The sequence below is a fragment of the Kastovskya adunca genome (assembly GCF_059505785.1).
In genome coordinates this window covers 1-55,869 of sequence record NZ_JCACLG010000029.1, presented here as the reverse complement: position 1 = coordinate 55,869, position 55,869 = coordinate 1, and the positions used below count along the sequence as shown (strand labels likewise).

The 55,869-nt window shown below is 47.9% G+C and carries 52 protein-coding genes, 1 pseudogene and 1 riboswitch; of the genes and pseudogenes, 37 read left to right on the top strand and 16 right to left on the bottom strand.

The window, feature by feature from the left end:
- Nucleotides 1-302: 302 nt before the first annotated feature.
- Nucleotides 303-1,442: pseudogene (locus AC5JR3_RS11395) on the bottom strand (endonuclease/exonuclease/phosphatase family protein); the annotation flags it as partial.
- A 394-nt stretch (nucleotides 1,443-1,836) separates the two neighbouring features.
- On the opposite strand from AC5JR3_RS11395, the gene AC5JR3_RS11390 reads away from it, so the two are divergent.
- Nucleotides 1,837-3,078, top strand: a complete 1,242-nt coding sequence (locus AC5JR3_RS11390) for an esterase-like activity of phytase family protein (protein ID WP_495845988.1) — start codon at nucleotides 1,837-1,839, stop codon at nucleotides 3,076-3,078.
- Nucleotides 3,079-3,149: 71 nt separating this feature from the next.
- Here the strand turns inward: AC5JR3_RS11390 and AC5JR3_RS11385 are convergent, their stop codons facing one another.
- The 4 genes from AC5JR3_RS11385 to tig form a co-directional block, all read right to left on the bottom strand.
- Nucleotides 3,150-4,004 (bottom strand): alpha/beta fold hydrolase, encoded by an 855-nt coding sequence (locus AC5JR3_RS11385; protein WP_495845986.1) that lies wholly within the window; start codon nucleotides 4,002-4,004, stop codon nucleotides 3,150-3,152.
- 48 nt (nucleotides 4,005-4,052) lie between these two features.
- Nucleotides 4,053-5,387 carry an ATP-dependent protease ATP-binding subunit ClpX gene (clpX, locus tag AC5JR3_RS11380; protein ID WP_495845984.1) on the bottom strand — a complete coding sequence of 445 codons (1,335 nt, stop codon included), beginning with the start codon at nucleotides 5,385-5,387 and terminating at the stop codon, nucleotides 4,053-4,055.
- A gap of 14 nt (nucleotides 5,388-5,401) precedes the next feature.
- Nucleotides 5,402-6,097, bottom strand: a complete 696-nt coding sequence (gene clpP / locus AC5JR3_RS11375; RefSeq protein ID WP_495845994.1) for an ATP-dependent Clp endopeptidase proteolytic subunit ClpP — start codon at nucleotides 6,095-6,097, stop codon at nucleotides 5,402-5,404.
- A gap of 286 nt (nucleotides 6,098-6,383) precedes the next feature.
- Nucleotides 6,384-7,817, bottom strand: a complete 1,434-nt coding sequence (tig, locus tag AC5JR3_RS11370; RefSeq protein WP_495845982.1) for a trigger factor — start codon at nucleotides 7,815-7,817, stop codon at nucleotides 6,384-6,386.
- Between the two features lie 524 nt (nucleotides 7,818-8,341).
- Between tig and AC5JR3_RS11365 the strand changes: the two genes are divergently transcribed.
- From AC5JR3_RS11365 to mltA, 7 genes are all read left to right on the top strand, one after another.
- Nucleotides 8,342-9,394, top strand: a complete 1,053-nt coding sequence (locus AC5JR3_RS11365) for an aspartate-semialdehyde dehydrogenase (protein WP_495845980.1) — start codon at nucleotides 8,342-8,344, stop codon at nucleotides 9,392-9,394.
- A 63-nt stretch (nucleotides 9,395-9,457) separates the two neighbouring features.
- Nucleotides 9,458-10,345 carry a 4-hydroxy-tetrahydrodipicolinate synthase gene (gene dapA, locus AC5JR3_RS11360; protein WP_495845978.1) on the top strand — a complete coding sequence of 296 codons (888 nt, stop codon included), beginning with the start codon at nucleotides 9,458-9,460 and terminating at the stop codon, nucleotides 10,343-10,345.
- Between the two features lie 321 nt (nucleotides 10,346-10,666).
- Nucleotides 10,667-12,424, top strand: a complete 1,758-nt coding sequence (locus AC5JR3_RS11355; RefSeq protein WP_495845976.1) for a ribonuclease J — start codon at nucleotides 10,667-10,669, stop codon at nucleotides 12,422-12,424.
- 731 nt (nucleotides 12,425-13,155) lie between these two features.
- Nucleotides 13,156-13,530, top strand: coding sequence for a Mo-dependent nitrogenase C-terminal domain-containing protein (locus tag AC5JR3_RS11350; protein WP_495845974.1), 375 nt, complete (start codon nucleotides 13,156-13,158; stop codon nucleotides 13,528-13,530).
- 63 nt (nucleotides 13,531-13,593) lie between these two features.
- Nucleotides 13,594-14,364, top strand: coding sequence for a hypothetical protein (locus tag AC5JR3_RS11345; RefSeq protein ID WP_495845972.1), 771 nt, complete (start codon nucleotides 13,594-13,596; stop codon nucleotides 14,362-14,364).
- 255 nt (nucleotides 14,365-14,619) lie between these two features.
- Entirely contained in the window at nucleotides 14,620-14,871 is a 252-nt protein-coding gene (locus AC5JR3_RS11340) for a hypothetical protein (RefSeq protein WP_495845970.1), read from the top strand.
- A gap of 102 nt (nucleotides 14,872-14,973) precedes the next feature.
- On the top strand, nucleotides 14,974-16,155 hold the full coding sequence (gene mltA, locus AC5JR3_RS11335) for a murein transglycosylase A (RefSeq protein WP_495845992.1): 1,182 nt from the start codon (nucleotides 14,974-14,976) through the stop codon (nucleotides 16,153-16,155).
- A gap of 351 nt (nucleotides 16,156-16,506) precedes the next feature.
- Here mltA and AC5JR3_RS11330 read toward each other — a convergent pair whose 3' ends face one another.
- Nucleotides 16,507-17,697, bottom strand: coding sequence for an RNA-guided endonuclease InsQ/TnpB family protein (locus tag AC5JR3_RS11330; protein ID WP_495845968.1), 1,191 nt, complete (start codon nucleotides 17,695-17,697; stop codon nucleotides 16,507-16,509).
- 237 nt (nucleotides 17,698-17,934) lie between these two features.
- On the opposite strand from AC5JR3_RS11330, the gene AC5JR3_RS11325 reads away from it, so the two are divergent.
- The gene (locus AC5JR3_RS11325; RefSeq protein WP_495845966.1) at nucleotides 17,935-18,318 is read left to right on the top strand and encodes a hypothetical protein; all 384 of its coding nucleotides are present in this window, start codon (nucleotides 17,935-17,937) and stop codon (nucleotides 18,316-18,318) included.
- Nucleotides 18,319-18,415: 97 nt separating this feature from the next.
- On the opposite strand, the gene AC5JR3_RS11320 is transcribed toward AC5JR3_RS11325, so the two are convergent.
- Together AC5JR3_RS11320 and rppA are read right to left on the bottom strand one after the other, a co-directional pair.
- Nucleotides 18,416-18,877: a CsbD family protein gene (locus tag AC5JR3_RS11320; RefSeq protein WP_495845964.1), complete on the bottom strand. Its 462-nt coding sequence runs from the start codon at nucleotides 18,875-18,877 to the stop codon at nucleotides 18,416-18,418.
- A gap of 399 nt (nucleotides 18,878-19,276) precedes the next feature.
- Nucleotides 19,277-19,963 carry a two-component system response regulator RppA gene (gene rppA, locus AC5JR3_RS11315; RefSeq protein WP_495845962.1) on the bottom strand — a complete coding sequence of 229 codons (687 nt, stop codon included), beginning with the start codon at nucleotides 19,961-19,963 and terminating at the stop codon, nucleotides 19,277-19,279.
- Between the two features lie 111 nt (nucleotides 19,964-20,074).
- On the opposite strand from rppA, the gene hisG reads away from it, so the two are divergent.
- The 3 genes from hisG to AC5JR3_RS11300 all read left to right on the top strand — a co-directional run bounded on the left by hisG (nucleotide 20,075) and on the right by AC5JR3_RS11300 (nucleotide 22,467).
- The gene (hisG, locus tag AC5JR3_RS11310; RefSeq protein WP_495845990.1) at nucleotides 20,075-20,722 is read left to right on the top strand and encodes an ATP phosphoribosyltransferase; all 648 of its coding nucleotides are present in this window, start codon (nucleotides 20,075-20,077) and stop codon (nucleotides 20,720-20,722) included.
- 279 nt (nucleotides 20,723-21,001) lie between these two features.
- On the top strand, nucleotides 21,002-21,196 hold the full coding sequence (locus AC5JR3_RS11305; RefSeq protein WP_495845960.1) for a hypothetical protein: 195 nt from the start codon (nucleotides 21,002-21,004) through the stop codon (nucleotides 21,194-21,196).
- 86 nt (nucleotides 21,197-21,282) lie between these two features.
- Nucleotides 21,283-22,467 (top strand): virulence factor, encoded by a 1,185-nt coding sequence (locus AC5JR3_RS11300; RefSeq protein WP_495845958.1) that lies wholly within the window; start codon nucleotides 21,283-21,285, stop codon nucleotides 22,465-22,467.
- Nucleotides 22,468-22,470: 3 nt separating this feature from the next.
- Here AC5JR3_RS11300 and AC5JR3_RS11295 read toward each other — a convergent pair whose 3' ends face one another.
- Nucleotides 22,471-23,151: an SDR family oxidoreductase gene (locus AC5JR3_RS11295; protein WP_495845956.1), complete on the bottom strand. Its 681-nt coding sequence runs from the start codon at nucleotides 23,149-23,151 to the stop codon at nucleotides 22,471-22,473.
- 286 nt (nucleotides 23,152-23,437) lie between these two features.
- Nucleotides 23,438-23,574, top strand: a riboswitch (guanidine-I (ykkC/yxkD leader).
- Nucleotides 23,575-23,654: 80 nt separating this feature from the next.
- On the opposite strand from AC5JR3_RS11295, the gene speB reads away from it, so the two are divergent.
- The 6 genes from speB to AC5JR3_RS11265 all read left to right on the top strand — a co-directional run bounded on the left by speB (nucleotide 23,655) and on the right by AC5JR3_RS11265 (nucleotide 29,126).
- Nucleotides 23,655-24,848: an agmatinase gene (speB, locus tag AC5JR3_RS11290; protein ID WP_495845954.1), complete on the top strand. Its 1,194-nt coding sequence runs from the start codon at nucleotides 23,655-23,657 to the stop codon at nucleotides 24,846-24,848.
- Between the two features lie 3 nt (nucleotides 24,849-24,851).
- The gene (gene hypA, locus AC5JR3_RS11285; RefSeq protein WP_495845952.1) at nucleotides 24,852-25,229 is read left to right on the top strand and encodes a hydrogenase maturation nickel metallochaperone HypA; all 378 of its coding nucleotides are present in this window, start codon (nucleotides 24,852-24,854) and stop codon (nucleotides 25,227-25,229) included.
- A gap of 77 nt (nucleotides 25,230-25,306) precedes the next feature.
- Nucleotides 25,307-26,035: a hydrogenase nickel incorporation protein HypB gene (hypB, locus tag AC5JR3_RS11280; protein ID WP_495845950.1), complete on the top strand. Its 729-nt coding sequence runs from the start codon at nucleotides 25,307-25,309 to the stop codon at nucleotides 26,033-26,035.
- Nucleotides 26,036-26,091: 56 nt separating this feature from the next.
- Nucleotides 26,092-27,123, top strand: coding sequence for an ABC transporter substrate-binding protein (locus AC5JR3_RS11275; protein ID WP_495845948.1), 1,032 nt, complete (start codon nucleotides 26,092-26,094; stop codon nucleotides 27,121-27,123).
- 246 nt (nucleotides 27,124-27,369) lie between these two features.
- Entirely contained in the window at nucleotides 27,370-28,218 is an 849-nt protein-coding gene (locus AC5JR3_RS11270; protein ID WP_495845946.1) for an ABC transporter permease, read from the top strand.
- Nucleotides 28,219-28,319: 101 nt separating this feature from the next.
- Complete coding sequence (locus AC5JR3_RS11265; protein ID WP_495845944.1) at nucleotides 28,320-29,126, top strand: ABC transporter ATP-binding protein; 807 nt, start codon at nucleotides 28,320-28,322, stop codon at nucleotides 29,124-29,126.
- An 85-nt stretch (nucleotides 29,127-29,211) separates the two neighbouring features.
- Here AC5JR3_RS11265 and AC5JR3_RS11260 read toward each other — a convergent pair whose 3' ends face one another.
- The 3 genes from AC5JR3_RS11260 to AC5JR3_RS11250 form a co-directional block, all read right to left on the bottom strand.
- Nucleotides 29,212-29,745 carry a GAF domain-containing protein gene (locus AC5JR3_RS11260; protein ID WP_495845942.1) on the bottom strand — a complete coding sequence of 178 codons (534 nt, stop codon included), beginning with the start codon at nucleotides 29,743-29,745 and terminating at the stop codon, nucleotides 29,212-29,214.
- Between the two features lie 109 nt (nucleotides 29,746-29,854).
- Nucleotides 29,855-30,685 (bottom strand): hypothetical protein, encoded by an 831-nt coding sequence (locus tag AC5JR3_RS11255; protein WP_495845940.1) that lies wholly within the window; start codon nucleotides 30,683-30,685, stop codon nucleotides 29,855-29,857.
- A 226-nt stretch (nucleotides 30,686-30,911) separates the two neighbouring features.
- A complete protein-coding gene (locus AC5JR3_RS11250; RefSeq protein ID WP_495845938.1) occupies nucleotides 30,912-31,562 on the bottom strand; it encodes a hypothetical protein in 651 nt (216 codons plus the stop codon).
- Between the two features lie 618 nt (nucleotides 31,563-32,180).
- Here AC5JR3_RS11250 and AC5JR3_RS11245 point away from each other — a divergent pair.
- The 4 genes from AC5JR3_RS11245 to AC5JR3_RS11230 all read left to right on the top strand — a co-directional run bounded on the left by AC5JR3_RS11245 (nucleotide 32,181) and on the right by AC5JR3_RS11230 (nucleotide 36,497).
- Nucleotides 32,181-32,690, top strand: coding sequence for a hypothetical protein (locus AC5JR3_RS11245; protein ID WP_495845936.1), 510 nt, complete (start codon nucleotides 32,181-32,183; stop codon nucleotides 32,688-32,690).
- Complete coding sequence (locus tag AC5JR3_RS11240) at nucleotides 32,687-33,496, top strand: trypsin-like peptidase domain-containing protein (protein WP_495845934.1); 810 nt, start codon at nucleotides 32,687-32,689, stop codon at nucleotides 33,494-33,496. Before AC5JR3_RS11245 ends, AC5JR3_RS11240 begins: the two co-directional genes overlap by 4 nt.
- 382 nt (nucleotides 33,497-33,878) lie before the next feature.
- Entirely contained in the window at nucleotides 33,879-35,927 is a 2,049-nt protein-coding gene (locus tag AC5JR3_RS11235; protein ID WP_495845932.1) for a serine hydrolase domain-containing protein, read from the top strand.
- A 225-nt stretch (nucleotides 35,928-36,152) separates the two neighbouring features.
- Nucleotides 36,153-36,497 carry a hypothetical protein gene (locus AC5JR3_RS11230; protein WP_495845931.1) on the top strand — a complete coding sequence of 115 codons (345 nt, stop codon included), beginning with the start codon at nucleotides 36,153-36,155 and terminating at the stop codon, nucleotides 36,495-36,497.
- Between the two features lie 21 nt (nucleotides 36,498-36,518).
- Here the strand turns inward: AC5JR3_RS11230 and AC5JR3_RS11225 are convergent, their stop codons facing one another.
- Complete coding sequence (locus AC5JR3_RS11225; RefSeq protein WP_495845929.1) at nucleotides 36,519-37,592, bottom strand: AI-2E family transporter; 1,074 nt, start codon at nucleotides 37,590-37,592, stop codon at nucleotides 36,519-36,521.
- Between the two features lie 249 nt (nucleotides 37,593-37,841).
- On the opposite strand from AC5JR3_RS11225, the gene AC5JR3_RS11220 reads away from it, so the two are divergent.
- The gene (locus AC5JR3_RS11220) at nucleotides 37,842-38,873 is read left to right on the top strand and encodes a chemotaxis protein CheB (RefSeq protein WP_495845927.1); all 1,032 of its coding nucleotides are present in this window, start codon (nucleotides 37,842-37,844) and stop codon (nucleotides 38,871-38,873) included.
- Between the two features lie 200 nt (nucleotides 38,874-39,073).
- Here the strand turns inward: AC5JR3_RS11220 and AC5JR3_RS11215 are convergent, their stop codons facing one another.
- Both AC5JR3_RS11215 and AC5JR3_RS11210 read right to left on the bottom strand, forming a co-directional pair.
- Nucleotides 39,074-40,096, bottom strand: a complete 1,023-nt coding sequence (locus tag AC5JR3_RS11215; RefSeq protein WP_495845925.1) for a DUF389 domain-containing protein — start codon at nucleotides 40,094-40,096, stop codon at nucleotides 39,074-39,076.
- 18 nt (nucleotides 40,097-40,114) lie between these two features.
- Nucleotides 40,115-40,330: a hypothetical protein gene (locus AC5JR3_RS11210; protein ID WP_495845923.1), complete on the bottom strand. Its 216-nt coding sequence runs from the start codon at nucleotides 40,328-40,330 to the stop codon at nucleotides 40,115-40,117.
- A gap of 138 nt (nucleotides 40,331-40,468) precedes the next feature.
- On the opposite strand from AC5JR3_RS11210, the gene AC5JR3_RS11205 reads away from it, so the two are divergent.
- From AC5JR3_RS11205 to AC5JR3_RS11155, 11 genes are all read left to right on the top strand, one after another.
- Complete coding sequence (locus AC5JR3_RS11205) at nucleotides 40,469-41,503, top strand: mechanosensitive ion channel family protein (protein WP_495845921.1); 1,035 nt, start codon at nucleotides 40,469-40,471, stop codon at nucleotides 41,501-41,503.
- Complete coding sequence (locus AC5JR3_RS11200) at nucleotides 41,485-42,837, top strand: DUF2254 domain-containing protein (protein WP_495845920.1); 1,353 nt, start codon at nucleotides 41,485-41,487, stop codon at nucleotides 42,835-42,837. Before AC5JR3_RS11205 ends, AC5JR3_RS11200 begins: the two co-directional genes overlap by 19 nt.
- Nucleotides 42,838-43,199: 362 nt before the next feature.
- On the top strand, nucleotides 43,200-43,970 hold the full coding sequence (locus AC5JR3_RS11195; RefSeq protein WP_495845918.1) for a CRISPR-associated protein Cas4: 771 nt from the start codon (nucleotides 43,200-43,202) through the stop codon (nucleotides 43,968-43,970).
- Nucleotides 43,971-44,111: 141 nt separating this feature from the next.
- Entirely contained in the window at nucleotides 44,112-44,684 is a 573-nt protein-coding gene (locus tag AC5JR3_RS11190; protein ID WP_495845916.1) for a restriction endonuclease subunit S, read from the top strand.
- 14 nt (nucleotides 44,685-44,698) lie between these two features.
- Nucleotides 44,699-46,228 carry a type I restriction-modification system subunit M gene (locus AC5JR3_RS11185; protein ID WP_495845914.1) on the top strand — a complete coding sequence of 510 codons (1,530 nt, stop codon included), beginning with the start codon at nucleotides 44,699-44,701 and terminating at the stop codon, nucleotides 46,226-46,228.
- A complete protein-coding gene (locus AC5JR3_RS11180; RefSeq protein ID WP_495845912.1) occupies nucleotides 46,218-47,474 on the top strand; it encodes a restriction endonuclease subunit S in 1,257 nt (418 codons plus the stop codon). The genes AC5JR3_RS11185 and AC5JR3_RS11180 overlap by 11 nt, the downstream gene beginning before the upstream one ends.
- Nucleotides 47,475-47,517: 43 nt before the next feature.
- Nucleotides 47,518-47,790 (top strand): YlcI/YnfO family protein, encoded by a 273-nt coding sequence (locus AC5JR3_RS11175; protein WP_495845911.1) that lies wholly within the window; start codon nucleotides 47,518-47,520, stop codon nucleotides 47,788-47,790.
- Complete coding sequence (locus AC5JR3_RS11170; RefSeq protein WP_495845909.1) at nucleotides 47,787-48,176, top strand: hypothetical protein; 390 nt, start codon at nucleotides 47,787-47,789, stop codon at nucleotides 48,174-48,176. Before AC5JR3_RS11175 ends, AC5JR3_RS11170 begins: the two co-directional genes overlap by 4 nt.
- 22 nt (nucleotides 48,177-48,198) lie before the next feature.
- The gene (locus tag AC5JR3_RS11165) at nucleotides 48,199-48,498 is read left to right on the top strand and encodes a hypothetical protein (protein ID WP_495845907.1); all 300 of its coding nucleotides are present in this window, start codon (nucleotides 48,199-48,201) and stop codon (nucleotides 48,496-48,498) included.
- Nucleotides 48,499-48,510: 12 nt separating this feature from the next.
- Complete coding sequence (locus tag AC5JR3_RS11160) at nucleotides 48,511-51,750, top strand: type I restriction endonuclease subunit R (protein ID WP_495845905.1); 3,240 nt, start codon at nucleotides 48,511-48,513, stop codon at nucleotides 51,748-51,750.
- Nucleotides 51,747-52,463, top strand: coding sequence for a M48 family metallopeptidase (locus AC5JR3_RS11155; protein WP_495845903.1), 717 nt, complete (start codon nucleotides 51,747-51,749; stop codon nucleotides 52,461-52,463). Before AC5JR3_RS11160 ends, AC5JR3_RS11155 begins: the two co-directional genes overlap by 4 nt.
- Nucleotides 52,464-52,478: 15 nt before the next feature.
- Here AC5JR3_RS11155 and AC5JR3_RS11150 read toward each other — a convergent pair whose 3' ends face one another.
- Nucleotides 52,479-53,060 carry a hypothetical protein gene (locus AC5JR3_RS11150; protein WP_495845901.1) on the bottom strand — a complete coding sequence of 194 codons (582 nt, stop codon included), beginning with the start codon at nucleotides 53,058-53,060 and terminating at the stop codon, nucleotides 52,479-52,481.
- Nucleotides 53,061-53,156: 96 nt separating this feature from the next.
- Between AC5JR3_RS11150 and AC5JR3_RS11145 the strand changes: the two genes are divergently transcribed.
- The 3 genes from AC5JR3_RS11145 to AC5JR3_RS11135 all read left to right on the top strand — a co-directional run bounded on the left by AC5JR3_RS11145 (nucleotide 53,157) and on the right by AC5JR3_RS11135 (nucleotide 55,812).
- Complete coding sequence (locus tag AC5JR3_RS11145) at nucleotides 53,157-54,197, top strand: hypothetical protein (protein WP_495845899.1); 1,041 nt, start codon at nucleotides 53,157-53,159, stop codon at nucleotides 54,195-54,197.
- Nucleotides 54,197-55,132 (top strand): metallophosphoesterase, encoded by a 936-nt coding sequence (locus AC5JR3_RS11140; protein ID WP_495845897.1) that lies wholly within the window; start codon nucleotides 54,197-54,199, stop codon nucleotides 55,130-55,132. The genes AC5JR3_RS11145 and AC5JR3_RS11140 overlap by 1 nt, the downstream gene beginning before the upstream one ends.
- Before the next feature lie 164 nt (nucleotides 55,133-55,296).
- Entirely contained in the window at nucleotides 55,297-55,812 is a 516-nt protein-coding gene (locus AC5JR3_RS11135; protein ID WP_495845895.1) for a Ycf51 family protein, read from the top strand.
- Nucleotides 55,813-55,869 lie beyond the last annotated feature (57 nt).

Sequence of the window (55,869 nt, the reverse complement as noted above, 5' to 3'; positions counted from 1 at the left end):
CAACATCTAGCTTCCCCCTTTTTAAGGGGGACGGGAGGGGGATCTCCGAGGGGGACGCGAGGGGGTTTGAACGAAATTTGCATCAGAAAGAACCAGTTATGTATAGACGGTAGCTTTGGCAGGGAGGGTTGGGGTAGGGTTCTTCCCGCATTAGTGCAAGACTCCCATGAGCCTTCACTCACTAACCTTTGGATGAAAGCCTATCTTCCCTCAGGACACGGCTTCCGGCGGTATCGATAGCCAACTAGCCCCAGGATGCCAAGACTGAATAGTCCCACATAGGGTTCAGGAACGCTAACTTGCTCCTGTTGCACTTCAACATCCGCCCAAACCAAGCGATGATCGGAGCTGGGAAACGGGAACGTACCCACAAGCGGGAATTGAGGATCGTCGCTCTTTGGCCAAAATACAGCCGCATCGACAATTTCCAAATCCTGAGACGGCAAAACATAATCAACCCGAAGATTGCCAGAACTGTTATCGGCAAAGTCAGCCGTATCAAAGGCTGGATTGCCTTGGTGGTTAAGGTTAACTCCTCCCTGTAAGCTGGCTTGTTGAACACCACCGAGGCTAGAGGGGGTAACGCTGGTATTGACTCGCGGATTGTTCAGCAACTGCTGAATAGCACCAGGGTAACTATCTCCATCAAAGGGATCGGCATTTTGATCCCCCATAATTACAAAACTTTTGTCAGCCCCCAGTCCGCCCACTGTGCCAGAGTCATCGTAGATGTAGTCTCCTTGTCCAGGAGTAATGTAGTCCGCCCAAAGGCGAATTTCATCAAAGTTACGCCTGCCGTTGCGGTCTTCTAAACCATCAAAGACGGGCGGGGTGGGATGGCTAACAAGGGCGTGAACAACACTGCCATCGACCTCAATCGGAACATCCCAGTGACTTTTGGAAGAAAGGCGCACCACATCTAGTTCTTCCTCGGAGTACCAGTCCTGCGGCTCTGGCGTGGCGGGATTATCAGGGAGCAGGGCATTAGGCATGTCCTTCCACAAAAACTTCTGGAAGGTGCGAATTTCTTCAGTGAGAATAGGATACTTGGAGTAAAGCGCCATGCCGTACTGACCGGGGAAAAGACCAAATCCTAAGGCATCGTTTGGGCCACCTACAGAGCCGTTGTTGTCGAGATCGAAGCCGGAGGGAATCCCCGTGTTGGAGGGAGCAACGTATCGGTATTGATACTCAACGGGGGTCGCTCCATTCTGCCCAACAGAGAGGTAATTTTCTTGAAATAGCTCTGCTGCTGTACCGTTTTCAACATAGTCAAACTCGTTGATGAGCAAGACATCCGGATTGACTCGTTGGATAATTTCGGCAACAGCTTGTGCTTGATCGTTATCTGGCGCTGACAGAAGATCGGTAATTAGCTGTCCTTCGGTGTTGCGGTTGAGGGAGGCATTGAAGCTAGCAAAGCGGAGATTAGCGGCTTGCATCGGCCCAGAAGCGATCGCTAAAATTCCGATTGTCCCCATTGCTGTCAACCCAACCCTGGAGCGATCGCGAACTAGGAAATCAATCACACTCGATACTTTCATGGAAACTGTATCTGTTTTGTATTGCAGGAATGCTCCTAACCTAGCGAGGCAACCTTAAGGAAATGCTATGGGAGGACTAAAAAACTGTTCAAAATAAGAATCTGCCGTAAGTACGCTCAAATCATCACATCTCTCTAGTCGTAGGATGCTCGGCTATCAGCTTGGGGCTATAGGAACTCCAGACTCATAAAGAGGCGATCGCCAACTCCACTTTGTTCTTATCCACAACTTCACCTTGTCTTAGCTTGCAGATAGTAGGCTTCTGGGTTAGACCTATATTTTTTCTCTTGTCATGAGTAAAATTACGGAAGTTGGCAAACGTTTAGGAACAATTGGCTTAACCTGTTTGGGCGGCTTTACCTACGCTTTCTTTGCTGTACCTGCGGCTAATGCCATCACGATTACCAACGTAGACTTTCTCGGACAGTCAACATTTCCGACAGGATTCCCATATCAGGGAACCGAGTTAGGAGGGTTGTCGGGAATTACCTATGACGCTAGCAAAAATGTTTACTACAGCATTTCCGACGATCGCAGCGAAACAAATCCGGCTCGGTTTTACACTCTCAACATCGGCGTAGAAGATGGTGTCTTGAGCCAGGAAGACGTAACGCTACTTGATGTCACCACGCTTCTTAATGAAAATGGTCAGCCTTTTCCCGATTTAAGCCTCGATCCAGAAGGAATTGCTTTAACTAACCAAGGCACTTTATTCATCTCCTCAGAAGGAGAAGCAAGACCCGATCTCGGTCGAGTGACGTCTCCCTTTGTCAATGAGTTCTCTTTAACCGGACAGCAACTCAAAACTCTGCCAGTTCCCTCTAAGTTTCAACCCACTGTTACTGGAGAATCAGGAATTCGCAACAACTTAGCGTTTGAAAGTCTGACTATTAACCCCGATGGAACGTCTCTGTTTACGGCGACGGAAAATGCCCTAATTCAAGATGGGTTAGCGGCGGGGCTAAATAACGGTAGCCCATCTCGGATTTTGAAATATGACCTGTTAACTAGAGCAGAGCAGGAATTCCTCTATCTCACCGAACCCGTTGCAGAAGCTCCAACTCTCCCTGATGGCTTCAATACCAATGGTTTGGTTGATTTACTAGCGTTGGATGACCGGACATTCCTCAGTTTAGAGCGGTCTTTTTCTGTGGGTGCGGGCAATACGATCAAGCTGTTTCAGGTGTCTTTAGAGGGATCAGATGACATTAGCGATATTGAAAGCCTTAGTGCTGTCAACCTCAATAGGATTAAACCTGCTCAGAAAAGCTTATTGCTAGATTTCCAGCAGCTTGGTTTGACCCTAGACAATATCGAAGGTCTAACCTTTGGGCCCGATTTAGCCTCTGGGCAAAAGTCGTTAATTGTTGTCAGCGATAACAACTTTAGCCCAACTCAGTTTACCCAATTCCTCGCCTTTAGTCTGACCACCGAATCTCCTCGTTCAGTACCGGAACCTTCCGCCTTAGCCGGATTAGCGCTTTTAGCGATCACGGGACTAAAAGCCAAGCACCGTATCCGATTCGGAGAGTAATTTTAGACTTTTGAAGAGGGGCTAGAGACTAGGGAAGAGAGTTTTGAGCAAGGCTAAAGCATCAGGTCAATTCAAGCCTTCGCAGGTAAACCAACGCCCAAAAACTCCCGAACGTGCTGTAAATACTCCTCTGGAGCTTCCAGCATCGGAAAGTGAGCCGTGTTAGGCATTTCCAAAAACTCTATTTTCTCGTTGAAACTTGCGGCTTTACGCCCCAATTCCGCCGGGATAATCTTGTCGTATTGCCCAGCAATTAACAAGGTTGGCATTTGCAACTGAGCGAAGGTCTGGGGCATCACTTCCGCCGCATACTTACTCACCGCCGTAAGCATAGTTCCTAAAGCTGCCTGATCATCCGCTAGCAGATAATCCTCTAAGAAGGCTCGGCTAATGGATGTCGGCAGTGGGCGATGCAAAAACCGACTCATGAACATCCGTTCGGCAAAGGGAATGTTTACTAGCCAGTGGGGACGGAACTTGACGACTAAACCACCAATTTTGTGAAACGCGGTAAAAGACCGGGCTTCGTATTCAAAAACGCCGCTACAGGTGAGAATTGCCTTTTCTACCCGTTCTGGGTGGCGTTGTAGGAACATCGCCGCCGCAGATGCTCCTAAGGAATGGGCATTGATGTAGACACGCTCTAGCTGCAAGCCATCTAGCAATAGAGCTAAATCCTCAGCGTAGTCTTCCATCTCGTAGAGCAGCTCTAGCTGTTCTTCCGGTAAACGCGATCGCCCAAATCCCCGCAAGTCATACAGCAAACAATCAAAGGAATCGGACAATTCCTTAGCCGTGCTTTGCCAATACCGTGCTGAGCCTCCCCAGCCATGAACAAAAACCATAACAGGTTTCTTTGCAGTAGAGGCAGGCTGTTTAAGCCATTCGTAATAATGTTCTACACCGCGAACGTTAATTAGAGGCATGTTGAAATATTTGAGCGTAGAGACGTATCAGGGTACGTCTCTACTTTTTTAAGCAGATTCCGGTTTAGGGAGAGATGAAGGATGGAGCAAGAGTTCTGCGGTGGAGCGCTTTTCGACCATTTCCCGCGTAATCATACAGCGCGTGACATCTTTGCGCGAGGGCAACTCATACATCACCTCCAGCATCAATTCTTCCACAATTCCGCGTAATGCTCTAGCTCCAGTTTTCCGGCGATAGGCTTCCTGCGCGATCGCCCGTACGGCATCGGGCTTAAACTCTAGCTGGACATTGTCCATCTTCAGAAGCTTCTGGTACTGTTTCACCAGCGCGTTGCGAGGTTCGGTGAGAATCTCCATTAACGCTTCTTCATCCAGCGGATCGATCACCGCAACTACAGGTACCCGACCAATAAACTCTGGAATCAAGCCAAACTTCACCAAGTCATCGGGTTCTAAGTGCCGCAAAACATCTGCTGCACGTTGGTCTTTAGATTGGTTCTCGCCTGATTGGACAAAGCCCATTGAACGCTTCCCAACCCGCTGTTCAACGACTTTTTCTAAACCAACAAACGCTCCACCGCAAATAAACAGAATATTACTGGTATCAATCTGAATGCAGTCTTGATAGGGATGCTTACGCCCACCCTGGGGCGGTACGTTAGCAATTGTCCCTTCCAGCATTTTTAACAGGGCTTGCTGGACACCTTCCCCAGAAACATCCCGCGTAATCGAGGGGTTTTCACTTTTGCGAGCGATTTTGTCAATTTCATCAATGTAGATGATTCCTCGCTGGGCTTCCTCAACATCGAGATCCGCCACTTGCAACAGCCGCAGCAGGATATTTTCTACGTCTTCTCCGACATATCCAGCTTCTGTAAGAGTGGTGGCATCTGCCACGGCAAAGGGAACATCCAAAACAGTCGCCAGAGTCTGCGCCAGCAAGGTTTTCCCGCAACCTGTTGGCCCCATCAGCAAGATGTTGGACTTTTGCAGTTCGATTGCATCATCCACGCCTCCTTTGCCTTTTGAGTGGATAAAACTCAGGCGCTTGTAGTGGTTGTAGACCGCTACAGAAAGAACTTTTTTGGCTTCCTCTTGCCCAATGACATGGCCATCAAGATGCTTTTTTAGTTCTCTGGGTTTGGGAATTTGATTAAAAGATAGCCCGGCCGAACGAGCGCGACGCTTTTGCGGTGGCTCAGAACGCGGCACGGGCTGAGGTGCAGGAGTGCTAGAATCCAGCAACTCTTCATCTAAAATTTCGTTACACAAGTCCACGCATTCGTCACAAATGTAGACTCCTGGTCCAGCAATCAACTTGCGTACTTGTTCTTGGGACTTGCCACAGAACGAGCATTTTAAATGGGAGTCGTACTTAGACATACCTGCCTCTTACTTCAAGGAGTGGCTGCGGCTTCCGGTTTCGGAAGATCCTGCCGGGTGATAACTTGATCGATTAGACCATAGTCTTTCGCCTCAGCCGATGACATGAAAAAGTCGCGCTCAGTATCTGCTTCGATTTTTTCTATGTCCCGACCCGTATGATGAGCGAGGAGCCGATTGAGCGTTTGTTTGTGATAGAGAATTTCCCTAGCTTGGATTTCAATATCCACTGCCTGTCCCTGAGCGCCTCCTAAAGGCTGGTGAATCATAATCCGGGAATTTGGCAGTGCCATTCGCTTACCAGCAGCTCCAGCGGTGAGCAAAAACGCTCCCATACTAGCGGCTAGACCAAAGCATATAGTAACAACGTCTGGGAGGATCTGCTGCATGGTGTCATAAATTGCCATACCCGCCGTTACAGAACCACCAGGAGAGTTGATGTAAAGCTGGATGTCCTTTTCGGAGTCTTCTGCTTCTAAAAACAGGAGTTGGGCAACGATAGAGTCAGCCACGGCATCGTCTACTGGCGTCCCCAAGAACACAATACGCTCTCGCAGCAAGCGCGAGTAGATATCAAAGGCTCGTTCTCCCAAGCCAGACTGTTCTACCACCATGGGTACAACCGCACTAGGGTCAACAGAGTTGACCGCGTGAATCTCTGGAGAACTAAGACTTGTAACTCGATAATCAGGGGACTGGGATTGAATCATATTACCAACAATGGCATCAAATTTGCGGGCTAGCATCGCACCTAAATTAAGTTTGCTAACTGGCACCGCGTTTTATTTGCTGTTCTTAGTGATTATTATGCCTCAACTGCTTGAGGACTGACTGGAAAGTATGATTGATTGCGGATTCAGTTGGCATTAGCTGATGCTGATTCTTGGTCAATTTCATCTTTCACCCTTGTTTCCCTTGATTTTAGATGTGCCGTTCTTGCTCAAGAGCAGTAGACGCAACGTTTAGCATCTCTACTCTTGAGCAGAGGTAAAGGGCTTATTCAGCGTCTGAGGGCTTAACCTCCGCTTCTAGGGTTTGTTCAGCTGATGGAGTAGTTTCTGCTTCTGGGGCTTCTTCGGTGTCAGCAGCTACCTCTGCGGTTTCTGCTTCTTCTGAAGTCAGGGAACCTTTAGGAACGAGTTCCACGGTGCCGTGTTCTTCTAGCCACTGTAGGGCTTTTTCTTTGAGCAAGTCGGAGGTGACGAATTCCCGCAGGCGGTCTTGGTCAACCTCTTGTCCCGTGAACTCTTCCATCATCTCGGCAATTTTGGCTTCGATGGCTTCCGGTTCCGGCTCTAAGGATTCGCGTTTGGCGACTTCTTTGAGGGCGAGATTTTGCTGCAAGCGTGTTAGGGCTTCAGGGCGCGATCGCTGGCGCAGGTTGTTGACCATGTCAGCCGTGAGCATATTTTTCACATCCATGCCCATTTGTCCTAACTGAATCACTGTTTGGGTTAGGAGTGTCTCCACTTCCCGCTCAATCAGGGTTTCGGGCAGGTCAACTTCTACTTTCTCCACTAGTGCTGCAATTAAGGCTTGCTCTTTACTAGTGGCGGTTTCCCGTTCAGCTCTTTCTTTAAACTGGGCGGCGATGGATTCGCGCAACTCGGCTAGGGTTTCAAACTCGCTTACTTCCTGGGCGAAGTCATCATCTAATTCCGGCAGCTCTTTTTCTTTGAGTTCTTTGAGGGTAATCGTAAACTCTGCCGATGTTCCGGCTAAATCTTCGCGGGGATAGTCATCGGCAAATGTCACGGGTACCGTTTTGGTTTCCCCAGGATTCATGTCCACAATGCCCCGGACAATGTCTTCAATAAACCGTCCTTCCTCAAGTTCAATCTGGAAGTCGGTTGCTTGACCGCCTGGAATTTCTGTCGGTTCATCCCCCGTGAATTGACCGCTGTAATCGACAACAGCAACATCTCCCATCTGAGCTGGACGACCTTCTACAGGAATCAGGGTTGCTTGTTCAGCCCGCTTTTCTGCTAAAAAGTTGTCAACAACATCGGGTTCAGGGACGGTTTCTTCGGCTTGGACGCTTAAGCCACTGTAGTCACCCAGGGTTACTTCTGGGGGGACATCTACAGAGGCAGAGAAGGTCAGGGTTTCTCCTGGTTTGAAGGTTTTTACCAACTCCTCAAAAGGGGAACGGAGTTGGTAGTTACCCAACGCCTCAATGGATTCTTGCTTGATGGCTTGCTGCAAAGCATCTTGAACCAAATCTTCTAGCGCGGCTTCTTTGATGCGTTGGGAGCCGAGGCGCTGGAGGAGAACCTGGCGAGGTACCTTACCTTTACGAAACCCAGGAATATTGGCAGTACGGGCAAGGTTTTTTACAACCTTTTCGTAGACAATTTTCGTTGTTTCGGCGGGAATCTCAATTTCCAGACCCACTTGGCTGGCGGGAAGTTTTTCCTGGGTAACTTTCATTGATGCTTTCGTGTCAAAGATGTTTGCTACGGACTCAATTCTCTTGAGGGTTCATACAGACGGAGGCTTCTTGAGGGGCTAGTGTGCGCCTGAAGGATAACCCTACGTGATATTCTAGGTTTAACAACTAGTTTGCAAGTTATTAGGCAATCAGTTGTAGTTTGACTAGGGCTGCGACTATGCCATCGACTTGATTTTTGGTGTCCGTATTTGATGATAGTACATAGGGGGCGCAGGTGTTCGCCTTCTCAGATTAGATTGCCAAATTTTCCAGACAATTTCTCAGCCTTGAAGCACAAACATCGGGCAATGTCTTTGTTAAACTGAGGTTTTACAGGCTGGAATTAATTGTTTTTTGAGGTGAAGACACCAAGGGCACTGATCCCCCAACGAAGGAGGATACCCTTTTGGGAGTCGTCGCCGCACCACAATAACAGAGAGTAGCGATCGCGTAATTTAAAAAAATTCCCACTGTTTTATTAAAACTATTGAATAAAACTCTCAATCATCTCTAATATCGTTAGGTGGAGGATAACAATTTGACCGCAGGATTTCGCGTTGCCATATTAGGCGCAACTGGTGCCGTAGGCACAGAACTGATCGAATTACTAGAAACTCGGAACTTCCCTGTCTCACAGTTAAAGTTGCTAGCTTCCCCTCGCTCGGCAGGTAGCTATCTGCCGTTCAAAGGCAAACAACTGCAGGTGGAAGTGGTCGATGATCATTCTTTTGAAGATGTGGATTTAGTCCTTGCTTCCGCTGGCGGTTCTACCTCGAAAGTCTGGGCAGAAAAAGCGGTAGCAAGTGGCGCGGTATTTATTGATAACTCCAGTGCCTTTCGCTTAGACCCCCAGATCCCGTTGATTGTGCCAGAGGTCAATCCTCAAGCAGCGGCGCAGCATCGGGGAATTATCGCTAACCCCAACTGCACGACAATTTTGATGGCAGTGGCGGTTTGGCCGTTGTATCAGTTGCAGCCGATCAAGCGGATCGTTGTCGCCACTTATCAATCAGCAAGTGGTGCAGGGGCAAGGGCAATGGAAGAAGTCAAAACCCAATCACAAGACATCTTGAATGGGAAATCCCCGACTCCGGAAATCTTTCCTTATCCGTTGGCATTTAACTTATTTCCCCACAATTCCCCATTAAATGACCAGGGGTACTGTGAAGAAGAAATGAAAATGGTTAATGAAACCCGCAAAATATTTGGTGTAACGGAGTTACGGGTATCAGCTACTTGCGTACGGGTTCCTGTACTACGAGCGCACTCAGAAGCAATTAATCTAGAATTTGTAGAACCCTTACCAGTAGCAACAGCGCGGGAAGCGTTAGCCAAGGCGAACGGCGTCAAATTGGTGGAAGACTGGCAAGCCAACTATTTCCCCATGCCAGTAGAGGCAACAGGTCGTGACGAAGTGTTGGTTGGTCGGATTCGCCAAGACATCTCTCATCCCTGTGGCTTAGAACTTTGGCTAAGTGGCGATCAAATCCGCAAGGGTGCAGCTTTGAATGCGGTGCAAATTGCTGAGTTGTTGGTGAAACAAAACTTGTTGCAACCCACGGCGGCAGTTTCGTAATAATTATCAAAAGTCCGGTCAGTCAAACCAGCCGAAAACAATTTGCTAAGGAGGAGTGAGCGTGTGGCGGTCAATTTTGGACGTGTGCTGACGGCGATGATCACGCCGTTTAAGGAAGACGGTAGTGTCAATTATGAATGTGTCGAAAAATTATCAGCGTATTTAGTGGAAAATGGGTCAGACACGTTGGTGGTGTGTGGCACGACGGGAGAATCGCCGACATTGACTTGGGATGAGGAATATCAGCTCTTTCAGGTTGTTCAAAAAGCGGTCAGCGGTAAAGCCAAGGTGATGGCGGGTACAGGGTCAAATTCTACGGCAGAAGCGATCGCGGCAACCCAAAAAGCCGCTAAAATAGGACTAGATGGTTCGCTACAAGTCGTTCCTTATTACAACAAGCCACCCCAGGCAGGGCTGTACCAACATTTTCAAGAGATCGCCACTGCTGTTCCAGACTTGCCCCTGATGCTCTACAACGTACCCGGTCGCACAGGTCAAAACCTGCTACCAGAAACCGTTGCCCGACTAGCATCAATCCCCAGTATCGTAGCAATCAAAGAAGCAAGCGGCGACCTCAATCAAGTAAGTGAGATCCGGCGTCAGACGCCATCAGAGTTCCAGATTTACTCTGGGGATGATTCCCTCTCTCTTCCTATATTGGCAGTAGGAGGAACAGGAGTTGTGAGCGTTGCTAGTCATCTCGTGGGTTCCCAGTTGCAACAAATGATTCAAGCCTTTGAATCTGGGAAAACTCAACTAGCAACAGAGATTCACCTGAAATTATTTCCCTTATTTCAAGCTCTGTTTTGTACAGCTAACCCCATTCCCTTAAAAGCAGCTTTAGCAATGCAAGGTTGGGATGTTGGTTCGACTCGTTTACCATTGTGCGGACTGCCAGATAACTTGAAACCAATGTTAGAGGCGGTATTAACTGAACTTTCATTACTTTAAATAATTAAGGTGTACGCAGTCTTAAAAAAGCTAAATATCTTCAATTTATGCTTCATTCCTGACTATTTACTACTGACCTATTCTTCTGAGAGGCTTGGGAATATACCTTGGGTAGGATGGCATAGATAAGTTAGCTCAAAATCAAGCTGGGCGTGTTTTTTCTCTAATGCCCAACAAGCTAACTACTAAAAGCACCTGACAAAGAGGTCGTTTTTGATGCGGTGAAAACTGAATCAACAAGTTTTTAAGTTTTTATTAGATGCAACTAAATTGCAATTTTCCAGTTTGTTTTGTTAGTGAATTTATCCTCGAAGGAGGCAAATGAGTAAAGGTAAATCTTCTCCAGCACTGAAAGTAATTCCCCTAGGCGGATTGCACGAAATTGGCAAAAATACCTGCGTATTTGAGTTCAACGACGAGATCATTCTCTTAGATGCAGGAATTGCTTTTCCCAATGAAGACATGCATGGGATCAATATCGTTCTGCCTGACATGACCTACCTGCGGGAAAATCGTCACAAAATCAAGGGTATGATTGTCACCCATGGTCATGAAGACCATATCGGCGGCATTGCTTATCACTTGAAGCAATTTGAGATTCCCGTTATCTATGGTCCGCGTTTAGCAATGGCATTGCTCGCAGGCAAGTTAGACGAAGCTGGGGTTACCAACCGTACTAAACTCCGTACCGTTGCTCCTCGTGAAACAGTGCGTATTGGAGAATCGTTCGTCGTAGAATTTATTCGCAATACCCACTCAATCGCGGATAGCTTCACCATCGCCATTCATACACCTGTAGGCGTGGTGATCCATACAGGCGACTTCAAGATTGACCATACCCCCGTTGATGGGGAGTTCTTCGACCTTCAGCGCTTGGCAGAACATGGCGAAAAAGGCGTGTTGTGTTTGATTAGCGATTCCACTAATGCGGAAGTTCCCGGACATACCCCTTCCGAACGCTCGGTGTATCCGAATCTTGACCGTGTCTTTTCCCAAGCATCAGGACGATTGCTGGTGACAACCTTTGCGTCTTCCGTGCATCGGGTCAATATGATTTTGCAACTAGCACAGAAGCACAATCGCGTTGTGGCTGTAGTCGGTCGCTCAATGCTAAATGTCATCGCCCATGCTCGCAACTTAGGGTATATCAAGTGTCCGGATAACTTATTTGAGCCGTTGCACGCGGTTCAGAATCTACCGGATGAAAAGGTTTTGATTCTGTCAACGGGTTCTCAAGGCGAAACCTTGGCAGCGATGACACGCATTGCCAATGGTGAACACCGACAAGTCAAAATCCGTAAGGGCGATACAGTCGTGTTCTCGGCAAATCCGATTCCGGGTAATACGATAGCCGTGGTCAATACCATTGACAAACTGATGATCCAGGGCGCGAACGTCATTTACGGTCGCCATCACGGAATTCACGTATCGGGTCACGGTTCTCAGGAAGACCAGAAGTTAATGATTGCCTTGACTCGACCAAAGTTCTTCATCCCCGTACACGGCGAACACCGGATGCTGGTTCAGCACTCGAAGATAGCGCAGAGTATGGGTATCCCGGAGGAAAATACCGTAATTATCAATAACGGTGACGTTGTTGCAATTACTCCAGAGAGTATGGGGGTCACGGGTCAAGTACCATCGGGCATTGAATTGGTCGATAGAAATGGCATTGTCCACGACAATATCGTTAAAGACCGTCAGCAATTGGCAGAAGATGGTGTCGTTACCGTTGCGGCGGCGATAGATTGGGAAGGCAAACTGCTTGCCAAGCCAGAAGTTCACCTACGGGGGGTCGTCTCCACTGCGGAGCGGACGCTTTTACAGCAATTGGTGATTAAAGCTATTGACGGAACATTACGCGATCGCTGGACAGAATTTGCCAAGTCCATTGACAGTCAAGGAGTAGATGTTGACTGGGTAGGCTTAAGAACGCAGATTGAAGGCGATATCCAGCGCCTGACTCGTCGCGAACTGCAAAGCCGTCCCTTAGTTATCTTCTTACTGCAAAATCCAGAAGAACCCCCGGCGAAGACACCAGGAAGACGCCGTCGCTCTACTGCGAAAGTGGCTTCTTAGATGGAGAGTGAGGGGTGAAGGCTTCGGCCGTGAGCTCAGCCGAACGGGGGAAAGGTGTATACCCTTCAAGAGGCTTCGCTGATTAGCACGGCTCTCTCGAAACCCAGGGTGAAATCAGCCGTGCTTCTCTAAAAAAGCCCCCACTCTTCAGGCTTCATCCCTCCCCATTCACTATTCCTCAATTCCCAAAAAGACTGACTGACAAAGGGTAGAAACATCCTGCCGTCAAAGTCAGTCTTTTATTTTGTGCAGTTTTCCAAGGTAATCGGTTATCCTGTTAAGTGTTGTCACTGAAATGTTGCGCTAAGTTAACAAAACTTCCGTGAGATTGCCCACGCGCAGTCTTTGCCGTTTCAGTCAACATAAAAGTAGGCAGTCTGGATTTACAAGTTTCGATAAATACGGTTTTACATTTTCTGCCATCAGTTTAAATTTTTTCCTTTGCCAGTGCTGCTCTCCTTCGCGATAACTCCGCTCAACAAATACAGGTTCAAGATCGGTTGCTGAATGCAACGCCTACTTAGCCAATTTGTTACAGGGTTAAACCTACAGAACCACAATATCTGCAATAGCAACAAATCTCCGCTCTTCTAGATAGCTAGGAAGCGCCTGCTTTCCTGCGGGGATTTCCCAAAAAAATGTACCGCAGGCAATCCGGTATGAGCTACCAAGCGGTTGTAGGTAAGTTACAGATAATCCAATTTGCTTTTGCCGAGCACAGGAAAAGAATCATGAGTGTATCCGAGTATACAGTAAAGAATCTAGCTCTTGTAAGCAGTGTTTGGGTATATCCAGAGACGGCGATACAGCAAAAAGCCCAAGCGAATCCTCTCAAACCGAAAAGAACCATTAAGTGGCTGCAGCCTGCCAAACAGTGGCTAGACAAAATCGAAGTCAGCAGTCCTAAACTTGCACACCGCCTTTGCCAAGCGATCCCCGCTCAGTGTCCTTTTGAGCGCGATGTTAAGCTCTTTGGTCGCACATTGTTCCACATTCCGCCGATGTGCAAGCTCAATCCCCTTTATGACGAAGTAGTGGCTTTACGTTTTCGAGCATTGTGCTATTTGGCAGATGAATGTGGTGAAGATATTACCGCTTACTGCTAATATCCAGGTTTAGGAATTTTTGCACTTGGGCATTACCGATGCCGTGCAACCTGGTAAGACATCATGGCCATCATTGCCCTCAAAGCTTGGTATCTTCAGCAGTACGAACCGATTAAAGAACTGGAAAAACGCCCCCACGATTTGCGTCTGAGCAAAAATAGCTTACTCAAGTCGGGTTTGAGAGCTGACTTTTTAGATGAGAGCCAGGATGTTAAGAACTCTGCCTGGTTCGGACGTTATTTAGAAGGGGAAACAGTTGAGTTTTATATTGAAGGTAGCGGCGGCTATGCGGTTTCCAATATTGACTTAATTAGCCACGAGATTTACTTCACCAAACAAGACGTGATGGCGCAGCTAGAGCCGATTGTGTTCTTTTGCTCCCAAAGCGAATATAACGCTTCGAGTGTTGCCCTGCGTGACACATTGCAGGATTGCTTAGAGCGAATCAATCAGCGATCGCGTTTGCCCCTAACTCTAGAAGAATCTCGACGCCCTATTGATGGCCCGATGCGGCTAAACAGTACCTCACTACGCAAAATCCGCAAGAGTCTGCTCTTTGTCGCCGATGGCACCCCAGTGGTGCGACTAGATAACGAAAACCCTCGACTGATCCCCAGTCCTAATGTTTGTGTAGAAATAGGCTATGCCTTGCAGAGCAAGCGCTCTGAGCAAATTTTGCTGGCTCAAATGGAACGCTCGGATCTGCCCGGACAGTTTCCTTTTGACTTACCCAACTACCAACAGTTGCGGTTTAAAACAGCGACTGAACTGCACCAAACTTTACCGCCACTACTGGAAACCCTGCTACAGCGGTTTAATGTTATTTCTAATTAGATCCCCCGCTTGTTGTAGGGGTGCAGGGGTGCAGGGGAGCGGGGGTGCAGGGGTGCAGGGGTGCAGGAGAGCAGGGAAGAACCTCTTACCTTTCATACTTCATACTTCATACTTCACTAAGCGCCTCCCTTCACGGCTTCGCCGAACATACTTTCTCCCCGACTCAGCACTTATCAAAATTTGCAGGGATAGTGGTTTTCCCCCTTGCGGTCGCTGATAATGGTCTGGATGGATTAAGGATAAGGATCATTTTCTATGCCAAGAACCCCAGACGAGTACGCCGTCTATATTTTGCTGTCCGGTGGTCACCGGGAGGAAGTACGCTTTGCCACAATTCAAGAGTTTCAGAAGTGGTATAGCGGCGAGCTAATGCCAAAAGCTGCCTCTACAGACTTCATCAGCGTGCCGATCAAAAATATTCAAGGCGAGTACATGGTTCTACGTCCGTCTTGTGTCGAAGCAATTCGAGTGGAACCTCTGTTTGCTGGTAGCGTCGAACGCTACTAAACGGTTTTGCAGATAACAGGCTTTACCGTTTGTCAGTTGTCAGTTGATTTTTGGATCGCTGACTACTGACTGATGACTAATGACCAAGACAAGATTGGATTCATGACAAAGGTACTTGCTTTGCTTTCCCTGGGTTTGGGGGTGGCGCTGGTGACATCGGGTCAAGTCGTACTTGCCGATGTACCGCTGCGTCCTATCAGCCAGGAAACCTGTAATGTTAGCGATTGCGAACTAAAGGAATGGGGGTTTGATGACCAAATCTGGGGAAGTGCGGGTAAACCGGGAGATCGGCAAGCCCTACTAACCTCGATTGATCACAGTCTGCGTTATTTGGGAACGCCAACGGCGGCGGCTGCCTACCGGAAACTTCCGGTAGGAGGGATAACGCGCGATCGCGTTCGTCGTTCCTTAGTACGCTTCCGCCAGCTCGTTGTCGGTTCCTCTTCTCCCGCCGAGCTACAAGCCGCTGTTAACCGAGAATTTGTCTTGTACAAGTCGGTTGGCAAGGATGAGCGCGGAACCGTCTCCTTTACGGGTTACTTTGAACCCATTTATACGGCGAGTCGAACGCGGACAGCGGAGTATCGCTATCCCCTTTATCGAGTCCCCAAAGACTTTTCTCGGTGGGGAAATACCCATCCAATTCGCGCTGAGTTGGAAGGGGAAGATGGCTTTGGGACAAAAACCCGCCTGCAAGGGCAGGAACTCGTTTGGATGCGCGATCGCTTAGAAGCCTTTTTGGTTCACGTTCAGGGTTCTGCCCGTTTGCAAATGCCTGATGGTAGCGTGATGAGTGTCGGCTACGCTGGCAAAACTAGTCATCCCTACAGCAGCATTGGTAGAGAATTGGTAAACGATGGGAAATTGCCCTTGGAAGGTTTGACACTTCCAGTGTTAATTGAGTACTTTCTCGCCCATCCTGAAGAAGTCAATCAATATCTCCCCCGCAATAAAAGCTTTGTCTTCTTCCGAGAAACCAACGGCGCACCCGCTACAGGGAGTCTCAGTCTCCCTGTGACGGCGGAACGCTCGATCGCTACGGATAAGTCCTTGATGCCACCCGGTGCGCTGGCATTGATTAGCACGAGTCTTCCCTACCAGACGACTGACGGGCTTCTAGAGTCACGTTTAGTCAATCGCTATGTTTTAGATCAAGACACTGGTAGTGCAATTCGGGGGGCGGGACGTGTCGATGTCTTTATGGGGACGGGTGCAGTTGCTGGCGATCGCGCTGGAGTAGTCAACAACACCGGAGAACTTTACTACCTACTCCTCAAGCAATAACGGCTAGTTGTCAACTGACAATTTTTAATCTTCCCTGACTTTTAAGCCTTAGCTGTAGATGAATGCGGATGTACGTCGATGATATTTGGCGTCATCCGCATTTATTTTTAGTTAGCTAGGGTTTTTCCTCCCCATTAGCTAATCATCTTCTCTTCTTTGCCTCAAAAGGATAGGATATACCAAAGGGAAAGGTTAGTTGCGCCGGACAACTGCTACCGATTCATGCCCTAGAAGTGCGACACGTAAGACTGGCTTCACCCTAATCGTTAATACTCCTCCTGATGTTTCTCCCATACCGGGGGAAATAAGAGTTTGACACTCCCCGACCTGAAGGTACGGGGATTCTTTAATCTACGAGCCAACTTGCTTAGGCAGGATTGCTCCAACCAAAGTAGAGGTCGATTCTCCCAAAGCGTTGCTCATGTCTAGCATGAAGGTTCCGGTATGCCCTACCGTACCCAATCCCTGACGAAGGATATTTCTGGCTGCGTTATGATCTCTGTCCAAGACACATCCACATTGACAAACATGGGTTCTTGTGGACAGACTCTTTTTCACAATCGTGCCGCAGCTAGAGCATTCTTGGCTTGTATAGGCGGGATTAACGGCAACTGTAATGCGACCAAATACTTTACCAAAGTATTCCAGCCAGACCCGAAACTGATACCAAGATGCGTCATTAATAGACTTAGCGAGAGAGTGATTCTTCACCAAATGTTTAATCCTCAAGTCTTCATAGACGACTACATCGTTGGATGTGATGACGCACCTTGCCAATTTAACGGCATGGTCTTTACGCTGTCTACTTATCTTGAGGTGGTGCTTTCCAAGAACACAGCTAGCTTTGCCCCGATTTTTTGAAGCTTTTACCTTTCGTGAAACTTGTCGTTGAGAACGTTTGAGAGCTTTCTCTCCCTGGCGAAGGAATCGAGGATTTTCAACCGTTACTCCATTGGAGTCGGTGTAGTACTCTTTGAGTCCAACGTCTAAACCTATAGCAGTCCCCGATGGTTCCACGACTTCTTTACGGTCAACTGACACACAGAATTGGACATACACACCGTCTGCACGTTTTACTAATCTGACCCGTTTTATTTGGTCAATTTGATAAAAGTGCAGGTCACGGGTTCCTTTCAATTTGAGTTTGCCGATACCATTTTTATCTGTAAAAGTGATAGATTTGCGGTCAACGGCTAGCTTCCAGCCCGATGTTTTGTACTCGACAGAACGGCAGTCTTTCTGGAATGCCGGAAATCCTTTTTTACCTGGTAATCCTTTTCTACAATTGTCATAAAATCTGGAGATGGCAGCCCAGGCTCGTTCGGCGGCGGCTTGTCGCGCCATTGAGTTGAGTTTGTTGGCAAATGGAAACTCTTTGGCAAGTAGAGCGCAATGCCTAGAAAGTTCAATCCATGACTTGGCTTGACCCTCTATCCACAGTCGAATTGCTCTATTACGAATGAACTGTGTCGTGCGGATAGCTTCATCAATAGCTAGGTATTGATGGGTTTTGCCGTAGGTCTTGAACTCAAAGACTAGCATAGTTTACCTCCCTCGGCTTATGATATCGCAGTGCTCATAAAAGTGAAAAAATAAAAAGCCGTCCTAGAAGAAAGGGGCTTTAGACCCAATTATTTCGGTAAATAGGGACACCGCCGCGAAATTTGTTGTCTGAAATTAGTGAAACGGTAGACGACGGGCAACTGACAAAAAGCCCTGCTTGAGCAGCCCAATTATCAACGAAATGTAATATCCCATATTTACGAGGAGGTAAAGCTTGTGTCCGCAGTAACAAAGCAGTACCAGTTTGTGGTAGTGGAATTAGCAAGCACCGTTAAACTTCGTACATCTATCAAGAGTACGTTGATTCCTGCCTTGCGGTGTGGCTTTGCTGGCTACCCAGCTAATCCTCGCTGGAGGGCGGATAAGTATTGTGTCTGGAAGAAAGGACGCATGTTGCGGTACGCCTTAAAACGAGGAAAGTTAGCGATCCGTCCCACTGACTCTATGCTGGTGATGACCAAGGCTCCTAATGTGGAAGCTGCGCCCCAATCTGCTCAGGAGACGCCTCGAAGGTGGTTTTCCCACCAATATTTGCTTATTCTTCAATTTTTGCAGCGCTACGGCAGTCGGAATCAAGCGGTTTCTTCTCCCCTTTCTTGAACAGCAACTCCCCTAATTTATAGCCACCAAAAAGGCTGGACTACTAAGAGTTTAGTTAGTCCAGCCTCACAAGTTTCACAGGTTTTGTTTGCTTGTTTTAGTCAAAGAAATTCTTGATTTTGTCAATCAAGTTTTCTGAGGCGTCTTCAGTTTTTTCACCTGCCTTTTCAAGCTGGTACTCAGCCTTGTCGCTGGCTTTGTCAACAGCGCGTCTCGTTTCTCCGAGGGATTGTTGCGCCTGACCTTTGGTTTCACGAAGTGCTCCTTCAGTTTGACCTGTCACCTTACCAAGTTCCCGTTGAACACGACCTGTGCTTTCATCAACTTGACCTTGAATTTGGTCGGTAGTCCCTTGCCCAGCTAGGTTATCTACTGCTTCTTCCACTGGGTTTCGAGCAATCAGCAGGTTTTGTTTTTCGAGATTAGCGATCGCTCCAGAATCTGCCAAGGCTTGGGGAATGCCTGAGCTGACAAAAAACAGTACTGCAAAGAAACACAGGGCTGCAAATCGCCGCAGAATACTCTGCGTTAGTTTTTTTGCAAAGCTTTTGTTTGTCATGGTGGAAGTTTTTTCTAAACTTCATTTATTGTGTCCCTTGCCCCCTGACTAAAGATATATCTGTGGGTAGATTAATCATCAGAAGATTAGCGACTTGAAAACAGTAAAAGTGATCCTCGCTACCAAATTGGAATGTCTAACTAGGGATGGGCGCGGCTATTGATTGAAAAATGTAACAATCAACGTCAATTCCATAAAAATAGTGATGAAAGATAAAAATTATTCCTGGAAAGGTAGCCCTAATGCGGGACGCGTTCTCTCTATCCTGGCAGTAGTAGGTGCTATTGCTGTGTTTGCTATGGGCTTTATCCGTTAAAGTAGCTTGCTCTTCAGTGTCAGTTATTCAGCCGAGATCAAGCACAGGCACGTTGAGGCGATCGCTAAATCAAAATGCTAGAGTCAGCTACTTTCTCCAAAACGATAGCCTTTGCCGTACACCGTATGAATCAGAGGTGTTTCGCCCTTTGCCTCAATTTTGCGCCGTAAGAGGCGAATCAGTGCCGCAAGGACATTGCTGCTAGGTGGCTCTTTGTCACCCCACAAATGCTCGTGGATTTGAGCGTGGGTCAATAACTGACCTGCATGGCGGATAAAAAAGTCCAGTAGTTGGCTTTCTTTTTCCGATAGCTCAATTAAGCGATCGCCCCGATAAGCAAGCTGGTTTTCGCCATCAAGTTCTAGCTCTCCCACTTTCAGGCGTTGGCTAGCATTACTAGGTTCAGCCGCCGCCGAACGTCGCAGCAAAGCCCGCACCCGCGCCAGTAACTCCCGCAGTTCAAAAGGTTTGACAAGATAGTCATCAGCACCCGCATCTAAGCCCAACACCCGGTCATCTAGAGTATCTTTGGCAGTGAGAAAGAGAACGGGTGTAGTTACGTCTTGCGATCGCAACTGCTGACAAATCTCCAATCCCGATCGTTTAGGTAGCATCCAGTCGAGAATCAGCAAGTCATATCCGCCTTGCAACGCCAGTTGGCTACCTTCAGCTCCCTCATAAGCCACATCAACGCTGTAGCCTTCTCGTGTCAACAGGCGACTCAGCGGTTCTGTCAGCTCAACTTCATCATCAACTAAGAGAATTCGCATCTAACCTTTTTCACTCAGTGGTGATGAAACACGACGCAATGGATGAGAACATGGCATGGTGGTCGAGCGATCGCCAACATTAATATTGTAAATATTAAAATTTCCCCTGCGATGACGATTACCGTTGCACTGCCAAAAGGCGCATTACTAAAAGACAGCATCAAACTGCTGCAATCGGTTGGACTAGACTTTAGCGCGTTTCTCGACTCCGCCAGTCGCCAACTCCAGATTCAAGACCCCACAGGCACCGCTAAAGCCTTGCTGGTGAGGACACAGGATGTCCCCGTTTATGTTGAGTACGGTCAAGCCCAGTTGGGAGTAGTTGGCTATGATGTCTTGCGAGAAAAGAGTCCGCAGGTGGCACATCTAGCTGATTTGCGCTTTGGCTCCTGTCGGCTATCGGTTGCGGTGAAGCAATCAAGCCCTTACCGTCGCCCCTTAGAACTGCCTCCCCATGGTCGTGTTGCTTCCAAGTTTGTCCACTGCGCCAATGAATACTTTGACAGCATAGACCTACCTGTGGAAATTGTGCCGCTGTCTGGCTCTGTAGAATTAGGGCCAATTACAGGTATGTCTGAGGCAATTGTAGACTTAGTTTCCACAGGTCGGACATTAAAAGAAAATGGCTTGATTGAGATTGAGACGCTGTTTGAGAGTACGGCGCGGTTGATTGCCCATCCTCTAAGTTATCGCTTAGATATGGATAATCTCAACCACTGGGTAGAACAGATCCGGGCGCAGACGTTGAGTGCAGCTTAAGTCGAATGGTACTAACTTAAAAAAATTCATCACAACCGATCAAACCTTGTGCAGGGGGTCTGGGGGAGGCACTCATCCCCCAGCGGGGGGATTGGGGGGAAGCCCCCCCAAGCTGGGTTTTTCTCAAAAACGACTATTTTCCGCTTAAGTCAGTACCATTCAGCTTAAGGTCAATGTTGCTAGCCTATGACCCCTTTAATTTCAGCATCAGGGAGGGTACGGGGCAACGTGTGGTCTTGATAGGGTGAAGCAATAGGGCTAAATCAGGTAGAAGGCATTATGAATCGGTTAGTTGTAATTTTCACCCTGTTTGCATTGATATTGCTGTTTGTCACTGCTCCCTTTGCTGGATTAGCAGGTTTAATGCTGTTTTTATTAGTGCCAGCGGTGTTCTGGGTATTTTATACAATGGCGGCGACGTTGCTGGTAGGCGGGCCTAAAACCCCCTCTAGGAAAGAACCTGGCAACACCTAAAGCTGGATTTGAGCAGAAATTTTAATAATAGCGATCGCTTCAATCTTGCTTTCGATTGGCGTCATGATTTTTTAAAAAATAGCAATATGAAACTCTCTTCCCTAGAAACTACCCCCAATCCCCACTGCATGAAGCTCAATCTTGATGAGCAGATTAGCGCCAAACCTGTAACACTGCGCCCCAATGAAACGGTTACCAATGTGCCGGAAGTTGCCAAGCAATTGCTTCAGCTCAAGGGGGTTAAAGAAGTTTTTCTGGCGTTGGACTTTATTACGCTGATGCGAGAAAGTAACGCCGATTGGCAGCCAATTTTAGCTCAATCTGCTCGTTTACTGGGGATTGCAGAGTCAGCCGATGAGAAACTTAAGGCTCAATTAGCACAGCCTGCGACGGAAAGTAGCCGTGAAGCCCGTCAAAATTTAGGGCAAGTTGATGTCGCCATTCAGGTGTTTCGCCACATTCCCATACAGGTGCGGGCGACAACAGAGTCAGGGGAACAAGCGAGAGTGAGCCTGCCAGAACGGTTTAATGAAGCTCTGCAACGAGCGATCGCGGCAACAGGGGCGAACTACATCACCGAACGCCGCTGGCAACCCTACGAATCCCGCAACGGGCTGCCTAGTGAGGTCGTGCAAATGGTAGCCGAGGAGATCGATAGCTTGGTTGATCAAGCCGAGCTGGCACAGATTGAAGCTCTAGCGATCGCCTCCAACACTACGTCACCTAACTCTGTTGAAGAAGCACCGACGGCCAAACCTGTCAATCAACAAGCCTTGCTAGACGAACTCCAGAGTCCGGACGGACAGCGGCGACTGAAGGCAATTCAGAAGCTGGAGGTTACACCGGAAACCTTCCCCGCCATCCTTACCGCCCTCAATGATCAGCGGAGTGCTGTTCGCCGTTGGGCTGCCGCCATCCTAGGCACCAGTGAAATACCAGAAGCGGTAGAACCTCTGTGTCGTGCTGTCCTCTCTGATAGCTCCGTGATTGTGCGCCGTACAGCGGGGGACGCCTTGAGCGATCTAGGGGATGAAAGCGCGATCGCAACTATGGCTAAAGCCCTAGAAGACTGCTCTAAACTAGTACGCTGGCGTGCTGCCCGTTACCTGAACGAGATGGGGAATGAAACCGCCATAGAACCCTTGCGTCGGGCGCTGGAAAAAGAAAGCGAGTTTGATGTGCGCGTTGAAATAGCCGCCGCCTTAGAACGAATTGAAGGCGGAGGCGATCGCACCTTACCGATGTGGATGCGCCTATCTCAGGGAGCTTAGTAACTAAGCCGGAACCGTCAACGGCACCCCATTATTCGCAGGACTCAGCTGCAGCAAAAAGGGAACCGCTACTTTCACCCAGTCCTGAATCGATGTGTAATCCGCCGCTGCTTCCCCGAAGCAAATGTCCAACATATCCGTGTGAATAATGCCAGGATTTAAGGGAATCGCCGCCATCCCAGCAGGCAGTTCCTGCGCCAAAGCGCGAGTTAATCCCTCAATTGCCCACTTAGAAGCACAGTAAGGCGCAACCTCCGGAGAAGTCGAACGCCCCCAGCCCGAACTGAAATTCACAATAATGCCACTTTTCCCCTCAATCATTGCCGGGATAAAGTGGCGAAGTACATTCCCTACTCCCTTGATATTCACATCAATCAAGCGAGAAAAATCCTCACTAGGAATTTCCCAAAGCGGTGCTAATTCATTGATGATACCCGCATTGTTAATCAACAAATCTGGGGGAGCATACTCAGCCAAAAGCCGCTTTGCCCAAGCCTGAACCTGCCCCTCATCTGCCACATCCACCGCTGTAAAATCGTGAGGCGAACCAAATTTCTTAAGTTGTGCCACCGCCTCCGCAGAACGAGCGCAACCCAAAACCGTATGTCCCGCCTGGATAAACTCCTCCGCCATCGCCTTACCCAAACCGCGACTGACACCCGTAATTACAATTAACCTTGCCATTTCTCTCTCTTCTCTCTATTAATCTATTCTCCGCGCCCTCTGCGCCCTCTGCGGTTTATTAAACACCAGCACCTGACACATCCAACCCACCCAAACCAATCACTATTCACCCTCAGAAATAAAGCGATCGCCTATCAATTATCTTTTAGTAGCCTTTGATACATTTTTCCGGCTGCTGGATTGATAAAAGTATCAATAAGCTAGGAGTTTCACAAAAACACTGAACTAACCTTCAAAAGTAAAGAATTGATAAGTTTGTTCAAATTATTTCTAGCAAAACTTGACAATTAATTGCCTCTAGGGTTCCGGTTTGAGTTGAATAACTTAAACGACTGGTCCGAGAGAGGCAAGCTAACTTGGCAGAGTTTTTATTAGTTTAAAAAACCAAGGATAGCTACACGGCGGGAAAAAAGCCCGGGAGAAGTATACAGCAGTTATGGAACTGTTGATACTTTCCTGGGCTTTTTGCTTTCTAAAACTTATTGTTTTCACCTGCAAAGGACATGACTGAACAACCATCCTTCCAACCCCCAAACTCCAACTTAAACGGACATTTATCAGAAGCCAATCGCGCCTTAGAACGCGAAGCACAACTGCCACTAACAGGTTGGCAGCAGGAAGTCGATAGAGGGTTAGAGTATGGCTTAGAAGCCGCCGAAAGTATACGCGATCGCACTATTTCTACCTTCTCTCGCGGTGAACTTCCCCACTACGCCGGAATCAATACTTTTCTTAAAGCTCCCTATATAGAAGATGTCAGAAAAGTTGGGGAATACGATGTAGCAATCGTCGGCGTTCCCCATGATTCCGGTACTACCTATCGTCCTGGTACGCGTTTTGGTCCGCAGGGAATTCGGAGAATTTCCGCATTGTATACCCCCTACAACTTTGAACTAGGAATTGACTTGCGCGAGCAAATAACCTTGTGTGATGTCGGTGATATTTTCACAATTCCTGGCAATAACGAAAAGTCTTTTGACCAAATTTCCAAAGGCATTGCTCATATTTTCTCCTCCGGGGCATTTCCCATTATCTTAGGCGGCGATCATTCAATTGGTTTTCCGACAGTTCGGGGAATTTGTCGTCACTTAGGCGATAAAAAAGTCGGGATTATCCACTTTGATCGCCATGTCGATACTCAGGAAACCGACTTAGATGAACGGATGCATACCTGTCCCTGGTTTCATGCCACAAATATGAAAAATGCTCCAGCAAAAAACTTGGTACAACTGGGCATTGGTGGCTGGCAAGTTCCGCGTCAAGGAGTGAAATTTTGCAGAGAACGAGCAACCAACATTTTAACGGTTACAGATATCACTGAAATGGGCATTGATGCCGCTGTTAATTTTGCCTTAGAACGAGCGTTAGACGGTACCGATTGCGTTTATATCAGCTTCGATATTGACTGCATTGATGCTGGATTTGTCCCTGGTACGGGATGGCCCGAACCCGGTGGTTTATTACCCCGTGAAGCCCTGGCATTGTTGGGCAAAATTGTCCAAAAAGCGCCTGTTTGTGGATTAGAAGTTGTCGAAGTTTCACCGCCCTACGATGTCAGTGATATGACGTCGTTAATGGCAACTCGCGTTATCTGTGACACGATGGCTCATTTGGTATTATCCGGACAACTTCCGAGAAAAAGACCCACCTATCTCCATTCAGAGCAAACACCAGAGTTGATAGAAGAGTGGAGATAGCTCATGCATGAAACTGATATGACCAAGGCTTTGATTTTAACAGTCAAAGATTGGTGGGAATCACAACCGGAACGCCCTCAAGTGGACAAGGTTCATTTAATTGTCGGCAAATTTACTTGTGTTGAACCAATCAGTTTGCAATTCTCTTTTGATGTTCAGAAGCAGAATACATTTCTTGAAAATGCCACCTTAGTGATTGAAGAAACGCCCTTGATTGCTTTTTGTCATTCTTGTCAGCAGGAGTATATGCCTGTAGTGGGGCTGCAATATGGTTGCTCCCAGTGCAATGCTCCGATGGAGGATATTCGCTCAGGGCGAGAGTTGAAAATTGACCGGATTGAGTGTGTGGATATGGCTTTGGAGAAGGGGGGTATTTTTTAAACACAGAGGGACGCGGGGGTTAGCTCTGAGGGGCAAGAGAGTTTTTTTGAAGATCTATGTAAGGAAGTTAGGTAACAATGCATCAAACTTTTGACGCGGCTTTAGGGATTAATTTACTTCATGCAAATCAAGCGGGTGCTGACCACAATCGCGCTCATTTTGATCAGTGGGGAATTACTTGCCTGAATGTGATGAGTAGTCCTGGTTCGGGCAAAACGGTACTCTTGGAACGCACATTGGCGGCTTTAAGAAATCAGCTAAAAATTGCCGTTATTGAAGGGGACATGACGACGGAATTAGATGCCGATCGCCTGCGCCAGTATGATGTCCCTGTGATTGCTATTAATACGGGGCGTTCCTGTCACCTAGATTCAAAAATGGTGGCAGGAGGAATTCACACTCTAGAACATCAGTACAATCCTTCTGATTTTGATTTAGTGCTGGTGGAAAATGTCGGCAATTTAGTCTGTCCGGCGGAGTTTGAAGTGGGAGAACATGCAAAGGTTGCCCTGCTGAGTATAACGGAAGGGGAAGATAAGCCGCTGAAGTATCCGGTCATGTTTCAGGAAGCGGATTGTTTGCTGATTACGAAATTAGACTTAGCTCCTTATTTGGACGTTGATATTAGCCGCATTGAAGCGAATGTTCGCCAAATGAATCCGAATGCTCAAATTATTCCAGTTTCTGCCAAAACGGGTGAAGGATTAGACCTTTGGCTGGATTGGGTGCGGCTACAAGTGGCAATGAAAAGTCAGTTATCTGAAGGAACGGTAGCAACAGATACAGATGTGATGATGAGTTATTAATCATTAATGATTAGTAACCAGCACTTTCTGAGTTGACGTAAAAAAAAGGGAAAGGGATGAAGATTAATAAGTTAATTTCTTTACTAACTTTGTTTGTATTCAGCTTAGCGATCGCCGCTAGTTGTACTCCCTCTTCCCCAACTGCAATTTCTGGGAATTCTGCCTCAGAAAATGCAACAATTCAAATGGGCTTTAGTGTTTGGCCCGGTTGGCTTCCCTGGCAAGTTGCTCAAGAACAAAATCTGTTTGAAGAGAATAACGTCAAGGTAGATTTGAAATGGTTTGATGGCTATCTAGACTCTATTAATGCCTTTACAGCAGGTCAGTTGGATGCCAACAGCCAAACGCTTAATGACGCGCTTACGGCTGCCGCTGCTGGGGTGGATTTAGCCGTTGTCCTAGTTAATGACAACTCCACAGGTAACGACAAAATAATTGCTCGCGACGGCATTAACAGTGTGAGCGACCTCAAAGGCAAAACCATAGCTGTTGAAGAAGGCACAGTTGACCATTTCCTCTTACTTTTGGGAATGAAAGAAGCGGGGTTGTCTGCAAAAGATGTCAACATTCAACCCTTGGAAACGGGTGCAGCCGCCGCCGCATTTGTGGCTGGACAAGTAGATGCAGTCGGAGTATTTGCCCCCTTTACAACCCAAGCTTTACAACGACCAGGAAGCAAAGAACTATTTAGCTCTAAAGATTTTCCTGGTGCAATTCCCGATCTTCTTGTAGTTAAGCGCCAGTTAATTGAGGAAAGACCTCAAGATGTACAAGCACTAGTTAATACTTGGTTTGATACCCTCAATTATTTGGAAAAAAACAATCAAAAAGGGAGGGAAACTTTAGCGAAACAGGCTGGGGTATCGGTAGAAGAGTATAAAAACTATGATGCTGGTACAACAATCTTTAGGATTGAGGATAATTTGAAAGCATTTGAACCGGGGAATGACATGAAATCTTTACCCTATGCGGCTAAGGAAATTAGTGAATTTTTGCTGGAAGCTGGATTAGTCAGGGAGGCTCCGGATATTAGCAATATCTTTGATGACCAGTTTGTTAAAGCTTATGCGGAGAAGGGGAAGACTTAAAGGCTGTTTGCTGATTCTGGGGTGGGGTAGTAGGGAAACTTAGTAAACCGCACCAGGCGCAGAGGACAAAGAGAAATAAGTAGTAGGACGAAAGTAAATAACTCGAGGTGTGTAGGCAGGTCTAAAGCCCTCAAAATAGTCATAAGACCTTGACTACAAATCAAGTTTAAATACTTTAATTTATTCCCGCATACTTACTTAAAAATTTTTTAGGTTTGATAGCTATTGATTATTCAAGGAACCCTTATGGCTCAACCTCCTGAGTATGTAAATCATGCAAATATCTCTCGTCCGGCTAAGGTTCTAAAACCTAGTGTCTTTTGGCGGATTACTGATGATATTCCTAAAAAGTTGAGTTGGAGCTTAATGGTGCTCTCGGTGGTAGTACCGTTTATCTTGTGGCTACTTATTTCTAATTCTGGGTTAGTAAAACCTTTGTTTCTCCCCACTCCTACTGCTGTTCTGGGTGCTTTTCAATCCCTCTGGGCAAGTGGCGATTTACTCAAAGATATTTTTTACAGCTTGTTTCGGGTACTCAGTGGTTTTCTTTTAGCCGCTAGTATTTCTATTCCTTTGGGAACTCTGATGGGAACTTTTCCCAGTATCCGAGCCTTAATGGAGCCGATTATCGGCATTGTCCGCTATATGCCTGCTCCGGCTTTTATTCCCTTGCTCATTTTGTACTTTGGGATTGGAGAAGAACCGAAGATTTTGCTGATTTTTATTGGCACTTTATTTTTCAATACCCTGATGGTGATGGATGGGGTAAAGGAGGTTCCTAAAGAGTTAATCGAAACCTCTTATACCTTAGGGGGGAAACGCAAACAGGTTTTACTGCAAGTCATTTTTCCGTTTATCTTGCCGACAATTCTTGATGCTGCGCGGGTAAATATGGCGGCATCTTGGAACTTAGTAATTGTTGCGGAGTTAGTGGCGGCGACGGAAGGGCTAGGACGGCGGATTAGTGTGGCTCAACGGTTTTTGAAGACGGATGAAATCTTTGTTGGTTTAATTGTTATTGGTCTAATTGGCTTAGCCATTGATCTTTTGTTTCGTTTGTTACTGCGCCTGTCTTGTAAATGGGCTATGAATTGATAAATAAGTCTGGAATTAGATTTTTTTCAACTCGTCTATTATCTTCCCAGTCGGCGATCTTCAGTACTCAGTTGCTATTTTCAAATTAGGTAGATAGTTTTATGCATTTAGAAGTTTCTCAACTACACAAGGAATTTCCCACTCGCAAAGGTTCGCTGCTGGCTCTTGAAGATATCAATATGCATATCGAAGAGGGAGAGTTTGTCTGTACCGTTGGCGCGAGTGGTTCGGGTAAGTCTACCTTGTTACGCCTAATTGCAGGGTTGGAGTTCCCGACATCGGGAGAAATTCGGGTCGATGGGGAACGCGTTGCGGGGCCAGGTTTTGACCGAGGGATGGTCTTTCAGAGCTATACGTTGTATCCCTGGATGAATGTGGCGGAAAATGTCGGTTTTGGTTTGAAGTTGCAAGGCATGAGTGCAGCGGTGCGGCGGCAACGGGTAGCTTACTATTTAGACGTGGTGGGGTTGTCCCAATTTGCCAAGTCTCTTCCCAAGGCATTATCCGGTGGAATGAAACAACGGGTAGCGATCGCCCGTGCTTTAGCCTCCCAACCCAAAATCTTGTTAATGGATGAACCTTTTGGGGCGCTGGATGTGCAAACGAAAGAACAGATGCAGCAATTCCTCCTGGAAGTCTGGCGATGCACCGGAACCACGATTTTCATGATTACTCACGATGTTGAGGAAGCGGTGTTTCTCTCACAGCGCATCTATGTCTTATCCGCACATCCGGGTACGGTGAAGCAGGAACTGAAAATCAACCTCCCTGATGGCTTTACCGACGCCAACAGTATACGTACCAGCCAAATTAAGCGCACTCCCACGTTCCTAGCTTACAAAGATCAGGTAATGGAATCCCTCTGCACCTCCAGCGTTCCGGAAAAAGCAATGCTATTGGCTGGATAAGAAACGGCTAATACCCATTCCCTCTTAGACACTAGGCAATAACATAAAAGGTTTTAGCCGGGGGTAAATTTAGATAACTCAGCACTTAAATCTCTGAGGATTTCACATAAGCAGCAGCTAGCGGCGTAATCGCTTCGACGACTCGATCGATAATAAAGCGATCGCGATCGCCCCAAACTCGCGGTTGACCAAAAATGCAGGGTTGCAGAACCCCCCATAGCATCCCATCTTCACAAAGATGAGCGTGAATTAATGCCCGATGTCCAAAGTTTTCCGCCTCAAAATCGCGATTAACAACCTCTGGAGGGGCGGTTTCCACATCTTCCACAAAAATCGACTCCTCCGTCCGCAGGGCTGCTGCAAATAGAGGGTCTTCTTTGGGGAGAGAGTCGGGTTCTTTTTCCCACTCGGCGGTGCTGACATCAGGACATTCGGGGTTGCGCCGCCAGCAGTAAGGAGTTCTCCCCATTTTGGTGTGGGGATCGCGCAGGTAGAGAAAAGTGCGATCGCACTCCAACACCTCACACAATGCCGGGAGTAACTTAGAAAAAACCAAATCGGGTTCCCTGTCGGCTTGCACAATGTTCTCTAGAACCGCAGGTAACTTGTACTCATTCATAAGTCGGGTAATCTGCAAAAACTAAAATCCCCCTTTCCCCTAAGTTTAGGGGGTCAAAGGGGGGAGAAAAATCACCACAAGAGTGGTGACCAATGGCAGCGATATCCGCTTATTTTGCTACCTCAGGTATGGCTGAGGGGAATACCGAGCGAGCAATCAGCACAGGTTTGTTCGCATATTCTGCTTCCAACTGGCTTTGCACGCCTGCATCCCAAGTTAAGTCGTAATCCCGCTCAAACTCAGCAACAACGAATGGGCGGACTTCCCCGACTGCGGCGATTGCCTGGTCTTCCGTGATCGCTCTCTGCTGAGTCGGCACGAAGACTATCAAGTCGCCGCCATCAAGTCTAAATACACCTGACTCGCCAACTTCTTCGACTTCACCTCTGACGGCAACCGTTTCCCCGTAGAATTCGCTGGGATTTTCAGTGATTTCCTCAGGTTCGGGTGCTATAGCTAGGGACTGAGCAATAATCGCTGGTTTATTTTCGTACTCTGCGTACAGCTCCCGATCGCCACTCAAGTTGTATTCTTCTTCGAGTTCAGCGATCGTAAACTGGCGCACCTCGCCCGTGGCTTGAATCGCAATACCGTCAGTCGGGACAGCAAAAGGTTGTCCTGTCGCATTCACAACCAGAATTGTTTCACCGCTTAAAAACTGACCATCGCTAACGGTGAAGGCATTCTCACCCACTGCTTCCGCTTCGCTGCGGATCGTTACAGTCTGACCAACTAGGCTCTCGGTGTTCTCAGTAACGTCCTCTGCGGTGACATTTTCTTGTTCCTGAGTCAGAGGGGCACCTGCTTGTTGATTATTATTACAGGCAGGTAGCACTATTGCTAGTAGAGCAATAGCCAGTGCTCCCTTGGCGTTCCACAACACCTGAGCAAAGCCGCGCTTACGATTGGCAACTTGATTGTCACTAGCTTGATTCATCATCGAGAAAATCTCCTTAAAATTTATTACTCCTCACATCCTGGCAGCAATGCCCGATGCTAAACCTTTCCTGTCCGAAAGGAGCGATCGCTCTTCTTGCCAGACAAGTCTGCTGTCTAGTCACGACTATCAAGCTAGGCGATCGCCCAACTTGATAGTCTCTTTACAAATTGCAAGTGATTCAAGCGCCGCACTTGAGAAGCACTTTCTTCGCAATTTGTGCAACAGGTTAGTTCAAAAAGACTTGACCATCTCTTTGAATTCTTAATACGCCCTGGTTACTGTCCAGCGTCGTCTCTTCATCTAGCCCAACCTCTAACAGTCCTTGTTCAGAGGCAGACACTGGCATAACTTCTAGTAACCCCTCATCCTGGCGAACCATAGTAATCGTTACAGGCGTCGGCAAGTTTTGCAACACAACTTCTTCTCCACCTGGCAAGAATCGGCGTTGCGTATGTCCGACTGCTTCGTAGGAGACGATCGCATTAGTGTTATTTTTCAGTTTCACGCTAACCATACCATTCATCGGCATGACGTTAGCAACTACCGGAGCGCGCTCTTCTGGTAAAGGCGGTTGAATAACACCAGTTCTGGATGTTGCAGGAGCCACTCGGTCAGTCAGAGCACCCGGTGTAGTCCTTCCTTCTACAACACCCGACTGTCTCCTTTGGGTAGCCGCGTTAGGCGGACATCCCTGAGGGACGATTGATACGCGGTTAAACGGCTCCTGGTAGTAAATGCCAGGGCAGGGGTTAACCTTAGAGCTTAGCGTCTGGGCGGTTGCAGAGAACGCGATCGCTGGCACACCAAGGATCAAACTCCCGCAGATTGCTTTTACTATTCCCAGGGTTTTCTTGCTCATTTGCTGGGATTCGTACATAAAATACCTCCTATTTTCGTAAGTTAACTAGCTTGCTTCTGAGGAAACAGAAAAACGCTATATTATGTAAAACCTAAATTGAACTAGTAATTTACAAACACTTGCTATAACTACCGGGCTATAGCAGTCCTACTTGATTTATAAAATCTTTTGTAGTGCAGGCATTTTGCCTACCCTAATTGCAGGCGAAACAATACAATTCGCCACCTAAATAGGATTTGCTATATCATCAGATACGGATAGCTCTTTCAACCTTCAAAAAGCTGGCAATTTCACTACCTATTTTCTAATTCACCACTGATTAGTTTGCTAAATAGTTAAGTTAATCGTTGGTGATGAAAAATGGGGAACAGGCTTTAAAACTTGATGGTGAAGGTTGTTATTTTCACCATGAGTGACAATTTTTTCAGTTTATTGTTTGTTCTAATTCTCAGGATTTACACCTATCAATCTAGTTATTCTTTCTTAATTCAGACTCTACCCTAAGGAAGGAGTAGTCATCTATCTGGGGGATTATTCCGCCTTTGGACAGCCTATACTGATGAAAGCAGCAAAAGAATAAATAATCCAAATCTAGTAGTTCTATTATTAATTTGCATCACTCAAGACAAGGTGGATATGAAAACGATACGCCGCAGTAGTGACCTGACCTCTTATGAGAAGAATAGCTCTCAGGAACAAAAGGAATTGCATAAATACTCAATTAATACGCTGGCTAACAGAATCATTAGAGTCAGGCAATTATGGGGATCGAAATCGGCGGGTTACTGGTTACTACCAATTCTGGGCAGCAGTCTTGCTGTTTTGGGGGGTTGCTCAATGGAGCGGGTAAGAAACTTTCCTGAACAAGAGACGACTCAATCGCTGGGCAATTCCAGACGAGAAAGCGATCGCCCCCTTACCCCAACAGAAGAAGACACCAACTTTGTTGTGGACGTGGTGGAGAGAGTCAAACCTGTCGTCGTGCAAATCAACACCGCTCGAACCGTAGCAACCGGGAGACCGGAGGCATTGGACGATCCCACCTTTCGCCGTTTCTTTGGTGATTCCGCGCGAATCCAACCTCAAGAGCGCGTGGTGCGGGGGATTGGTCGGGCTTTGTCATCAGTGCCAACGGGCAGATTTTGACCAATGCTCACGTCGTCAACAACGCCGATACAGTCACCGTATCCTTCTCCGATGGTCGCAGCTTTGAAGGCAAAGTTTTGGGAGAAGACCCGGTAACAGATATTGCCGTCGTTCAACTTCCTATCGAAAACTTGCAACCCGTGGAGTTTGGAGACTCCGCCCAGGTGCGACCGGGACAATGGGCGATCGCGATCGGTAATCCCCTCGGTTTACAAGAAACCGTAACCGTTGGTGTGATCAGTGGTCTAGACCGCCCTGGTAGCGCTTTTGGCGCATCCGACAAGCGCATCGACTTTATCCAAACCGATGCCGCCATCAATCCGGGTAACTCTGGTGGCCCCCTACTGAATGCGCGGGGTCAAGTCATTGGCGTCAACACCGCCATTATCGGGGGAGCGCAGGGACTCGGCTTTGCGATTCCCATCGACAGCGCTCGACGCATTGCCCAAGAACTAATCACCAATGGAAGAGTCGAACATCCCTACTTGGGAATTCAGATGATATCCCTCACCCCAGAAATCAGGCAACAACTGAACGCAAATCCCAATGTTGATATCAACGTGGAGGTAGAGCAAGGGATTCTGATCGCCGCCGTGGCGCGGAACTCTCCTGCGGCGGAAGCTGGACTCAGACCCGGAGATATCATCCAAACTATCAACAATCAAGCCGTCACAACCTCAGAAGCTGTCCAACGGTTAGTGGAAGAAAGCGGCGTTGGCAATCCCTTACTAATAACAGTGCAACGCAACAATCGAACCCAGGAACTTTCAGTACGACCGGAACCCCTACCAACGCCTGACCAGTAAGGATGAAGGATGAAGTATGAAGGATGAAGTATGAAGGATGAAACCTTCTAACTTTTAACTCCTAAGTCGTGAGCTTACTCACTCAGAAATGACGAATAAAGAACGTCCCAGTAATATTGTTATCCGGATCTTTTTGGGGATTTTAATCCTTTTTGGTATCTTCGCGGTTGGGGCGATGCTGAATTAGGCCTTCAAACAAACCGGGGAGAACCCTTCACAATTGCAAGAGATTGAAGAGGAACCCTTACCATAACGCGACTAAAAGCAGATTTATTTCGTTAGATAGAGGCTAAGCTAAATAATTAGGCTGTGGCTATGCTGCTACGTAGCTTTCCCGCCTGCCGTTTGAGTAACAACAGGTAAAAGAAAGAAGTATCGAGCAATGAGAAAACGAGCATTTTCAGGGTTGAAGCAGGTTTTTTTAGGATTTCTGCTTGTGGTTCTTTGTTTTTCTCTATCTGGCTTACCTGCTTTGGCTCAAGGTGTAGCGGACGAACTGAACAAATTCCCTCTTCTTTCTCCCGATCATCAACCCGCCCCTCCCACTGAACAAGAGCCGATTGTCCCGCCACTTTCTAATCGCACTGGGCCCAGCAATCTGCAGGAAGTGGAAACCTTCATGGACACATTTTTTGCTCAAGAGATGCCAAAAGAGCATGTTCCTGGTGCAGTAGTGTCTTTAGTAAAAGGTGGGGAAATCTTGTTTACTAAAGGCTACGGCTATGCCAACGTTGAGAAAAAGATTCCCGTCGATCCCGAAACAACTCTCTTTCGCGTTGCCTCCCTCTCTAAGCTGTTTACGGATACAGCAACGATGCAACTCTACGAGCGGGGAGCGCTCGAATTGGACAGAGATATTAATCAGTACTTGCAGGCTTTCCAAGTAGAAAACAAGTATCCCCAACCGATCACCGCCGCCCATCTGATGACGCAAACAAGCGGCATTAGCAGGCGACTAATCGGGATTGCGGCTGACACTGAAGCGGCAATGTCACCCCTAGAAGAGTTTCTCTCTGAGCGTCTACCGCCGATTATTTTGCCGCCTGGAGAAGTGTACTTCTACTCCAATACGGGAATTGCCCTCCTCGGTTATCTGGTGCAGCAAGTTTCCGGCGTTCCTTTTACCCAGTACATCGATGAAAATATCCTGCAACCCCTGGATATGCGGCAAAGTACCTTTCTTCAACCCTTGCCACCTGCCCTAGACTCTAATCTAGCGGTAGGCTATCAGTATAAAAGTGGCAAATTTCACCCCGTTCCGTTTTTGTATCTCAATATTTTTCCGGCAGCGTCACTGAGTACAACGGCAACGGATATGGCGCACTTCATGATTGCCCATTTACTAGAGGGGCGTTACGAAAACTCGCGCATTCTGGAAGAAGATACGGTGCGGCTGATGCATCGGCAGCACTTCACTCATCACCCTCTGTTACCAGGCTCCGCCTACGGCTTTCACGAACGTCTAGAAAATAACCTCCGGACAATTGGACATGCGGGGAACTTACGGGGCTACTCCAGTTCAATTACCCTCCTACCCGATCAAGATGTCGGACTCTTCATCGCCACCAATAACTTTAACGGCATTCACGAAAAACTAATTAATCAGTTTTTAGACCACTACTATCCCGTACAAAACCCATCACCCTTAAGGGAACCCGATGCCAATTTGCGATCGCCACTTGACCAGTTTACGGGGACTTATTGGGATTTTGAGTATCCGCGCGACACCTTCCTCAAGCTTGGGGCAACCTTTGGGCATATCAACATCAAAAAGGGCGAGGATAACACCTTGCTGGTGAGCGTACCGGGTTTGTTCTCTACAGGAGGAGCAACCCAAGTGAAATTAGCCCCAATAGAACCGATGTTGTTTCAGCGCACTAATAATGATGATTTCACTGCCTTTGGGGAGGATAGCAGCGGTCAGATTAGGTTTGCCTTTAATCCAATTGGCCCCAAGCTCGGAGCCTTTGAGCGTGCGCCTTGGTATCTGACGATTTGGTGGCAGTTGGGGCTTGCTGTCGTTTGCTCCTTGGTTTTCCTGTCCGCCTGCATTGTTTGGCCGATCGTGCCTATAGTTCGCGGCTTACGAGGAAAAGGTTTTAAGCTAGAGCGACGGTTTAGTTCTGCCTGGTTAGTCGCGGGTTTAGTCGGCACTCTCTATCTACTTTTTATGATTGGGCTGCCCCTGTCGCTGTGGTTTTACGGCGTTTGGAAGCTGATCTATGGCGTGCCAGCGATCGCTATTCCTTGGTTCTATCTACCGCCAATCGCGATTGGCTTGTCCATTGCCTTGTTAGTGCTGACAGTACTGGCTTGGAAAAACAAATATTGGTCTATTTGGCAGCGATCGCATTACTCTTTAATTACTCTTGCTGCTTTTGCATTTATTCCTTTCCTTGTTTACTGGAATTTTTTAGGGTTAAAGTTTTAACTTTAACTTTCCGTTCTAGCCATCCTATTTAAGTGGTCAAATTTATAAACGAACCACACTCCTGCACACCAAAACGCTTTAGGAAGAAGTTTCCCGATAGCTTAGGAATACTGTGCTACAAGTTCGTTTAGCATTTTGCACATTAAATGTAGCTATAGGATGAGGCAGATCTAAAACGAATCAATCAAATTTACACTAGTCGTGATGTCATGAAGAGAGAAAATAATGAACCTTGACGACCTACAAAAAAAGGGAAAGAAAGTAGCAGAGCGGGTTTCTCATGAAGTGGGAAAAAAAGGAAAGCAAGCGATTGATAAAGTTACTCAAGTCACTCAAGAACGAGTTTCCGCTATCACTGAAGACGCAATTTTTGCTGCTGTCGATCGAGCGATTGATGTCATAGAAATTGCTAGCCAGCGCATTCAAGAAAGAGAAATACCAACAGAGAACGTAGCGCTAGAAGTTAGCGTAAAAATCACTGGGGTAGCGGAACTTAAAATAAAAGCCGATGTGCCAAAGTCAGGCGAAATAGAAGCGGTGAATCTGGATGTTGTGCCAAGAGAAGAATAAAAGCCCCTAGGGAAAGGTAAATTATTCTTCTTCTGCTACGAGGGCTATGGGTTCCGGGCGATTATTCCTTTTATCTGCTCCCCATTGATCGAGAATATCTTTGACCAAAACCTCTTGTAACCACACCTCAGCAACTACAACAAAGGGAAGTGCGAGAAACAGCGCTAAAACTCCAAAGAAAACGGCAAAAACAATTTGGGAAAGCAGCGTAACTACCGGGGGTAACAGTACCGTCTTTTTCATCACGAAGGGAACTAAGAGATAGTTCTCAATCTGCTGAATTAGGAGGTACAAAATTACCACTCCAACCGCTTTCCAAACCCCGTCAGTCAGAGCAACTAAAACGGGTGGAATCAAGCTTAAAGTTGGCCCCAGGTTAGGAATAACTTCTAAAAATCCTGCAATGAAGGAGTTGGCTAGTATCAGCGGTACTCCCAAAATCCATAAGCCGATCGCGCTAATTGTACCGATAAAGGCTGTATTAATGAGAACGCCAATTGCCCAGTTGACTAACGCTACTTCCGATTGATTCATAATGCCTTCGGCTCGTCGGCGATAGAAAGAGGGAAATAACTGTAAAAATATTCGGCGATAAAGCTGGGGATTAACCAGAAACATAACGGTCAATATCAAAACCAGTAAGGCACTTCCTAAAATAGTCAGTAAGTCGGTGAAGAAGGCAAAAAAGTTGCGAAAGAACCGCGCGACAAACGGCTGAATTTGTGTAATCAGCGTGTCAGTGGTCGGGACATTATCTGCCATGCCCTCTGGTATATTGCTTCGCAGCCAGTCAAGCCAATTTCTAGATTGTTCTATCGCTAAGGGTGTTAGGTCGATCAATTGTTGAACTTGAGCGACAAAGGGAGGCACAACGATCCAGATGAAGCCAGCTAGAAGGATGATTAAGATGATGATTGAGATAAAGACAGCAATGCCGCGCTTGGCCACAAATCTTTCTAGGAAGCGTACTAGCCTATTAATTACAGTTGCAAAGACTAGTGCCGCAAAGGCTATTAAGAGGATTTGCTGAATTCGCCAAAGAATATAAAGAGAGATAACAAAGGCGATGATACCAACCGCTTTCCCAAAACTCACAACCTACTCCCCATTTTTTGGCAATTTTAGGCAATCTTACCGAGAATAGAGGGCTTCAGGCAATCTTTGCATCTCTCCTAGGCTCGACTTTTGCTCTCTGTTGATTGAGAGTTGACTGAAATAACGTTTTGAGGGGTTTAGTGCAGCAAGGGCGATCGCACCTTCTAGGTGTAGCCAATTTGACGAATGCGATCGCTTTATTCGTCCGCGCTAAAGCTAGAGTAGCTTTATAGGCTTGGAGAAGATTTGATGCAGGGAAAAATTATTGTTGTTGGCGCTTCTGCCGGAGGCGTAGAAGTACTGACCAAGCTGGTGGCAGGTCTATCACCAGACTTGCCAGCAACGATCTTTGTTGTACTTCACGTTTCGCCCAACGGCACCAGCGTTCTGCCGAAAATCCTCAACCGTGCTGGCCCATTGGAAGCTATGCACGCCAAACAAGGCGAAGTATTTCAGCCGGGGCGCATCTATATTGCCCCACCCGATTATCATCTGCTGATCAAAAAGGGGCATATGCAACTAACGCGCGGCCCTAAGGAAAATAGTCATCGCCCTGCCATCGATCCGCTATTTCGCACGGCAGCACGGGCTTATGGCTCCCAAGTAATCGGTGTGGTGCTATCAGGGATGCTCGATGATGGTACGGCAGGTTTGTCGGCAGTGAAGGAGCGAGGTGGTATCGCCATTGTCCAAAATCCCGATGAGGCTCTCTTCAGCGATATGCCACGCAGTGCCATTGAGAACGTAGAGGTCGATTTGATTGTGCCAGTGGCGGAGATGGGAGCCGCTTTAGTACATTTTGCTCATAAACCCGTGAAAGAGCAGGAACTAGCTCCGGTATCTAAAGAAATGGAGATGGAAGCTGACATTGCGGAACTAAAGCCAGACGCCGTGCACAGTGACGAACGACCGGGAACGCCATCGAACTTCGCCTGTCCCGATTGCGGCGGCGTCTTATGGGAACTCGGTCAAAACAATCTGATCCGGTTTCGGTGCCGCACAGGTCATGCCTTCTCAGCCGAAAGTTTGCTAGCAAAGCAGTCAGAGGCACTGGAGGAGGCACTATGGACAGCGCTCAGGGCACTGGAGGAGACGGCAGTTCTCAGACGGCGGATGGCAAAACGGGCTAGTCAAATGGGTAACAGTGCCAGAGCGCAGAGCTATGAAGAGCAGGCGATCTCTGCGGAGCAACGCGGTGAACTGATCCGACAAACGATTTTAAGCAGCATAAACAGCAATAGTAATGATGGAAAAAGAACTCCTGAAGATAGACCTCACTGAAAAGTCCACCCGGTTAAGTAGGACATGTAAATAATTAAAGGTTGGTCGTAAGGGCTAAACTCCTCAAAATGAGTCTAAAGCCCTGAATACGAACTAATTTAAGAAATTTCAAATTGCAACACAAAGAGGGATATCTCTCTCCCCTTACCAAAAAAATGATCTTCTGGATTGGTGCAAAAGGTCTTGATAGTAGCCATCTTTTAAGGCGTCGGTTGCAAGTCTGACTGCTCCGGGTTTTCTCGCCTGACTTCTTCTACCTGACTCACTGAAAAAACCAAAGTAAAATCTCGACCCATTTCTTTAGCAACAAATTCTTCTAGAAGCCTTACCTGTTTGGGTGTCAACACCTCACGCGATCGCACTGTTAGATACACCTCCGGCGGATTGGTCAACCAATCTGTGTCAATATCAACCAGTTCCACTCGTTGAAACGTAATTGTGCGGTTTAGCAAAGCTTCTTTTAAAGAAGCTTCGAGATGAGCTTGGCGGGTCAATTCTATAAAGCTAATACCCAAAGGAATTACAAGCAGCGTCGTCAAGCCCAGCGTCCACATCAAAGGACGTTTAGCATCCTCAAGCGGGGTATAGCCCGTAATCAAAAACGTCAGCATACAGGAGAGGGTAATCCCTAACAAATTAGTTAGGTAGAGGAGCGTTGCACCCAGACTGAGCGACCAATCACCATGGGATAACCCTAAGCCAATCACGCAAATTGGTGGCATTAGCGCCACAGCGATCGCTGTTCCGGCTAGAGTCCCAGAAACTTTCGGCTGTATCTTCGCAAAACCGCTGATTCCCCCGGCGGCTACAGCAATTCCCAAGTCTATCAGGTTAGGTTTGGAACGGGATATCACTTCGCTCCCAAACTCCGGTAGCCCAATCAAAGAGCCAATTGCCAGCGCTAATACTACAGAAAAAATAGTGCCAACCGCGATCGCCTGCAAGCCTTTACGAAACAGAGAAAGATCCCCCTCCAAAGCTCCAAAGGCTAACCCGCGAATCGGAAACATCAAAGGCGCAATCAGCATCGCCCCGATGATCACAGCACTACTGTTGGAAATTAACCCGAAAGTTGCGATCGCGCAGGAGCCAAAGATCAACACCATGTAGTTGATTTCCAGGGTTGATTCTTCTAATAATCCCAGTTGCAAGTCTTGTCGCTTCTGGGGTGCAACTTTTTTCTGCCTGAGATACCTAAAAAAAACTTTAATCGTTTTAAACAAGATTTTTTCGCTGCTTAATCAACATTTTAGAAAAAAATCAAGACGGGTGGCGAGGCTAACCCTCACTGCCTTATTGCTGACGGCATTAAGCAAGTTTTCGGCAGCAAAGCCGACCAGATTACAAGATTTGCAACTGGGATTAATTGTTCCAATTGCTACTAGTACCTCGCCTGCGACGCCGCCATACCGTTTAGGGGTGAAGGCTCCCATGAGCGATCGCACACTAGAAATCATGAAAATTCATCTCACTGATCTCAAACTTAGGGCTTTCAAAAGAAACAGCTTAAAGCTACAGTTTATTAACCTTAGATAGATCCCAAAATCCTTATTTTCCTTTATTATCAGCAAGGTTTTCTCTGCTGGCAAGGACTCATGAATCCAGAAACAGAAATAACAACAGCGTGGGGAAAAGTACAGGCAATGTTCGATAGCCTGATCCTCATGCTGCCTAATATTGTGTTGGCATTGATTGTCTTTGCGCTGTTTTTCTTGATCGCGCGGGCAATCAAGGCATTGGTTAAACGCCTGACTCGCACGCGTCGGCAGGCTCGAAATCTGGGAATGGTACTGGGACGTTTGTCCCAGGGAACGATTATTCTAGTGGGTTTATTTGTAGCGCTAGCCATCGTCTTCCCATCGTTCAAGCCAGGAGATTTGGTGCAACTGCTAGGGATTAGTGGTGTAGCCATTGGTTTTGCCTTCCGCGATATCCTGCAAAACTTCCTCGCTGGCATTTTGATTCTTTTGACAGAACCGTTTCAAATCGACGACCAAATTGTCTTTAAAGATTATGAGGGAACGGTAGAAGACATTCAAACCCGCGCTACAACCGTCAGAACTTACGATGGTCGTCGCATTGTGATTCCCAACGCCGAGCTGTTTACTAACTCCGTAACGGTTAATACTGCCTTTGAAAATCGCCGCTTAGAGTATGACGTCGGTATTGGCTACGGCGACAATATTGAGCAGGCGAAGCAGTTGATGATCGAAGCGATCGCCAGTGTCGATGGGGTCTTGCGACAGCCACCCCCAGAAGCCCTCGTGATGGAACTTGCCGATAGTACAGTCAATATTCGCGCCCGCTGGTGGATTCAGCCACCCCGACGAGCCGAGTCCCTTGATTCGCGGGACAGAGTGCTGACGGCGATTAAGAACAAGTTAGTTGCCAACGGTATAGATTTACCCTTCCCCACCCAGCAAGTTCTTTTCCACGACCAAACCGAAGAAACCGATGGCGATCGCACTCGTCAACGCGAGGGATGGCCCGTCGGAAAGACAGAAGCGCCACAGCCGCTGAGTTTGAGCAGATCCCTAAGGGAGCTGGCAAAAACGCGATCGCAAAGCGATGGCAATGGCAGCAAAGAGACTCAAACGGCGCAAGATGACCCATGGAAAACCCCAGGCTGAACAAAATTTGGGACTCGCTCCAATCCAGTTATTGGTTCATCCCAACGCTGATGGCGATTGTAGCGGTTGCACTGGCATTTGGAGTGTTAACCTTTGACCGCTCCGGCTTTCACGGCCCCTTTGAGAAGTGGGGCTGGATCTATACGGGTGGGCCGGAAGGGGCGCGGGCAACGCTTTCCGTCATCGCAGGTTCGATGGTTAGCGTTACGGCTACAGCCTTCTCAATTACGATTGTTGCGCTCCAGCTTGCGGCTTCAAATTTCGGGCCGCGACTGTTGCGTAACTTTATGCAGGACAAGGGCAATCAGTTCGTGCTGGGCATGTTTATTGCCACGTTTATCTATTGCTTACTCGTACTGCGGACAATCCGTGGAGAAGGAGATGGATTCAGTCAGTTTGTACCGCAGATTTCAGTAACAATTAGCCTGCTGCTAGCGATCGCCAGCATCGGCGTGCTGATTTACTTTATCCATCACGCCTCAACGATCATTCAGGTATCCAACGTCATCGCTGAAGTTAGTGCCGATTTAGACCGCGCTGTCGAGCGCCTCTTTCCTGAAAAAATGGGACGAGATAAGTCCGAATTCCAGCGGAAGGTTGCGGAAATCCCGGTCAATTTTGACAAGGAAGCTTGCCCGATTAGATCAACCCATACCGGATATATTCAGGGAATTGATAACGAAGCGTTGATGAATATTGCCTGCGATCGCGGTCTGCTTTTGCGCCTCCAGTATCGACCGGGCAAGTTTATCATTCCCGGCAGTGAGTTAGTTATGGTTTGGCCTGCCAAACAGGTGAATCGAAAGCTCGCCGATCAAATCAACGACGCCTTTATTCTGGGTAGAGAACGTAATGAACAGCAGGATATTGAGTTTCCCCTCGATCAGTTAGTCGAGATTGCTCTGCGCGCCATCTCTCCTGGCATCAATGATCCCTTTACCGCCCTGCGCTGTATTGACCGACTAAGCGCCGGGCTATGTCAGCTCGTCCAGCGGGATTTTCCCTCCCCCTATCGCTACGACGACGATGGCAATCTCCGCGTCATCGCCAAGCCAGTGACCTTTGCAGAACTAACCGACATCACTTTTAATCCGATTCGACGGTACAGTAGCTCAGATATTGGGGTGAGGCTCCGCTTGCTAGAGGCGATCGCCGTTATTGCTAGCTTCACCCGCTACGAAAAAGACCGTGCGGCGCTGCTGCGACATGCCAAGGCGATCGAGAGGGACAGCCAAGAGACAATATCGGAGGAGCTAGATCGAGAAGATATTCAAGAGCGATACTTAATGGTAATCAAGGCGCTAGAGCACAGGACTGACGCAGACCAGAGGTGAAAACGTTAATTCTTTCGTAGGGGCATTGCCATACCCTTATAGAACCCATTTGAGATCTCAGGAAGGGGCTGCAAGCCGCTTAAGCATGAGCCTGATAAATGTCGGGCTACAGGGGTGGTTGAGCGGCAATTCGCTGCTTCCAACAAATTAAACCGATAACTCTTCATCTGGAATCTTCGTGAGTGGCGTTTACTTATGTTGTAATCCGTTAACAACGAAAGATATTGACGTCACTAAATTACTGTGGCAAGATAAGGCTAACCCTGAAACTTTTGATGCAGTAAACGAGTTACAACGGTAACGAAGCCCACAAAAAAGTTCCAGTCACCTGGAACTCGTTAATTAAAAAGGTTGATTCCATTATGGCAAATTACGTCGTCAACGAAGCGGATTCCGCTTCTCATGGTTCTGTTCAACTGGTTGGCAACTCCAGCGCCGTCGCTGTGGCTGCTACTCCGGCGGCGGTGTCTCCTCCAACTCTGGTTGCTGCTGACCTGGGGCTGAAAGCTCGAAATCAGCCATATATCCACCCTAGCTGGTTGGCAAAGGCTCTCGCTGGAGATCGCCAATGTTTATCTTCGCTCCACACCCAGGCGAACTTTTCGGTTCCCAAGGCGGACGGTGACTTTGATGCTGAGGGGTACAAGATCAAGCATCAGGGCTTGCTGGTTCAGTATGCTCAGGAGTTGCGAAGCCAGGGGTACACAGTCTATGCCGAGGACTCCAATTCCTTCAAAGTCAACGCAGGGCGTGCAGTCATTTCAGGCACACCCGACATTGTGGCAATTCGAGGGGAAGAGGTTCTGATCGTGGATGCTAAAACTGGTCAGCCCCGTTCGTCTGATCAGGCACAAGTTCTGCTCTATATGCTATTTGTTCCGGTGGTGAAACTGCACGGTATCCAGCAGATTCCAGAAGGGCGGCTGGTTTACCAGGACTATAGTGCTGTGGAGGTTCACTCGTTGGCTGTGACGGAGGAATTTAAACGACGGGTTCGAGACTTGGTGACAATGATGCGGTCGGATGAGTTGCCGCCTGTTACGCCTAGTGCGAAAGAGTGCCGCTATTGTCCAGTGCGTCATATCTGTTCGCATCAGGTGACTACGGTAGCGGAGGCATCCGTTGACTGGTAGGTTCGTGCTCGCCTAGGTTCTTCTATATGAAGTGCCTGAGCAGGTGAAGACCTGAACCATAAACACTGACAGCGGGGTAGCCCGTAATTCTGTTGCCTCGCTGTCTTAATTAAATTAGTTGGCGCATTGGCGTCTGGTTCGATGACACAGGTCAAACTCAGGGATATTGCATCAATCCGCATTGGTTACGCCTTCCGCAGCAGCGTGGAGCGCGACCCAAACGGAACTGTTGGCGTTATCCAGATGAAGGATATTGATCAGTACAATCAATTGGAGCTGAGCGATGTCTATCGGGTACAGATTGAGGATCTGAAGCCCGAACATTTGCTCAAGAAGGACGATATTTTGTTTCGCTCGAAGGGAGTCTCGAATACGGCTGCCTTGGTCTCGCAGGATGTTGGGCAGTGCGTTGCGTCTGAATTGTTGACAGTCATTCGGGTGAAGAAGGCGATCGCCGGTTACATCGCCTGGTATATCAACCAACCCTACGGGCAGTATCAGATCAAACGATTTTCTAAGGGGAGTAGCTTGCTGTCGGTGAGTAACACGGAGTTGGGCGAGTTGAAGATTGAACTACCGCCTCTAGAAAGACAGCAGTTAATTGCCGAGGTTGCAGTTCTGAGCCAGCGGGAGCAGCAGATTATGGATAAACTCACCCGTAAGCGTCAGGTGTATACCAATGCTGTGTTAATGAAACAGGTCAAAGCGGAGTAGGAAGAAGGGGAAAGATGGCTGAGACAACGAAGATCAAGCAAGACGAAATTAACAGTATTCTCTGGCAGGCGTGCGATACCTTCCGGGGAGTGATCGACCCGTCCGAATATAAGAACTACATCCTGGTGATGCTGTTTTTGAAATACATCAGCGAGATTTGGAAGGATAACTATGAGAAGTACCAGAAGCAGTATGAGGATGATGACGAGCGCATCCGGCGCAAACTAGAGCGCGAACGCTTTGTGATTCCTAAGGGTGCTAACTTCTTCGATGTGTATGAGCAGCGGGGCGCAGACAACATTGGGGAACTGATCAATATGGCTTTGGAGGCGATTGAAGAACATCCAACGAACAAAGCCAAGTTGGATGGGGTGTTCCGCAATATTGACTTTAACTCTGAGGCAAACTTGGGACGGACGAAGGATCGTAATCGCCGCCTGAAGAATTTGCTGGAGGACTTTGCGAACCCGAAGCTGGATCTGCGCCCGTCGCGGGTGAGTGAGGACATTATTGGCAATGCCTACATCTATTTAATTGAACGGTTTGCAACGGGAGCCGGGAAGAAGGCAGGCGAGTTCTTTACGCCAGAGCAAATCTCGAAGTTGATAGCAAAGCTGGCGCAGCCTAAACCGGGCGATCGCATCTGTGATCCAGCTTGTGGATCGGGTTCGCTGCTGATTGAGGTGGCGAAGGAGGTTGGCAGTAGCAACTATTCACTGTTTGGGCAGGAGGTGAACGGTGGCACCTGGGCGCTGGCGCGGATGAATATGTTTCTGCATGGGATGGATGCCGCTCGAATTGAGTGGTGCGATACGTTGAACAGTCCAGCACTGGTGGAACTGGACAAGCTGATGAAGTTCAACGTGGTGGTGGCGAATCCACCGTTCTCGCTGGAGAAGTGGGGGGCGGAGAGTGCGGACAAAGATACCTATAACCGTTTCTGGCGAGGAGTGCCTCCGAAGACGAAGGGCGATTATGCCTTTATCACCCACATGATTGAGACCGCCTTGCCGAAAGATGGGCGGGTGGCAGTGATTGCGCCGCATGGTGTGCTGTTTAGAGGGGCGGGTGAGGGGCGGATTCGGCAGAAGTTGATTGAGGAGAATATTCTAGACGCGGTGATTGGGTTGCCGCCCAACCTGTTTCCCAGTACGTCGATTCCTGTTGCGATTATGGTGTTTGATCGCTCACGGGAAGAGGGAGGGGCGAATGAAAACCGTCGGGATGTGATGTTTATTGATGCCAGCAATGATTATCAGCCTGGAAAGAACCAGAATGCGTTGCTGGATGAGCATGTGGAGAAAGTTGCTCAGGCTTACCTGGTGCGGCAGGATGTGGCGAAGTATGCCCGTGCGGTGCCTGTTGAGGAAATTAAAGACAACGACTTCAACCTGAATATTCCGCGCTATGTCGATACCTTTGAGGAGGAAGAGGAAATTGACATTTTGGAGGTGCAGAAAGAGATTGATCTTCTGGAGAAAGAGCTAGCTACTGTGCAAAGCAAAATGGCAATTTATTTAAAGGAGCTTGGTCATGCCAAATAGAGGTATTGAGCGCCCAGGTTACTATAAAACCGAGATTGGCTGGTTGCCGCTTGATTGGATCGTGGTGCCAATTGGCAAAGTTGTTAAGTTATCTCAATACGGGCTTTCAATTGCATCTGATGCAGAAGGTTCAACGCCGATTATTGGAATGAAAAATTTGGTGAGTGGTAAAGTCCTACTCAACGATTTAGCAAAAGTTTCAATTGGGCAGGAGGATGTTGAGAAGTTTCGTTTACTACCAGGAGATATTCTTCTTAATCGAACTAACAGTTATGACTTGGTAGGCAAAGTTGCAATTTATGACTCGAATCAACTTGCTGTTTTTGCTTCCTATCTAGTGCGTTTTCAGTTCAACACAAGTCAAATTTTGCCAGAATTTGTAGACTATTTCTTGAATTCAAATCCAGCACAACAGCGTTTGAAAAAATTGGCAACCAAAGGAGTAAGTCAAGCAAACATAAATCCTACTGTTTTTAAAGAGCAGTTTCTAATACCTGTACCTTCAATTCAGGAGCAAAAGAGAATTGCTGAGATTTTAGCGACTTGGGATGAGGCGATCGCGCTGACGGAGAGGGCGATCGAAGCGAAACAGAATCTTAGAACTGCTCTTTTGAGTAAACTTCTTAATTTTGAGAAATCTCATCAAACAAAAATTGGGGAGATCTCTCAGGTTAAGTCTGGTTCAACCCCGCTACGAGCAAACTACGAATCATACTTTAAGGCTGGTACAGTTCCTTGGGTAAAAACAATGGATCTTAATAATGGATTCATTTATAAAACTGCCGAATTAATAACTGATACTGCAATTAAACAAACAGCTTGCTCCGTGTTTCCTAAAGGTACTGTTTTGGTTGCCATGTATGGTGGTTTTAATCAGATTGGTAGAACTGGCTTGCTTAAGATTGATGCAGCAGTTAACCAAGCAATATCAGCTATTCAGGTAGATAAAAGTATTGTCTTACCTGAGTATCTTCTCCAGTATCTAAACGCAAAAGTTGACTATTGGAAACGTTTTGCAGCTAGTAGCCGTAAAGATCCAAATATTACAAGAAAAGATGTATGTGATTTTCCAATTGTAGTTCCCTCCTTGTTGGAGCAGAGAAAGATTGTTGATGTGCTTGAGGCTTCAGATCACGAGATAAGTCTTCTGCATCAATATTGCGCTTGTCTGCAAAGACAAAAACGTGGGCTAATGCAGAAACTCTTGACAGGAGAATGGCGTGTTGCAGTTCAGGAGGCAGCTTAGCAATCTCTCAATTCAAATCATCAAACATTCAGAGGTATGCCCCATGACTACTCAACCCATTACCCTCCAACTTCCCCCCGAACTGTTGGCACAGGTGCAGGCGATCGCAGGTAACCCTGAGAACTTGCAGGAGTTTGTGATTCGGGCGATCGAGCATGAGATCGAACGCGCTCAACCCAATCCACCAAAATCCCAATTTTGGCAGAAACTTGAGCAACTCCGCGCCCAAATGCAAGCTGAGGGGATTGAAATTGACCCTGATGAAATTTGGGGAGATGTGCGCGATCGTTCTCCGGGACGGGACGTGAACCTATGAGTCGTTATCTAATTGATACCAACATCCTTTCCGAACCGATTAGACCTCAACCCACGCCGATTGTGGTTGAAACCATGCGCCGTTATACCAATGACATTGCGATCGCATCTATCACCTGGCACGAGATTTTTTTGGTTGTCGGCGATTACCTCCCTCTAGAAGACGCGAAACCCTTGAGCAATACCTTGAGGAGGTACAGGATACATTTCCAATTCTGTCTTACACCCAAGAAGCAGCTACCTGGCACGCTTCAGAACGCGCTCGACTCACAGCGATCGGTCAACCCCCTGCTTTTCAGGATGGACAAATTGCAGCGATCGCCCATGTCAACAACCTTATTCTTATCACTAACAATGTTTCTGATTACACCAACTTTCAAAACTTGACCCTAGAAAACTGGTTTGCGCCATGACGATTACTGTTCCCATTCACGCGATCGAACTTGCCCCCGACAGCACAGTCAGCATTCATAACCTATCCTGGCAGGACTTTGAATCGCTGCTGCTGGAGATGGGAGAAAAGCGAAGCACCCGTGTTGCATACTACCGAGGCACTCTAGAAATCATATCGCCGCTGGCACTCCACGTTGGCGAAGCATGCCCTTTAGGCATACGCCCCCACCGCATTATTGCCGATATTCTCAAAGCCATCCTTGATGCCCAAGACCGCAACTGGGAAGATTTTGACCCCACCACCCTCCAAGCATGATCCAGGCGCAACATGACCCAAGGCTTCCGGTTCAATGAAAAATATTTGTCCCAAATCCCTGCCCTGCAACTGCTGATCAATTTGGGCTATGAATATTTGCCGTCCGAGGCGGTACAGAAACAACGGCGCGGCAAACTCAGCAATGTACTGCTGGAAGACATTCTCTACAGCCAGTTGAAGAAACTCAACCGCATCACCTTCAAGGGACAGGAGTATCTGTTCACCGAGGCAAACATCCAGGAAGCCATTCAACGCCTCAAAAACCTCCGGTACGACGGATTACTCAAGACGAACGAAGAAATCTACGACTACCTAACCCTTGGCACCAGCCTGGAGCAAACGATCGAAGGGAATTCCAAAAGCTATAGCCTACGCTACATTGACTGGCGCAACTGGCAAAACAACGTATTTCATGTCGTTGCTGAGTTTAGTGTTGAACGAACCCGCAGCACCGAAACAGCCCGCCCTGATATTGTGCTGTTCGTCAACGGCATCCCCTTCGCCGTGATTGAATGCAAATCTCCTAAAACTGAAGTTGAGCAGGCGATTTCCCAGTGCATTCGCAACCAGCGCGACGAATTCATTCCTAAACTCTTCACCTACACCCAACTGCTACTAGCAACCAACAAAAACTCAGCCCGTTACGCTACTACGGGAACTCCAGCAAAATTTTGGGCGTGTTGGCGCGAACAATACGATAAAGAGCAGGACATCCAAACCCTAGTCAACACTCCCCTACATGATGACCAGAAGGCAATTCTCTTTTCCGGGGACTTTGCCTCAGCCCGCCGTCATTTTGACGCACTAGAGGCAGACGGGCGACAGGTCACAGAGCAAGACCGTGCCATCTATAGCCTGTGCCGCCCAGAGCGAATACTTGACCTGGCTTACCAATTCACAGTTTTCGATGGTGGTGTTCGGAAGATTGCCCGTTACCAACAGTTCTTTGCTGTAAAAGACATTCTGAAACGGGTGAAACAGCTTGATGCCCAGGAACGACGTAAAGGTGGAGTCATTTGGCATACCCAGGGATCTGGCAAATCGCTGACGATGGTGATGGTGGCAAGAGCTTTAGCTCTCGATCCTGACATCCCCACTCACCGCATTGTCATCGTCACCGATCGCACCGACCTGGACGATCAAATCAAGAAAACCTTTGCCAGTTGCGGAATGCATCCCGAACAGGCAGATTCTGGTCGGAACCTCGTTCGGTTGATTGAAGAAAAGACTGAAATCATCACTACCCTGATCCACAAATTCACAGCAGCCCTACGGGTTCGGAGGTTTGAAGACCCTGACCCCAATATTTTTATCCTGATTGATGAAAGCCACCGCAGTCAGTACGGCTCCTTCCATCCCAAAATGCAGATAGTCTTTCCCAATGCCTGCTACCTGGGGTTCACGGGAACTCCTTTGATGAAGAAGCAGAAGAACACTTTTGCGAAGTTTGGCGGCATTATCGATCCGCCCTACACGATTCGCCGTGCAGTGGAAGACCATGCAGTGGTGCCATTACTCTATGAAGGTCGCCACAGCGAGCAGGAAGTTAACCAGAAGGGCATTGATGCTTGGTTCGATCGGCTGTGCCAGGGACTCACTGATGAGCAGAAGGTTGATCTGAAGAAGAAGTACAGTCAAGCTTCCATGCTCCAAAAAACGGAGCAAACCATCTACTGTCGCGCCTTCGATATCAGCGAACACTACCGCCAGAACTGGCAGGGCACAGGCTTCAAAGCTCAACTGGTTGCGCCCAGTAAAGCGTCTGCCTTGAAGTACAAACAATTTCTGGACGACCTCGGCTACGTTACTTCCGAAGTCATCATTTCCCCACCCGACGATCGCGAAGGATACGAAGAGGTGGAAGGTGAACCCACTGATGAGGTTCAAAAGTTCTGGCAGCAAATGATGAAACGCTATGGCTCAGAGCGCGAGTACAATCAGCAGAGCATCAACAGCTTTAAATACGGCGACACACCAGAAATTCTGATTGTGGTGGATAAGCTGCTGACTGGGTTCGATGCACCTCGTAATACCGTTCTATACCTGACTCGTTCTCTCAGAGAACATTCCCTGTTGCAGGCGATCGCCCGCGTCAATCGTCTTTACTCCGTTGAGGTTCCCAACCCACAACCTGGTAGCAGTTCTGAGGCGATCGCCAATAACGAGAAGGAATTTGGCTACATCCTTGACTATGTGGGTGTTTTGGGCGAACTGGATAAAGCCCTAACAGCCTACAATGCTTTGGAAGGCTTTGACGAGGAAGACCTGGCAGGCACGCTCACGAATATCCGTGAGGAGATCAGCAAGCTGCCTAAACGTCATGCCGACCTGCTAGACATTTTTAAAGAGATTAGTAACAAGCGGGATGAGGAAGAGTACGAGCGGTTCCTTGCCAATGAGGAGCGCCGACACGAGTTTTACGAACGGTTGGCACTGTTCTCAAAAGCGTTGGCGATCGCCTTGTCGTCTGAGAAATTCCTCCTAGAAACCCCTGATTATAAGATTGACCTCTACAAGCGTGACCTCAAACGGTTTCAAAACCTGAAGGCAGCCGTGAAGCTGCGCTATCAAGAAGCAGTTGACTACCGGGATCTGGAACCCAAAATCCAGAAACTTTTGGATACCCACGTCTTTGCCAATGAAGTGATTCAAATTGCTCCTCCCGTCAACATCTTTGACGAGACGGCATTTCGGACAACGATTGAACAACAAGATACCCCTGCCTCCAAAGCAGACACGATCGCCAGTGCCACCAAGCGCACCATTACCGAGCGCATGGATGAAGACCCGGCGTTCTATAAGAAGTTCTCAGAAATGGTTCAGCAGGCGATCGACGACTTTCGCGCCAAACGGATTTCGGAGGCAGAGTACCTGCAACGGGCTGAAGAGATTCGAGATGCGATCGTGAACCGCCAACCTGAAGACCATCAATCGGAAGAGTTGCTGCAAAATCCAGATGCTATGGCGCTCTATGGCTTGCTCAAGCCCTTTGTCGAAAAGCACGCCCAGAAACGGGAAACGGTTGAAACGGTTAGTGCTGAAGCAGCCATTGCTATCTGCGATATCATTCGAGGGCAGGTGATTGTTGATTGGGTCAACAACGAAGATGTCCAGAAGGACATGATGAACCATATCGATGATTATCTGTATGATGTGGTACGCGACCAGCATGGCATTCAACTGAGCCATGACGAGATGGATGAAATCATCCAGCAGTCGCTACAACTGGCGAGACGCAGAATGGCAGCATGATTGTTGAGACGCATCGGTGCATCACTTACGGGGATAAGGCGATCGAGTTTGAGATTATCCGCTCAAGCCGGAAAACACTGGACATCTCCGTCCACCCCAATCGAACCGTCACCGTCAAAGCCCCTATCGACGCTCTGCTGGAGGAGATAGATCGGCGCGTCAAGAACCACGCCCGCTGGATTCTTAAGCAGCAAAACTATTTCAGCCAGTTTGAACCCCGTACCCCACCGCGTCAATATGTTAGCGGCGAGACGCACCTTTACCTGGGACGGCAGTACCGCCTAAAAGTCCAGCAAAGTGCCCAATCCTCTGTAAAGCTGAAGGGGCGATTCCTCACTGTAGAAACACCCCAGCCAGACAACAATGATATGACCCGCGAACTGCTGGAGAACTGGTATCTGGAGAAGGCACGACTAAAGTTTGAGGAACGGTTGGATATCTGTTTCGCAGCGTTTAAGCGGTTAGGGTGCGATCGCCCACCCCTTCAAATTCGGCAACTCTCTAAACGTTGGGGCAGCTTGACCGCTAGTGGCACGATGATTCTTAACCGCGATCTGATCCGCGCTTCTTCTCGATGCATTGATTATGTCGTAACCCATGAACTATGCCACTTAAAGCACCCCGATCACAGCCCAGACTTCTACAATTTCCTTAGCTCTATCATGCTCGACTGGGAATATCGAAAGAGCAAGCTTGAGCAGATGTTGATTTGAGAATTTGCGTCAGTCTTAGAGCAGTGATACTCCTTGAGTTCTTACTAACCACTGTTCAAAGACTTGGACTGAGCCGATCGCCGTCTGTATCAGGGGCCAACCCACCAAACAAATTAGTGCCGCCCGAAGCGTGGTGATATCTAACCCTTGCCGCACCGCCACAATCACCGCCAGCAAACTCCAGGCAGATAATACTAGCTCAATCGGTCTTCCTAGCAAGGGAATCAACGTTAAAAAGTTTAATACCTGGGGAGCATAGGCAAAACCAATGGGAATCAGCAACTCACCATAGGTTAAAGAACTCCGTCGGAGCCACTTCCCAATCTGCCAGATGGTAAATGTCCAAAAATAGTAACCCGCAGTCACACTTAGCCCACTCAGAAGTAACGCCAATAGAAACAGCGGCAAACTGGCTCGATTAACCAACAAAATCAACGCACTTCCTAACATATAAGACAGAGCGGCTAAAATCACGATTGATCGGGCTGTAGCTCGGTTTAGGGGCGTATTACGAGCATTTTCATAAAAATCACCATCTAAAGAGAGTGCCTTCCAGATGGTTCTACCTAAACTCCGTCTGATTTCCTGGTTGCTCACAGTGATTCAGATTCTTACCAAATTCGCTCAAATATCTACAATATCTGTTAATCATCAGTTGTCATGACTAACACCACTGAATAAGACAAAACTTAAATGCTGCACTTAATCGAGCGGATACTGCTGTGGCTGCGGGGGGGAGCTTTAAAGCTACTAATTTTAGCGGGAATCATCCTTTTGGTTTGGGGAACACTCTCTCCTGTGGGAACGCTGATGTGGTGGTTGAACGAAGGGGCAAACACTTTAGGTTTGAAAAACAAGACGTTTAAAGGCTTACCTTCTGGCGATCGCTCCCCTGCTGTTGCCCAATCTTCAACGACTAATTGCTACATCATCTTTTTGGCGGGAGTGGGAAATTTTTCAGCCACTCGGTTGGTTCCAGGAGAAAAAATCTTTCTCAAGGGCTTAGAGAAAAATCATCCCGACTGCGTTGCTGTTGAAGGCGTCTTTGCGTACTCCGTCGCCAACGAAAGTTTAGGGGGAGAGCGCTTTCTCGCTCCTCTCTGGCGCTTTGCCGAACAGGCAGATGGCCCATTAGGAATGGCAGACATCCTGATCAAAATCCGCAATCTCTGGCGATTTGCGATTTCCATTGATGACCGCTACAGCCCCATCTACAACCAGGGAGTTGCCAGTGCCATCATTGACCAGATGAATGCCGCCCAATCTATCTCTACTTCCTCATCATCACCGCTGAAAATTGTCCTCGTTGGCACCAGTGGCGGCGCACAGGTCGCCCTCGGTGCCGCCACTTATCTAGATCAGTGGCTAGATGCTCAGATCGTTGTCTTATCCATTGGTGGTGTTTTTGCGGGAAATCATGGGTTTGACGCAGCTGATGACGTCTACCACCTCCAAGGGCGTCGAGACTGGATAGAAGACCTTGGTAGCATTCTCTTCCCCTCTCGCTGGCCTTGGACTGTTACCTCCCCGTTTAATCGAGCGCGTTGGCAGGGACGTTACAGCGCAGGCTTCAGTGGCCCCCATGCTCATGATGGTTCGGAAGGCTACTTTGGTGTCAAACCAGTTAACGAGAACGGCACCACTTATGTAGAGCTAACGTTACAAAAAGTTAATCAGTTGCCAATTTGGTCTGACCGGAACTCATCTAAAAATAGGCGCGACCTAAGCCCATAATGAAGTACAAGTTTATTAAATACCTCTTACTCGGTTTGTTGGGAGTAGTCAGCACCTATCTAATTTGGGGTGTGGCAATCGAACCTTACTGGATTGACCGAGAAGAGGAAATTGCAGAAATTCCCAGTCTTCCCCCTCCTTGGCAGGGGAAAAAGGTTGGCGTTATTGCCGATATGCAGGTGGGGATGTGGTGGGATAATACCTCCACCATCCGCCGCATTGTTGAGCAATTAGTTGCAGAACGTCCAGCAATCGTGCTGATCGCTGGCGACTTTATCTACCATCCCGGCAAAGATCCAACGACAGAGCTAAAGAAAGTCACTGCACTGATTCGCCCACTGGTAGAAGCTGGCATCCCTACCTATGCTGTGTTGGGCAATCATGACTATGGGATAAACAAGCAGCAAGCACCCAGGGATGAGCGTTTATCTGTGCAAGTGCAGGAAGCGTTAAAAGCAGCAGGGGTGAGGGTATTAAAGAATGAGGCGGTGCCGCTAAACCTTACTCAGACACAAAGCCAGACAGATGAGGCAGCTTTGTACTTAGTGGGGATAGGGCCGCACCTACCCAAAGAGGACAAGCCAAAAGTTGCCTTAGCCCAGGTACCAGACAATGCCCCTAGGCTGGTGATGATGCACAATCCTAAGACTTTTGAAGCTTTGCCTGCCAATACTGCCCCACTTGCTGTTGCGGGACACACCCACGGAGGGCAGATTCGCCTGTTGCCATTTGGCTTGACGCCTATGTGGTTCTTGGTGAGTGACGAAGAGGATTTGGTGCCTGCTGCTGGCTGGGTTGAAGACTACGGGCAGCCAGGAAATCGTCTTTACATTAACCGGGGGATTGGTTTTAGCCGTGTGCCAGTGCGAATTAACGCGCCACCAGAGCTGACTTTGTTCACCCTACGCCAAGCGAGCGATGCGGCGACTCAGTAGCACCAAGACGCGATTGGAGGCAAATAAAGTGATGGGGAATGGCGAATCACTCCTAAGCTGCCTTACTCTGTTGGTGACGCTGATAGGATGAAGATGAAAGCTGGTCAAATTGAGGGCGAAAAACCCTACTGTTACCACTTAACCCCGTCCTGATTATTTAACCTATGGATTTGCAATTACCTATTGATTTTATTACTGCCGGAAAGTGGTTAGGCATCGTCACCATTATTTCTGCTGTTCTTGTCGTGATCGCCTTTCTCTTCAAATGGGGTATCCGCTTTCGCTTAGTAGGAGTTACAGGCTTTTTAGGCGTGCTAACGGTAGGTCTGTTTGGACTGAGTCTGGGACTCTTTAGCCGCACCACAATTCCTGGTGCCCTTCGCTATGCGGTAGTCTACGACAACGGTGGCCCAGAAGTAGTGATTAAAGTGCAACCAGAAATCACGACTACTCAGTTGGAGGCAACACTTCAGCAAGCCGCCGCTGACTTGTATTCTCTGGGACGCCGGGGTGGGGTAGACAATTTGCTAATCATCCGCGCCCGCACTGTCACTCATCCAGAACCCGGAATTTCCCAACCCCTTTTCCTAGGACAAGCAAAGCGATCGCTTGCCATTCGCGAAGATGAGCAGATGCAAGTCGAAGTCTTTCCCGAAAGCTTCGCTCAGTTACCCAGTTAAGAGCAGGGGAGCGGGGGTGCAGGGGTGCAGGGGTGCAGGGGTGCAGGGGTGCAGGGG

Bases quoted from the DNA above. Each gene is read 5' to 3' on its own strand.
- AC5JR3_RS11390 (WP_495845988.1), top strand. From the start codon at position 1,837: ATGAGTAAAATTACGGAAGTTGGCAAACGTTTAGGAACAATTGGCTTA.
- AC5JR3_RS11385 (WP_495845986.1), bottom strand. From the start codon at position 4,004: ATGCCTCTAATTAACGTTCGCGGTGTAGAACATTATTACGAATGGCTT.
- clpX (WP_495845984.1), bottom strand. From the start codon at position 5,387: ATGTCTAAGTACGACTCCCATTTAAAATGCTCGTTCTGTGGCAAGTCC.
- clpP (WP_495845994.1), bottom strand. From the start codon at position 6,097: ATGATTCAATCCCAGTCCCCTGATTATCGAGTTACAAGTCTTAGTTCT.
- tig (WP_495845982.1), bottom strand. From the start codon at position 7,817: ATGAAAGTTACCCAGGAAAAACTTCCCGCCAGCCAAGTGGGTCTGGAA.
- AC5JR3_RS11355 (WP_495845976.1), top strand. From the start codon at position 10,667: ATGAGTAAAGGTAAATCTTCTCCAGCACTGAAAGTAATTCCCCTAGGC.
- AC5JR3_RS11350 (WP_495845974.1), top strand. From the start codon at position 13,156: ATGAGTGTATCCGAGTATACAGTAAAGAATCTAGCTCTTGTAAGCAGT.
- AC5JR3_RS11345 (WP_495845972.1), top strand. From the start codon at position 13,594: ATGGCCATCATTGCCCTCAAAGCTTGGTATCTTCAGCAGTACGAACCG.
- AC5JR3_RS11340 (WP_495845970.1), top strand. From the start codon at position 14,620: ATGCCAAGAACCCCAGACGAGTACGCCGTCTATATTTTGCTGTCCGGT.
- mltA (WP_495845992.1), top strand. From the start codon at position 14,974: ATGACAAAGGTACTTGCTTTGCTTTCCCTGGGTTTGGGGGTGGCGCTG.
- AC5JR3_RS11330 (WP_495845968.1), bottom strand. From the start codon at position 17,697: ATGCTAGTCTTTGAGTTCAAGACCTACGGCAAAACCCATCAATACCTA.
- AC5JR3_RS11320 (WP_495845964.1), bottom strand. From the start codon at position 18,877: ATGACAAACAAAAGCTTTGCAAAAAAACTAACGCAGAGTATTCTGCGG.
- rppA (WP_495845962.1), bottom strand. From the start codon at position 19,963: ATGCGAATTCTCTTAGTTGATGATGAAGTTGAGCTGACAGAACCGCTG.
- hisG (WP_495845990.1), top strand. From the start codon at position 20,075: ATGACGATTACCGTTGCACTGCCAAAAGGCGCATTACTAAAAGACAGC.
- AC5JR3_RS11305 (WP_495845960.1), top strand. From the start codon at position 21,002: ATGAATCGGTTAGTTGTAATTTTCACCCTGTTTGCATTGATATTGCTG.
- AC5JR3_RS11300 (WP_495845958.1), top strand. From the start codon at position 21,283: ATGAAACTCTCTTCCCTAGAAACTACCCCCAATCCCCACTGCATGAAG.
- AC5JR3_RS11295 (WP_495845956.1), bottom strand. From the start codon at position 23,151: ATGGCAAGGTTAATTGTAATTACGGGTGTCAGTCGCGGTTTGGGTAAG.
- speB (WP_495845954.1), top strand. From the start codon at position 23,655: ATGACTGAACAACCATCCTTCCAACCCCCAAACTCCAACTTAAACGGA.
- hypA (WP_495845952.1), top strand. From the start codon at position 24,852: ATGCATGAAACTGATATGACCAAGGCTTTGATTTTAACAGTCAAAGAT.
- hypB (WP_495845950.1), top strand. From the start codon at position 25,307: ATGCATCAAACTTTTGACGCGGCTTTAGGGATTAATTTACTTCATGCA.
- AC5JR3_RS11275 (WP_495845948.1), top strand. From the start codon at position 26,092: ATGAAGATTAATAAGTTAATTTCTTTACTAACTTTGTTTGTATTCAGC.
- AC5JR3_RS11270 (WP_495845946.1), top strand. From the start codon at position 27,370: ATGGCTCAACCTCCTGAGTATGTAAATCATGCAAATATCTCTCGTCCG.
- AC5JR3_RS11265 (WP_495845944.1), top strand. From the start codon at position 28,320: ATGCATTTAGAAGTTTCTCAACTACACAAGGAATTTCCCACTCGCAAA.
- AC5JR3_RS11260 (WP_495845942.1), bottom strand. From the start codon at position 29,745: ATGAATGAGTACAAGTTACCTGCGGTTCTAGAGAACATTGTGCAAGCC.
- AC5JR3_RS11255 (WP_495845940.1), bottom strand. From the start codon at position 30,685: ATGATGAATCAAGCTAGTGACAATCAAGTTGCCAATCGTAAGCGCGGC.
- AC5JR3_RS11250 (WP_495845938.1), bottom strand. From the start codon at position 31,562: ATGTACGAATCCCAGCAAATGAGCAAGAAAACCCTGGGAATAGTAAAA.
- AC5JR3_RS11245 (WP_495845936.1), top strand. From the start codon at position 32,181: ATGAAAACGATACGCCGCAGTAGTGACCTGACCTCTTATGAGAAGAAT.
- AC5JR3_RS11235 (WP_495845932.1), top strand. From the start codon at position 33,879: ATGAGAAAACGAGCATTTTCAGGGTTGAAGCAGGTTTTTTTAGGATTT.
- AC5JR3_RS11230 (WP_495845931.1), top strand. From the start codon at position 36,153: ATGAACCTTGACGACCTACAAAAAAAGGGAAAGAAAGTAGCAGAGCGG.
- AC5JR3_RS11220 (WP_495845927.1), top strand. From the start codon at position 37,842: ATGCAGGGAAAAATTATTGTTGTTGGCGCTTCTGCCGGAGGCGTAGAA.
- AC5JR3_RS11210 (WP_495845923.1), bottom strand. From the start codon at position 40,330: ATGATTTCTAGTGTGCGATCGCTCATGGGAGCCTTCACCCCTAAACGG.
- AC5JR3_RS11205 (WP_495845921.1), top strand. From the start codon at position 40,469: ATGAATCCAGAAACAGAAATAACAACAGCGTGGGGAAAAGTACAGGCA.
- AC5JR3_RS11200 (WP_495845920.1), top strand. From the start codon at position 41,485: ATGGAAAACCCCAGGCTGAACAAAATTTGGGACTCGCTCCAATCCAGT.
- AC5JR3_RS11195 (WP_495845918.1), top strand. From the start codon at position 43,200: ATGGCAAATTACGTCGTCAACGAAGCGGATTCCGCTTCTCATGGTTCT.
- AC5JR3_RS11190 (WP_495845916.1), top strand. From the start codon at position 44,112: ATGACACAGGTCAAACTCAGGGATATTGCATCAATCCGCATTGGTTAC.
- AC5JR3_RS11185 (WP_495845914.1), top strand. From the start codon at position 44,699: ATGGCTGAGACAACGAAGATCAAGCAAGACGAAATTAACAGTATTCTC.
- AC5JR3_RS11180 (WP_495845912.1), top strand. From the start codon at position 46,218: ATGCCAAATAGAGGTATTGAGCGCCCAGGTTACTATAAAACCGAGATT.
- AC5JR3_RS11175 (WP_495845911.1), top strand. From the start codon at position 47,518: ATGACTACTCAACCCATTACCCTCCAACTTCCCCCCGAACTGTTGGCA.
- AC5JR3_RS11170 (WP_495845909.1), top strand. From the start codon at position 47,787: ATGAGTCGTTATCTAATTGATACCAACATCCTTTCCGAACCGATTAGA.
- AC5JR3_RS11165 (WP_495845907.1), top strand. From the start codon at position 48,199: ATGACGATTACTGTTCCCATTCACGCGATCGAACTTGCCCCCGACAGC.
- AC5JR3_RS11160 (WP_495845905.1), top strand. From the start codon at position 48,511: ATGACCCAAGGCTTCCGGTTCAATGAAAAATATTTGTCCCAAATCCCT.
- AC5JR3_RS11155 (WP_495845903.1), top strand. From the start codon at position 51,747: ATGATTGTTGAGACGCATCGGTGCATCACTTACGGGGATAAGGCGATC.
- AC5JR3_RS11145 (WP_495845899.1), top strand. From the start codon at position 53,157: ATGCTGCACTTAATCGAGCGGATACTGCTGTGGCTGCGGGGGGGAGCT.
- AC5JR3_RS11140 (WP_495845897.1), top strand. From the start codon at position 54,197: ATGAAGTACAAGTTTATTAAATACCTCTTACTCGGTTTGTTGGGAGTA.
- AC5JR3_RS11135 (WP_495845895.1), top strand. From the start codon at position 55,297: ATGGATTTGCAATTACCTATTGATTTTATTACTGCCGGAAAGTGGTTA.